42 protein-coding genes and 4 pseudogenes are annotated in these 49,047 nt (G+C 63.7%); 11 read left to right on the forward strand and 35 right to left on the reverse strand.

Annotation, left to right across the window (positions count from 1 at the left end; all coding sequences use genetic code 11):
• The 3 genes and pseudogenes from CDE01S_RS12820 to CDE01S_RS12830 all read right to left on the reverse strand — a co-directional run.
• Window positions 1–448 (reverse strand): annotated as a pseudogene (locus tag CDE01S_RS12820) (hypothetical protein); the annotation flags it as partial.
• A 316-nt stretch (window positions 449–764) separates the two neighbouring features.
• Complete coding sequence (locus CDE01S_RS12825; RefSeq protein WP_066708143.1) at window positions 765–1,679, reverse strand: adenylate/guanylate cyclase domain-containing protein; 915 nt, start codon at window positions 1,677–1,679, stop codon at window positions 765–767.
• Window positions 1,680–1,746: 67 nt separating this feature from the next.
• Entirely contained in the window at window positions 1,747–3,168 is a 1,422-nt protein-coding gene (locus tag CDE01S_RS12830) for an aldehyde dehydrogenase family protein (RefSeq protein WP_066708146.1), read from the reverse strand.
• Between the two features lie 205 nt (window positions 3,169–3,373).
• On the opposite strand from CDE01S_RS12830, the gene CDE01S_RS12835 reads away from it, so the two are divergent.
• Window positions 3,374–3,676: a hypothetical protein gene (locus CDE01S_RS12835; protein ID WP_218016521.1), complete on the forward strand. Its 303-nt coding sequence runs from the start codon at window positions 3,374–3,376 to the stop codon at window positions 3,674–3,676.
• A 10-nt stretch (window positions 3,677–3,686) separates the two neighbouring features.
• On the opposite strand, the gene CDE01S_RS12840 is transcribed toward CDE01S_RS12835, so the two are convergent.
• From CDE01S_RS12840 to CDE01S_RS12970, 27 genes and pseudogenes are all read right to left on the reverse strand, one after another.
• The gene (locus CDE01S_RS12840) at window positions 3,687–4,691 is read right to left on the reverse strand and encodes an LD-carboxypeptidase (protein ID WP_066708151.1); all 1,005 of its coding nucleotides are present in this window, start codon (window positions 4,689–4,691) and stop codon (window positions 3,687–3,689) included.
• A gap of 38 nt (window positions 4,692–4,729) precedes the next feature.
• Complete coding sequence (tadA, locus tag CDE01S_RS12845; protein WP_066708159.1) at window positions 4,730–6,103, reverse strand: tRNA adenosine(34) deaminase TadA; 1,374 nt, start codon at window positions 6,101–6,103, stop codon at window positions 4,730–4,732.
• Between the two features lie 69 nt (window positions 6,104–6,172).
• Window positions 6,173–6,820: an FMN-binding negative transcriptional regulator gene (locus CDE01S_RS12850; RefSeq protein ID WP_066708162.1), complete on the reverse strand. Its 648-nt coding sequence runs from the start codon at window positions 6,818–6,820 to the stop codon at window positions 6,173–6,175.
• Window positions 6,821–6,847: 27 nt separating this feature from the next.
• The gene (locus CDE01S_RS12855; protein ID WP_245636171.1) at window positions 6,848–8,635 is read right to left on the reverse strand and encodes a putative bifunctional diguanylate cyclase/phosphodiesterase; all 1,788 of its coding nucleotides are present in this window, start codon (window positions 8,633–8,635) and stop codon (window positions 6,848–6,850) included.
• Between the two features lie 43 nt (window positions 8,636–8,678).
• The gene (locus tag CDE01S_RS12860; RefSeq protein WP_218016522.1) at window positions 8,679–11,561 is read right to left on the reverse strand and encodes an ATP-binding protein; all 2,883 of its coding nucleotides are present in this window, start codon (window positions 11,559–11,561) and stop codon (window positions 8,679–8,681) included.
• A gap of 52 nt (window positions 11,562–11,613) precedes the next feature.
• Window positions 11,614–12,810 (reverse strand): ABC transporter substrate-binding protein, encoded by a 1,197-nt coding sequence (locus CDE01S_RS12865; RefSeq protein WP_169802263.1) that lies wholly within the window; start codon window positions 12,808–12,810, stop codon window positions 11,614–11,616.
• 342 nt (window positions 12,811–13,152) lie between these two features.
• Window positions 13,153–13,395, reverse strand: a complete 243-nt coding sequence (locus CDE01S_RS12870; RefSeq protein ID WP_066708172.1) for a DUF2274 domain-containing protein — start codon at window positions 13,393–13,395, stop codon at window positions 13,153–13,155.
• Window positions 13,392–14,678, reverse strand: a complete 1,287-nt coding sequence (locus CDE01S_RS12875) for a TraB/TrbI/VirB10 family type IV secretion system protein (protein ID WP_066708174.1) — start codon at window positions 14,676–14,678, stop codon at window positions 13,392–13,394. Before CDE01S_RS12875 ends, CDE01S_RS12870 begins: the two co-directional genes overlap by 4 nt.
• Before the next feature lie 2 nt (window positions 14,679–14,680).
• Window positions 14,681–15,673, reverse strand: coding sequence for a P-type conjugative transfer protein TrbG (gene trbG / locus CDE01S_RS12880; protein ID WP_058907018.1), 993 nt, complete (start codon window positions 15,671–15,673; stop codon window positions 14,681–14,683).
• Window positions 15,670–16,374 carry a conjugal transfer protein TrbF gene (gene trbF / locus CDE01S_RS12885; RefSeq protein WP_066708175.1) on the reverse strand — a complete coding sequence of 235 codons (705 nt, stop codon included), beginning with the start codon at window positions 16,372–16,374 and terminating at the stop codon, window positions 15,670–15,672. Before trbF ends, trbG begins: the two co-directional genes overlap by 4 nt.
• 12 nt (window positions 16,375–16,386) lie before the next feature.
• Window positions 16,387–17,772, reverse strand: a complete 1,386-nt coding sequence (trbL, locus tag CDE01S_RS12890; RefSeq protein WP_066708176.1) for a P-type conjugative transfer protein TrbL — start codon at window positions 17,770–17,772, stop codon at window positions 16,387–16,389.
• Window positions 17,769–18,089, reverse strand: coding sequence for a hypothetical protein (locus tag CDE01S_RS12895; protein ID WP_012076303.1), 321 nt, complete (start codon window positions 18,087–18,089; stop codon window positions 17,769–17,771). The genes trbL and CDE01S_RS12895 overlap by 4 nt, the downstream gene beginning before the upstream one ends.
• A gap of 12 nt (window positions 18,090–18,101) precedes the next feature.
• Complete coding sequence (trbJ, locus tag CDE01S_RS12900; protein WP_066708177.1) at window positions 18,102–18,827, reverse strand: P-type conjugative transfer protein TrbJ; 726 nt, start codon at window positions 18,825–18,827, stop codon at window positions 18,102–18,104.
• Complete coding sequence (gene trbE, locus CDE01S_RS12905; protein WP_066708182.1) at window positions 18,824–21,277, reverse strand: conjugal transfer protein TrbE; 2,454 nt, start codon at window positions 21,275–21,277, stop codon at window positions 18,824–18,826. Before trbE ends, trbJ begins: the two co-directional genes overlap by 4 nt.
• Before the next feature lie 14 nt (window positions 21,278–21,291).
• Complete coding sequence (locus CDE01S_RS12910) at window positions 21,292–21,564, reverse strand: VirB3 family type IV secretion system protein (RefSeq protein ID WP_013519651.1); 273 nt, start codon at window positions 21,562–21,564, stop codon at window positions 21,292–21,294.
• Window positions 21,561–21,947, reverse strand: coding sequence for a TrbC/VirB2 family type IV secretion system protein (locus CDE01S_RS12915; RefSeq protein WP_003056137.1), 387 nt, complete (start codon window positions 21,945–21,947; stop codon window positions 21,561–21,563). Before CDE01S_RS12915 ends, CDE01S_RS12910 begins: the two co-directional genes overlap by 4 nt.
• Window positions 21,944–22,993: a P-type conjugative transfer ATPase TrbB gene (trbB, locus tag CDE01S_RS12920; RefSeq protein WP_066708185.1), complete on the reverse strand. Its 1,050-nt coding sequence runs from the start codon at window positions 22,991–22,993 to the stop codon at window positions 21,944–21,946. The genes CDE01S_RS12915 and trbB overlap by 4 nt, the downstream gene beginning before the upstream one ends.
• Entirely contained in the window at window positions 22,990–23,454 is a 465-nt protein-coding gene (locus CDE01S_RS12925) for a ribbon-helix-helix protein, CopG family (protein WP_024539897.1), read from the reverse strand. Before CDE01S_RS12925 ends, trbB begins: the two co-directional genes overlap by 4 nt.
• Entirely contained in the window at window positions 23,451–25,457 is a 2,007-nt protein-coding gene (locus tag CDE01S_RS12930) for a conjugal transfer protein TraG (protein ID WP_013519654.1), read from the reverse strand. Before CDE01S_RS12930 ends, CDE01S_RS12925 begins: the two co-directional genes overlap by 4 nt.
• Before the next feature lie 243 nt (window positions 25,458–25,700).
• Window positions 25,701–25,928 carry an EexN family lipoprotein gene (locus CDE01S_RS12935; protein WP_013519655.1) on the reverse strand — a complete coding sequence of 76 codons (228 nt, stop codon included), beginning with the start codon at window positions 25,926–25,928 and terminating at the stop codon, window positions 25,701–25,703.
• Between the two features lie 13 nt (window positions 25,929–25,941).
• A complete protein-coding gene (locus CDE01S_RS12940) occupies window positions 25,942–26,868 on the reverse strand; it encodes a LysR family transcriptional regulator (RefSeq protein WP_013519656.1) in 927 nt (308 codons plus the stop codon).
• A 191-nt stretch (window positions 26,869–27,059) separates the two neighbouring features.
• The gene (locus tag CDE01S_RS12945; RefSeq protein ID WP_369406366.1) at window positions 27,060–29,042 is read right to left on the reverse strand and encodes an esterase/lipase family protein; all 1,983 of its coding nucleotides are present in this window, start codon (window positions 29,040–29,042) and stop codon (window positions 27,060–27,062) included.
• A 115-nt stretch (window positions 29,043–29,157) separates the two neighbouring features.
• A pseudogene (locus tag CDE01S_RS12950) lies at window positions 29,158–30,192 on the reverse strand (bifunctional enoyl-CoA hydratase/phosphate acetyltransferase); the annotation flags it as partial.
• The gene (locus tag CDE01S_RS12955; RefSeq protein WP_013519659.1) at window positions 30,125–30,688 is read right to left on the reverse strand and encodes a universal stress protein; all 564 of its coding nucleotides are present in this window, start codon (window positions 30,686–30,688) and stop codon (window positions 30,125–30,127) included. The gene CDE01S_RS12955 and the pseudogene CDE01S_RS12950, both read right to left, overlap by 68 nt.
• A gap of 68 nt (window positions 30,689–30,756) precedes the next feature.
• Window positions 30,757–31,503: an acetoacetyl-CoA reductase gene (gene phbB, locus CDE01S_RS12960; RefSeq protein WP_013519660.1), complete on the reverse strand. Its 747-nt coding sequence runs from the start codon at window positions 31,501–31,503 to the stop codon at window positions 30,757–30,759.
• Window positions 31,504–31,513: 10 nt separating this feature from the next.
• A complete protein-coding gene (locus tag CDE01S_RS12965) occupies window positions 31,514–31,957 on the reverse strand; it encodes a hypothetical protein (protein ID WP_013519661.1) in 444 nt (147 codons plus the stop codon).
• 107 nt (window positions 31,958–32,064) lie between these two features.
• Window positions 32,065–33,812, reverse strand: a pseudogene (locus tag CDE01S_RS12970) (PHA/PHB synthase family protein).
• 321 nt (window positions 33,813–34,133) lie between these two features.
• Here CDE01S_RS12970 and CDE01S_RS12975 point away from each other — a divergent pair.
• The 9 genes from CDE01S_RS12975 to CDE01S_RS13015 all read left to right on the forward strand — a co-directional run bounded on the left by CDE01S_RS12975 (window position 34,134) and on the right by CDE01S_RS13015 (window position 44,842).
• Window positions 34,134–35,726: an efflux transporter outer membrane subunit gene (locus tag CDE01S_RS12975; RefSeq protein ID WP_084382878.1), complete on the forward strand. Its 1,593-nt coding sequence runs from the start codon at window positions 34,134–34,136 to the stop codon at window positions 35,724–35,726.
• The gene (gene yiaY, locus CDE01S_RS12980; protein WP_013519670.1) at window positions 35,723–36,874 is read left to right on the forward strand and encodes an L-threonine dehydrogenase; all 1,152 of its coding nucleotides are present in this window, start codon (window positions 35,723–35,725) and stop codon (window positions 36,872–36,874) included. The genes CDE01S_RS12975 and yiaY overlap by 4 nt, the downstream gene beginning before the upstream one ends.
• 53 nt (window positions 36,875–36,927) lie before the next feature.
• Complete coding sequence (locus CDE01S_RS12985) at window positions 36,928–37,137, forward strand: YgaP family membrane protein (protein WP_066708191.1); 210 nt, start codon at window positions 36,928–36,930, stop codon at window positions 37,135–37,137.
• Between the two features lie 7 nt (window positions 37,138–37,144).
• On the forward strand, window positions 37,145–38,557 hold the full coding sequence (locus tag CDE01S_RS12990) for an MBL fold metallo-hydrolase RNA specificity domain-containing protein (protein WP_066708194.1): 1,413 nt from the start codon (window positions 37,145–37,147) through the stop codon (window positions 38,555–38,557).
• Window positions 38,554–39,420 (forward strand): LOG family protein, encoded by an 867-nt coding sequence (locus CDE01S_RS12995; RefSeq protein WP_066708197.1) that lies wholly within the window; start codon window positions 38,554–38,556, stop codon window positions 39,418–39,420. Before CDE01S_RS12990 ends, CDE01S_RS12995 begins: the two co-directional genes overlap by 4 nt.
• Window positions 39,417–40,616, forward strand: a complete 1,200-nt coding sequence (locus tag CDE01S_RS13000) for a lipid A deacylase LpxR family protein (protein WP_066708200.1) — start codon at window positions 39,417–39,419, stop codon at window positions 40,614–40,616. The genes CDE01S_RS12995 and CDE01S_RS13000 overlap by 4 nt, the downstream gene beginning before the upstream one ends.
• Before the next feature lie 60 nt (window positions 40,617–40,676).
• Window positions 40,677–41,138: a cytochrome c gene (locus CDE01S_RS13005; protein ID WP_024539904.1), complete on the forward strand. Its 462-nt coding sequence runs from the start codon at window positions 40,677–40,679 to the stop codon at window positions 41,136–41,138.
• A 39-nt stretch (window positions 41,139–41,177) separates the two neighbouring features.
• Window positions 41,178–42,386, forward strand: a complete 1,209-nt coding sequence (locus tag CDE01S_RS13010; RefSeq protein WP_066708203.1) for an acetate/propionate family kinase — start codon at window positions 41,178–41,180, stop codon at window positions 42,384–42,386.
• 83 nt (window positions 42,387–42,469) lie between these two features.
• Window positions 42,470–44,842: a phosphoketolase family protein gene (locus CDE01S_RS13015; protein WP_066708206.1), complete on the forward strand. Its 2,373-nt coding sequence runs from the start codon at window positions 42,470–42,472 to the stop codon at window positions 44,840–44,842.
• 91 nt (window positions 44,843–44,933) lie between these two features.
• Here the strand turns inward: CDE01S_RS13015 and CDE01S_RS18230 are convergent.
• The 5 genes and pseudogenes from CDE01S_RS18230 to CDE01S_RS13040 form a co-directional block, all read right to left on the reverse strand.
• Window positions 44,934–45,324, reverse strand: a pseudogene (locus tag CDE01S_RS18230) (DUF3363 domain-containing protein); the annotation flags it as partial.
• Window positions 45,325–45,354: 30 nt separating this feature from the next.
• The gene (locus CDE01S_RS13025; protein ID WP_013519678.1) at window positions 45,355–45,834 is read right to left on the reverse strand and encodes a hypothetical protein; all 480 of its coding nucleotides are present in this window, start codon (window positions 45,832–45,834) and stop codon (window positions 45,355–45,357) included.
• A 123-nt stretch (window positions 45,835–45,957) separates the two neighbouring features.
• Window positions 45,958–46,419, reverse strand: coding sequence for a Spy/CpxP family protein refolding chaperone (locus CDE01S_RS13030; RefSeq protein ID WP_013519679.1), 462 nt, complete (start codon window positions 46,417–46,419; stop codon window positions 45,958–45,960).
• Window positions 46,416–46,883, reverse strand: coding sequence for an anti-sigma factor family protein (locus CDE01S_RS13035; RefSeq protein WP_013519680.1), 468 nt, complete (start codon window positions 46,881–46,883; stop codon window positions 46,416–46,418). The genes CDE01S_RS13030 and CDE01S_RS13035 overlap by 4 nt, the downstream gene beginning before the upstream one ends.
• 15 nt (window positions 46,884–46,898) lie before the next feature.
• Window positions 46,899–47,453 (reverse strand): sigma-70 family RNA polymerase sigma factor, encoded by a 555-nt coding sequence (locus CDE01S_RS13040; RefSeq protein WP_013519681.1) that lies wholly within the window; start codon window positions 47,451–47,453, stop codon window positions 46,899–46,901.
• 258 nt (window positions 47,454–47,711) lie between these two features.
• Between CDE01S_RS13040 and CDE01S_RS13045 the strand changes: the two genes are divergently transcribed.
• Entirely contained in the window at window positions 47,712–48,122 is a 411-nt protein-coding gene (locus tag CDE01S_RS13045; RefSeq protein WP_013519682.1) for a PepSY domain-containing protein, read from the forward strand.
• Window positions 48,123–49,047 lie beyond the last annotated feature (925 nt).

A 49,047-nucleotide genomic window follows, 5' to 3' on the forward strand; every position in this document is an offset into this window, starting at 1 on the left:
TTGGTGTTACCTGGCCTTTATGCGCTACCAGGTGTTGGAGGATGCTGGCCCAGTTGTCGTGGCAGACTCGGCGCTTCTCGAAGTCGTCTATCAGAACCTCCTTGAGAACAGCGCGCTCATCGCTCACCCATTTCTTGAATTCGTTATAGGCTCGTTTTTCCTTGCTCAGCTCAAATGCCTCGGCCTGTCTAACGAGAATGTAAAAGGTGGGGATGCCGCCATTCAGAGCCCAAAAGTCGACCTGTCTTTTCGGCTTGATGTCGGGGATGAGTAAGGGGCGCTCGCAGAGCGCCGTGACCTCAAAATCGGACTCCAACTCGATGAATTGGCAAAGCGCTGCTTTTCCATACAGCGTCATCCGCCTGTCAGCTTTCAAGCTGAAGACATCAAAACGGAATGATCCGTATGGACGTTTGACGTCCAGAGGCGTGCTAAATGAAAGAGCCATTCCATTACTTCCGAAGAGATCCGGTAAGTAATAGTCTGGTCTTTTGAATTGTCAAATTCCCTTGCTGAATTTGTGAAGGGATTTTGAACTTAACCTGCTTCAACTCCTTGGTAGGGTTGAGTTTTCTTCGGTGTCGCCATTGAAAACAAGGATTCGCGACTTGGTCAAAAAATCAAAATTTGACAGTTTTCTTTGGAAAATCCGGTGTTTGACATTTTTACTTCTGTTTTTTAGCAAGCAAAAATGTCCTTTAAATTTGTAGTCTCCGAGGAAAACAGCGAATTTTTGATGAGACATTTTCCCTTCGCCGGATGAATCAGGAAACACTGAATTTGACGATGGGCACGGACGGGTCGGCAAATGAAGCGCCCAAGGCGATCTCGCCTCGCCCATGAAGGACGCATTCATCTCGACGTAGCTGGACATCGGTACCCGCACCTTCAAAACGCACCCAGGAACCGTAGCTGCTGACGTCCACCAGCATGATGCTGCCATTGCGCCACTCGATACGGGCATGGGTCCGGGAGACCCGCGGGTCATTGACGACAAAGTCGGAATGGCGGATCCGGCCAATGTGGGCCGGCAATTCGAATGATCTGAGTGTTTTGACCTGGTCAAGCTGCGTGAGCTCGATCTGTCCGCCCAAGGCATCCCCCATTGCAGCCAGCTCAACCGGATCCACATCGGCCTGGCGCGTCAGGAACTCACTGGGGTCTTCCTCCTGCCATTCGACGCGGTAGACGGTACAGGGTTCGGCCCGGCCGCGAACATTGATGGGGCCCAGCAAACGGAAGCGCACGCCGTCCAGACGGTCGGCATAGTCAAGCTCAGCGCTGCTGACCCAGATTTCATGGGCACCGCACAGATCATTCAGACGGGAGGCCACATTGACGGCGTCCCCGTAACAGTCGCCATCCACCGTCTCGACCTCGCCCGTGGAGACGCCAACCCGGATGGGCATGCGCAAGGCCGGTGATTGCTGCGCCAAGCGCTTCTGATGGGCACGCTGCATGTCGACCACGGCATCGACGGCACTGGAGGCCGTCGGGAAAACTGCCAGCACGCCATCCCCCAGGGTCTTGACGACACGACCGCCATGAGAGGCAAACAGTTCGCTGATCCACCGGGTGAGTTGCGTCACGGCCTGGGTGGCCTTGGCGTTTCCCAATAATTCAAAGACAGCTGTGCTGCCAATCAAATCTGTGAATACGACGGTCGTCTGGACACCCATGCGCTGGATTTCTGTTTCCTGTTCAGGGGGAGAGTTTAGGGCATAGACCGGCAGCCCGGAAATTCCCTCAACTGGGCTTGAACTGGATCGCCTTGTATTCGAGGAATTCCTCGAAACCGTACTTGCCGTTTTCGCGGCCGATGCCGGATTGCTTGTAACCGCCAAACGGGGCATTGGAATTGAACGGCGCACCGTTGATGTCAACCTGGCCGGTACGGACACGACGGGCCACCGCCACGGCACGTGCCTCATCCTTGCTCCAGACGCCGCCGCCCAAGCCATAAATCGTGTTGTTGGCAATGCGGACCGCCTCGTCCTCGTCGCGGTAGGTGATGATCACCAGCACCGGGCCGAAAATTTCCTCCCGTGCGAGCGTGTCGCCGGGCTGGACACGCAAAATAGTGGGCTGCACGAAGTAGCCTTTGTCAAAGGACGGGCGAGCCGCCCCACCGGCGATCACTTCGGCGCCCTCCTTGATGCCCTGCTCAATGAGCCCCAGCACGCGGTCACGCTGGGCGGCGCTGACCAAGGGGCCGAGACGGCTGGTTTCCTCCAGGCTGGGGCCGATGTTGTATTTGGCAATCGCCGCCTGCGCCAGGGCCTTGACTTCCGCCAACCGGTGCTCAGGCACCAGCATGCGGGTGTGTGCCGAGCAGGTCTGGCCGCTGTTGAGCAGGCAGGCCGACAAGGTGCCTTTGACGGCGGCCTCGAAGTCGGCATCGTCGAGGATGATGCTGGCCGACTTGCCGCCCAGCTCCAGCGCCACCTTCTTGACGCTCTGGCTGGCCAATTCGCCCACACGCTTGCCGGCACGGGTGGAGCCGGTGAAGCTCACCATGTCGACTTCCGGGTGGCTGGCCAGTACCTCGCCAACGACGGGGCCGGCCCCGTTGACCAGATTGAAGACACCGGGCGGCAACCCGGCCTCGTGGATGATCTCGGCCAGCAGCATGGCATTGACGGGTGCAATCTCGCTCGGCTTGAGCACCACGGTGCAGCCGGCGCCCAGCGCCGCCGCCACCTTGAGGGTGATCTGGTTGAGCGGAAAGTTCCAGGGCGTGATGCAGCCGACCACCCCGATCGGCTCGCGTACCACCAGCGAGTTGCCTACCCTCTCCTCCCATTCAAAAGCACGGGTGACCTTGGCGAAGTTGGCCCAGTTCCAGACCGGCCCGCCCACCTGCACACTGCGTGCCAGCTTGAGCGGCATGCCGACCTCGCGGGCAATGGCGGTGGCCACCTCGTCCGTACGTGCCTTGAGGCCCGTCGCAATCTTGTCGAGGTAGTCCGCCCGGGTCTGCGCCGGCAAGCCGGCCCAGCCGTCAAACGCGGCACGTGCCGCCATGATGGCGACTGCAGTCTCCTCGGCCGTACCGGCGGGGACGCTGGCCATGACCTCTTCCGTGCTCGAGTCATGGACCAGGAAAGTCTCTTTGGACTTGGCCGGAACCCAATGGCCGGCAATGTAGTGGGCGTTGAAGGCGTGCATGCGGAAGCTCATTTCCTTGAAAACGGGACGTACTGCTTTAGATACTACTTGATCTATCTCTGTTAACTCGCTGATTTTCATGTTGATTTCAGCAGGTGCCCCGGGGAAAACCCTAGTGCCTACCGGCGCGTGGCTGGCGTATGGTCCGGCACATAAGGGAGTCAAAAAAATGATGCGTTGGATGCCCGCTAACATCATCAGCAGCATGCAAACCCTGCTTGGAGGGCCGCTTGCCGAGCCAGCGCACAGCAGTGCGCAGATCGAAGTCATACGGCAGACCATGCTTGACCGCCTGGCCAGCGGCGGTGACGCCGCCTTTCCTCAGATCAAACGCCGCATTCTGCTGGTGACTGACCTGCAAGGCCTCTGGTATCTGCGCAGTGACTTGATGGGCGCCCTCTCCTCTCTGCATGGGGAGTTCCTTGCCCGTCAAAGCATCGAAGAGATCACGGGCATGTTCGAAGGGCTGTTGCCCAAAAGCATGTTTTCCCGCCCGCGCAGGCACTGAGCCACCAGGCTCAATCCTGGTGACCCCAAAGCAGCAGAACATCACGCCCCTGCACCACCAAGTCGGTTTTAGTGCCCACCGGCAACAGCACCTTGGTTGGCACGTGACCGAAAGGCAGATTGGTCAGTACCGGTACCTTGAGTTGGCTGCGCAGCCAGCTCACCACGCTTTGCAGTTTGAACCCCTTGTCGTGCGGCACCAGTTTGTACTCGGTGAACTGGCCCAGCACGATAGCCCTCTGCTGCGCCAGGACGCCCGCGTGCAGCAGTTGGCTGAGCATGCGTTCGATCCGGTAGGGGTGCTCCGCTACATCTTCCAGGAACAGAATGCCCCCCTGGATCTGCGGAAAGTACGGGGTGCCGACCAGCGAGCACAGCACCGCCAGGTTGCCGCCCCACAGCACGCCATCCTTGATGACAAATGAGGCTTCATCCCCCATGCGGCGGGCGTGAAAAGCTCCTGTTTTTATAGCATCCGGCAGGGCCTCGCGAGGCTGGCGCCAACCGGTGCCCTCCCCCTGGCCCTGGATCATGTCCTCAAAGCAGGCCTCCATGATCTCGTCCGGCCCGCCGCGGCCATGGTGACCGTGGCCATCGGCCGCATCGGCCTGATCCGTCACGCCAAAGCCTTCGCACAGTGATGGGCCGGCCCAGGTGGGGCTGCCAGTGCGGGCCAGCACGGCCAGCTGGAAAGCCGTGAAATCACTCAGACCGACGAACTGGGTGCCGCGCTCGATGGCCTTGGCCACCGCTTTGTAGGGAAGGTCACCCAGGATGCGCGTCAGGCCGTAGCCGCCGCGCGAAATCATGGCGACATCGGCGCCGCTGGCGGCGGCGCGCTGGATGGCGGCCAGGCGGGTGGCATCGTCGCCGGCGAAACGCTGGAATGAGGACAGTGCCGCCTCATCGACCTCGACTTCGTGCCCCAGGGCCTGCAGCCGCTTCACCCCACGGCGGAAAGCCGCCTTGTCGCGCACGGCACCGGAGGGGGAATAGATGTAGATGTGTTTTGACATAAATCGATTGAAAATCAAGACCCCATTGTCGGGTCTGTTCAGGGCGTGAAGTGGCGTACGGCGGCTTGCGCAATGGACTCGCCCTGCTCCTGCACAAAATGGCCGGCGTTATCCAGCAGCAGCGGTTCGGGGCAGCCGCGAATCATGGTCTGCAGCTCGCGCATGACCGGCAGGCCCAGCACCGGGTCCTGGATGCCTACCGCCATCAGGCTGCGGCCCTGCCAATCATGGCGCCAGAACTCGCGCGCCTGGCGTGACATGGCCGCGCCGTCGGCATCCTCGGACTCCGGCACCATGGGCGGGAAAGCGCGCAAGGCAGCGCGGTGACCGCGGTCGGGAAACGGTGCGTTGTAGGCCTCGCACTCCGCCTCTGTCAGGTGCGGATTGCCGCGTTGCAGCAGCCGGCCGACGTCGAAATCCGGCTTCTTGGCACACATCTCGCGCCAAGCGAGAAAGCCGGGGGACAGGGGGACATCGCCCGTAGCCAGCAACGTGTTCATCACCAGCAGGCCACGGTAGCGGCCCGGGTCGGCCATGGGCAGGGTCAGGCCGAGCAGGCCGCCCCAGTCCTGCACCACCAGCACCATGTTGTCGAGGTCCAGCCGCTGCACGAATTCAAGCAATACCTGGCGATGCCAGCTGAAGCTGTGGGCACTTTCCTTTTTCGGCTTGTCGCTCTTGCCGAAGCCGATCAGGTCCGGCGCCACCACGCGGTGGCCGGCCGCCAGAAACGTCGGGATCATCTTGCGGTACAGGTAGCTCCAGCTCGGGTTGCCATGCAGGCACAGCCAGGTCAGGTCGGCATCGGCCGGGCCTTCGTCCAGGTAATGCATGCGCAGCCCGGCCAGTGACGGCAGGTCGTTCAGATAACAAGGGGACCAGGGATAACCCGGCAGATCGGCAAAGCGTGCTTCCGGGGTGCGCAGGGCATCTTCGCGCAGCGGTTGGCTGGCGCTGCGCGACTGGCCCCGCTTGTTCTGGAAAAACGCCTGCAGCAAGGCGGCGCACTCCTGCGCCATGACGCCGCCTTCCACCTGCGTCTGGTGATTCAGTTGCGGCTGCGCGAAAAGGTTGAGCACTGAGCCGGCGGCGCCCGTCTTGGGGTCGGCTGCGCCATAGACCACACGCTGCAGCCGTGCATGCAGCATGGCGCCGCTGCACATGGCACACGGTTCGAGCGTGACGAACAGTTCGCAGCCATCGAGCCGGTAATTGCCCAAGGCCGCGGCGGCGGCACGCAAGGCCATGATCTCGGCGTGGGCGCTCGGGTCGTGGCCGCCAATCGGCGCGTTGTGGCCGACGCCGATGACCTGCCCATGCCGCACCACCACGGCCCCGACCGGCACCTCGCCCGCCTGCCCTGCCAGGTGCGCCTGTTGCAGGGCGAGTGCCATGAACTGTGCATCCGTCATGTCATTTGGCCTTTTTTGCTATCAAAAGTGTAGCTATTGGCGCTGTGTTTAAAGGGTTCAATCTTACTTTTATGCCTGTTGCCCGATGCCGAGGCGGTCCATCCACTCGCCCAGCGCCTGCGCATTGGCATCGCCGGCGGCATAAGCCTGGCGCATCGCCGCGTGCGACTCGGGGCGGTGCTGGTTGAGGTTGAGCTTGAGCTTGAGCTTGAGCTTGAGCTTGCACTGCAGTTCCGTGACGCGCAACTCGAAGGCCACAATGCCGGCCAGCATCTTGTGCGCATAGTCTTCACCCAGACTGCGCCATTGCGCGGCATAGGCCGGCTCATGGTCGCCGATGAGCTGTTTCAGCAGCCAGTCCTTGGCCTCGGCCTCCTCGATCAAGCGGGCCTCCACCTTGCAGTGCACGGCCAGGTAGTTCCAGGTCGGCACCCGCATCAGGTCGGGATAAACGGCAGGCGATAGATAGGCATGGGGGCCAAGAAAGGTGACGAGCGCCTGCGGTCGGGCCTGCAGGTAACGCCAGTGGGCATTGGGCTTGGCCACATGGCCGAGCAGGACCAGGTCATCGCCCTGCTCTTGCGCATGCAGCGGCAGATGCGTCACATAGGGCCACCCGGCTTCGTCGGTGCTGATCAGGCTGGCCAGTGGATGGCCACGCATGAGTGCAAGCGCATGGCTGCGGTCGTCAGACTTGAATTGGGGCGGCAGGTACATGGTGGAGCGAGTGTAGCCCCACCGACGTCAGCCCCGTGCCGGCTTCCCGCGCGCCCGGAGCCACGCTTCGAGCTCCGGCATAGGCAAGGCCTGTGCATAAAGAAAACCCTGCGCTTCATGGCACCCCATGGCCAACAAGGTTTGGGCCTGCAGCTCGTCTTCGACCCCTTCGGCAATGATGGTCATGCCCAGGTTGCGCCCAAGTTCAACCACCATGTTGGCGATGTGCCCGCCTTGGACCTGCTGATTGAGCTCGCTCACAAACACACAGTCGATCTTGAGCCGGTCCACCGGCAGCTGGCGCAGCTGGCTGAGCGATGAGTAGCCGGTCCCAAAATCGTCGATGGCAATCGACACCCCGAGCGCCTTGATGGCCGTCAGCGTTTCGAGGATGAAATTGGCATCCTCCATGGCCACGGATTCGGTGATCTCAAGCTCCAGCTTGGCCGGCTCGATGCCGGTGTCTTGCAGGGCTGCCCGCAGCTTGTCCAGGAAGGTCGGGTGGCGGAACTGGATCAGCGAGACATTGACCGACATGCGCAGATCCGACCACCCCTTGGACCGGAGCCGGTTCAGCTCATGGCATGCCGTGCGCAACACCCAGTCGCCCAGCACCACGATCAGGCCGGAGGTTTCCGCCAGCGGGATGAACTGCTCTGGCGGGACGAAACCGCCGTCGCCGTCACGCCAACGCAGCAAGGCCTCCATGCCGACAGGTTGGCCCGTCCGGAGGTTGATCTGCGGCTGGTAGACAATGAACAGGCGATCGTTGTCCACGGCGCTGCGCAGACCACGCAGCAAGCGCACCCGCTCCCGGATGTCGAAGCCCATCTCATTGGAAAAGACGACATAGTCGCCACGACGATTCTTCTTGGCGCGTTTGAGGGCGATATTCGCGTCCTTGAGGGCATCCAGGCCATCGCCAAGAACATTGCTCAGGCGCACCAGGCCGAGCGTGGCCGTGACGACCATGCTGTCATCCTGAACGGCAAAGGGCTCACGGAACAAGGCCAGGATGCCGACCGGATCCAGGGTGTCCTGGTTGCCCATCAGACCGAAGGTGTCGCCACCGATGCGTGCCAGCACGGCACCGGCCCCCAGATTGTTTCGCAGCCGTTCCGACACGGCCAGCAACAGCCGGTCGCCCTGCTGATGTCCCAGCGCATCGTTGACTTCCGAAAAGTCATCCACGTCGAGGATGGCGATCATCTGATTGCCGACCTCCTTGTGCTGCAGCTGCTCGTTGATCAGGTCAACGAAGCGGTTGCGGTTGGGCAGGCGCGAGAGCCGGTCGTAAAAAGCCAGCTCATCCAGTGCGCGGATCTGCCGATAGGCACGCAGGGCGGAGGTGATCGTGGCAAAGAGCTTGGTGCGTGTCAGCTCTGATTTGGTCTTGTAGTCGTTGATGTCGTAATCGTGGATGGTCTCGATTTCCGGCGCCTGCCCGGGTTGTCCGGTGCGCAGGATGATGCGCACATCGGGCAGCTGGAGTTCATTGCGAATGGTTTTCACCAGATCGAGGCCGGCGTGCTCGCGCTCCATGACCACATCAAGCAACACCACGGCAATGTCGTCTTCCTTCTTCAGAAGATCGATGGCCTCGGCCGCGGAGTAGGCATGCAGAAACTCCAGCGTCTGGTTCAGGATGGTGACGCCGGCCAGCGCAAAGGTTGTGGCCCGATGAACATCGGGCTCGTCATCCACAATCAGAACCCGCCAAGCCGCACGTACGATCTCCTGGTTCTCCTGACCATCGTCTGCGAACAGCAACTCGTCTGCGTCTCCAACTGACGCCACGGCATTCATGGGAAGCATGGGTTCATTTTGCATGAGCGGGAAGCCATAGGGCAAGGGGTATTCAGGCGCTGGGCATCCACAAAGTGACAGTGGTACCGACGTCGGGCTGGCTTTCAAGCACCATATCGCCACCATGAAGCTCGATGATTTCCTTCACGATGCTCATGCCAAGCCCCGTGCCGGGAATCTTGCCCGAGTTGTCGGCACGGTAAAACCGTTCGCTGACGCGCCTGAGCTGATCGGGCGTCATGCCAATGCCTTGGTCCGTGATCCGGATGCCGGTTCGCTGACCCTTGCCTTTCGGATCAGGAGCATCGATCAGCGCAATGGAGACGGAACCGCCACCAGGCGAGTACTTGTAGGCATTCGACAACACGTTGGTAATCGCCAGCGTCAATTTCGTGCGGTCGGCCTGCACCCAGTGCGGCGTCGTGTCTTGCGGCCCTGAGGGACCCGGACGCTCATTGGGCGCCTTGAAGCTGGCGTTGATCTCCTGCACCAGCTCACGCACGTCAAGACGTTGAAAATTGAAATCCTTGCCACGCCTGGCATCGATGCGCGCCAGATCAAGCAACTCGTTGACGATTGAAATCATCAGCTGCGATTGCCGGTGGATGGCGCTGACGCAGTCCTTTTTCTTTTCCTCCGACAGCCGGTGGTTCAGCAGCAGTTCAGAAAAACCGTAAATGCTGGCCATGGGGGTACGCAACTCGTGTGCTGCGGTCGAAAGAAACTGGCTTTTCATCCGGTCCACCTCGGTTTCGTGGGTCACGTCCCGCAGGTAAAGAATCTGTCGGACGGTTTCAGCATCCGACAGACGGACGCCGACCTCCAGCACGCGCTTGCCCTGCTGCATCTCGATCAGATGGCGTTGCTTGCTACGGCCCTCGCCTGCCGATTCAAGCTCCGACTGATGGGCCGCACGCAGTGCCGCCATGCCTGGGAATACGGCCTGTTCGCGGCATTGACGTGCCAGGCGCGTCGAGAATTCGGCTTCGTCGAGCCCCACTACATCCGATTCATCCAGCCCGGTCATGCGCCTGAATGCAGGGCTGGCGTATTTGACATGGTGTTCCGCATCAAAAGAGACAAAACCATCCGGGCTGAGCGAGAAGATGGCGTTGAGCTGCTCGGTTCGGTCACGAACGCGCGCTTCCGCCGCACGACGGTCGGTGATGTCGGTATTGGAGCCCGCCATGCGAACGGGTATCCCGTCCTCGTCAAAAAGCGCCTTGCCCCGGCTCAGTACCCACTTGTAGTTGCCATCTCGACAGCGCAATCGGTATTCGGCTTCAAAGAACTCGGTTTCGCCCTTGAGGTGCCGCTGGTACAGCGCCGTGACCCGTTCGACGTCATCGGGGTGGACGCGCAGGCGCCAGTCGTCCGTGCTGTTGGCGGGCACATCGGCCGGGTAGCCCAGCATCGTTTTGATGCGGTCTGAATAAAAGACTTCACCCGTCGTCAGGTTCCAGTCCCATACCCCATCGTTGGCGCCGCGCAGGGCCAGCTCCCAACGCTGCTCACTTTCTGCGAGTGCTTGCGCCGTGGTCTTGAACTCGGTGATATCGATCCGGTTGCCGACGATATAGCCACTGGGCGTCCGGTGTTCGACGATCAGCAACCAGCGCCCGTCACTCAGATGTTGCTCAATGGGAATACCGCGGGCCTGCTGATGCTGGCTCGTCCGTTGTGCCACCCAAGCCTCAATGTTCCCCGCGGCCTCGTGGTATTGACCGCGCTCGGCGCCTTGCCGGATGATGTCTTCAAAGCGTGCACCGGGCACGATCAGGTCGCGACTCTGTTCGTAGAAGCGCAGATACGCCTCATTGCACATCACGAGGCGGTCGTCCTGGTCATAGATGGTGAAGCCCACGGCAATGCTCTGAACCGCCTCGCGCAGAAGATTGCTCGCGGTTTCCGCCTCGCGCCGGCTAGCTTCGTATTCATGTGTGCGCTCGGTGACGCGGTTTTCAAGATCCGCATAGGACTCGCGCAGGCGATCCACCATGGTGTTGAACGCGACCGAAATCCGGCCGAATTCATCATCGCGGCCGACCGGCAGCTTGGCGACCGGTCGACCTGATGCCGCAATTTCCTCTGCGACCGCCGCAATTTCCCCCAATGGCCCCGCGATGAATCGGGCCCCCCATCGGGCGAAAGCGACAACCCCGACCAGCACGAAGGTTCCGATCACCGTGAAAACGATCAGCAGCAGATCCAGGGAGCGAAAGGTTGCCGTCTGGTCGCGCGACAGGACGATCCTGAAATCTGTCGTATCCAGTGGCGCCGGCAGCCGCAGCACGTTGGCGCGCTCGAAGGCCTTTTCTTGAGGACGCTCCCCCGCCAGCAGATTCCCCTCGGCATCGCCGATCCAGACGCTGTCATCCCACTCCTTGCTGAGTAGCGGCACCAGGGGAACGCGCAAGATGACGCCGCCTTCGACATTGTTGGTCAGCCGGTAGCGTATCGGCAGCGCCAGCAAGAGTGTTGCCGATGGTTGGCCCGTCTGCTCAATCTGTTGCGTTGCCTGCCCGCTTTTCATCATGGCTTGAAAGCTGCTGTTCGTGCTGTAGTCGGGCGGGTTGGTGTGCGTGCTGGCAGCGATCCGCCCACGGTAGTCCACCACCGTGATGTCTGCCCCTGTCACGGTCAGCCGCTGATTGCGCAGCAAGGGGTCCAGATAAGTCTCACGACCACGCGAATCCGCCAGCGCATTGGCGGTGACGGGGTTGACGGCCAATGACTCGGCCAGCGTGATGATGCCGGCAAGCCGCAACTCAATTTCGCGCTGCTCCAGCAAGGCATGCGCTTCCAGCAGGGCTTCCGTGTTCTGGATCAACTGGTTGCGGAACAGCACATAGGAGGTCAGCACCATGACGGCGCCAAGCGCCAGTGCTGCGGCCAACAGAGTCGTCGTGATCTTGCCTCTCAGATCGAGCTGCAAGAAGCTGTTCAACACGAACTGCGGGAATTGCCTGAAGCGCCCCATGTTGTTCTTATTTCCCAATCGACTTCAAGGTTCCATCCTTGGAAAAACGGGCCATGCGGACCTGCCGCTTCTCCAGCGCATCGTGCCGGGCCGGCGTGAAAGGCTTCGCATAGCGCCTGACCAGGCCATCGTAGGTATCCAGGCGTTCCAGGGCACTGCGGATGGCCGCGCGGTTGGTGCTGCCCGCCTTCTGGATCGCTTGCGCCAGCAGATGCGTCATGTCATACGCATGGGCAAATCCCACCTGGGCACGCAGCTGGCTGACGTCCATCCCGTAGAGGCGCTTCACCCCGGCGGCGACCGCTTGCGCCTTGGCGCTGAGCGGATCGCTGAAGCTGAAGGTATGGACCACGGTGAAATCAATCTGCTCCAGATACGGACGTGCCGCGGCGCCGAAATCACCGCCCAGCAAGCCCCAGTGCGAAATGATGGGCAAGCGTTGCGCCGCCGGCAGCGCTGCCATCTGCTTGACGATTGGCAAACCCTCGAACTCGTTGGTCACGGTCAGCACTGCCCGCGCTCCCCTGGCATGAGCTTGCGCCAGGCGCTCACTGAAGTCGGTGTCGCCCCAGTTGTACCAGAACACCTCATGCCGGAGGTCCCTGTGGCGACTGGCATAAGCCAGCAGGGCGGCCTCACTGCTGCGTCCCCATGCGGTATTGGGCACAAACATGGCGATCTGTTTGATACCGCGCGCGCGCGCATGCTCCAGCATGGTCTCAATCGCCCAACTGTCGGTCAGCGACAGGCGAAACGCATAGTTGGGCTCGCCGCTGCGCGCTTTGGTAATGTCATCTGCGGCCGACCAGGGATCCAGCAAAGGCAAGCCCAGCTTGCTGGCCAACGGGGCAATTTCCAGCGCGACGGGTGAGAAGCGGCCGCAGAACACGGCCACGACATCGGACTGGCGGGCAAAGTCTGCAAAATTGTCGACGCCCCGTGCTGGCACACCGCGGTCATCACGGGTTTCCAGCTTGAGTGGACGCCCCCCAAGGACGCCGCCTGCCTCGTTGATTTCATCAATGGCCAGCGCAATGCCTTTTTCGATGGACTGCGCTGTGTGACTGCCCTGAACACCAAACTCAGCCGTCAGGCCAATCACGACTGGCGACAGAGGTTGCGCAGCAGCCAGCCAGTCCATGGTGCACAGGCTGAACAACAGGACGACAAGGAGTCGCCAACGCGATCGATGTATTTTTGCCATAGGCATGCATTCTGTCCGTGGACACTTCCACGGACTTGACAAACAAGAACTTCAATTATGCGTTTTTATCACAATTATCAACTTCGGGCTATAAAAAACGGCCTCGAAAGGCCGTCCGTTGCGTTTATTCCCACTCGATCATCAACAGGCCACGCAAGCCCGCGTGGTTAAAGGGATTTGCGATGATCGACATGGGCCATTACCGTCGCTTTTACCGTCATCCGACAAGAGCTTGATCTGGTGCGGAAGATGGAAGGATTTGAGGGGCGACGACTCTAGCAACTCCATCGTCAATCGCCCTCTAGGATAGCGCAGACAAGCACAGCGGTCTTCCTCCAAGCCTCACTTCGCCGATGGCTTCGGCGCTGCCGGCCCTCCCCTCTTGAAACCACGATCCCCCGCCATGAACGCCTCCAGCATGTGCGGGATCAACTTCTCTGCATCGACCGCCTCGCCATACGCCTGCGCGTGCAGCGCGGCGTAGCGGTCGAGGTCGGCTTTCAGGCCGGCCGGGCACGCGAAGGTAAGCTTGACGTTCTCGGTCTTGGGCAGCGGCCCAAGCCGCAGTTTCTTGGTCGCGTTCATTGCGAAGCTCCCCGATTGAAGAACAGGGGCTGGTAGGGCCGCAGCACCAGATCCCGGTTGACGATGATCCGCACCGGCAGCCCGGGCCGCGTGGTCAGCGTCGGCTGGATGTTCATGTTGCGCCGGGTGATCTCCTGGCCGACCTGATTGATGCTGTCCTGGGCGCTGTCACGCCCGGCGATGACGATGCGGTTGCCGTCTTGGCGGTTCTCCGGCGCGGCCAGCTCTGCGCCGACGCCCAGCAGCGTCGTCAGCACCGCACCGGCAAAGATGCGGTTCCAGTGCCAGTCCACGTCATCCTCCAAGCCCGCGTAGCCGGCCGGGTCGGTGCCCACTAGATTGTCGAGCGTCAGCGAGGACGTGTCGGGCAAGATGATCCGGTTCCACACCACTTGCACGCGGCTCTGCCCGTAGCTGACCTGACTGTTGTAGCGCCCGAGGATGCGCGATCCCTGCGGGATCAGCAGGAACTTGCCGGTGGCCGTGTCATAGACCGGCTCCGTCACCGTGGCGATCACGTCGCCCGGCAAGTCCGACTTGATGCCCGCCACCAGCGCGCCGGCGATCACCGTTCCGGCCATCACCTGATACGGAGACGCCGGCAGCGCCAGGTTGCCGGAATTGCGGGTTTCCGTAGAGCCAGCTTTCAGGAACGCTTCTTTCGGATCCTGTTGATTCTGCGTCGCAGTCGGATCGGCAGGCTGGGCCGCTGTCGAGGCCGGCCCAGCGGCGAGCGGATCAAAGGCCGCGAGCGCGTTTGCAGCGCCGGACGCCCCTGGCGCTGCTTGCGCGACCGTAGCGGCGGCCTGCCCTTGGCCGCCTGAGCGGAAGAATACCGACGAAGCCGCCGCCGCTTCCGCCTCCTTCCGCAAGGCGTCGTTGGGGTCGTGGCCGGGCGCCGCGTAGGCGGCCACGGCCGGCTGCTGCGAGTTCACGATGGCCGGGCCAAGGTCGCCAGGCAACGGCGGACCCAGCTCGGGCACATCGGGCGGCAAGGCTGGTGGCAGCTTCGAGTAGTCGGTCGGCAGCGCATCCAGCCCTTCGGACTTCGAGACGCGATCGACGTTGTAAAGCTCGGTTTGCTCGCCCGCACTGCGTCGCTGCGGTTGTAGCGACCAGATCGTGGCCCCAAGGACGGCGACCGACAGGCCGCCGGCGAGGATGGCCAGCGTGCGCCGGTTCAGGCGCGTGACCGGGCGCGGCTGGGCGCGCAGCGCCACCGCCTCGGGCGCTACCTTGCCCGTCTGCGGCGTGGCGAGGTCGGGGGGGTCGTCCTGGCTCATGGTCAGTTCCTCCGTGCAACGCCGTCCGTGCGCTCGATTCGCACCACGTCGCCCTTGTCCCCGCCCAGGCGCAGTTCGGCGGCACCGAACAGCCGATCCACGATGTAGTACGGCGAGCGGAAGCGGTAGTTGACCAGTTGCCCGTCGCCTTCTGGCCCGATCACGAACAGCGGCGGCAGCTCGCCTTGCGCGATGCCGGCGGGGAACTGGATATAGACCTTCTGCCCGTCGTCGAAGGCGCGCAGCGGCTTCCACGGCGGGTTGCTACCGCTGATCGCGTAGCGGAAGCGCAGGTTTTCCAGCGACAAGCCGGAGTCCACCGGCGCGGCGGCGCTGGCCGCCTGCGCCTGGCGCTGCAAGGCCAGTATCCGGTCACGCGGATACTCCCAAGAAGCCGACGCCATCCACGTCTTTTCCGTCGAAGCCAACTCCAGCAGGTACGTCCTGCGGTTGGTGGTGATGACGAGATTGGTCTTGAGGCCCGAGCGGATCGGCTTGACCAGCACATTGACGCGCAGGTCAGCACCGCTGCCGCTCGACGTATCGCCCACGATCCAGCGCACGGTATCGCCAGCGGCCACCGTCACCAGCTCCTCGCCCGACTGGAGCGAAATCACGGTCACGCGGCCCACGGCTGCATAGACTTGGTAGAGCGCGCCATCCGTGAACGGCCACACCTGAATCGCGTTGACGTATCCCTCGCGCGTGGGTGCGACGCGCGCCTCGGCATTGGCCCGAGAGACGCGCACCTTCTCGTCGGCTGGCTCCGGCGTGGGCTTGGCGTCCTCGGCTTCGGGCAATGGCTTCAACTGCGCCGGCATCGGCAGCACCTCGGGCACCGCCACCACCTCCACCGGCGCGGGTGGCTCGGGTAGCTGCTGGGCCTGCACTGGCTCATCGAGCGAGATGGTCGGCGGTGGCTTACCCTGCGTGGCGCAGCCCGCCAGGGCAAGCAAGATCACCGGCAAGGCGGATTTACGGAAAAGATCATTCATGGCTTGGCTCCTTCGGAAGAATCCAGTTCGCGGCTCCACGACAGGCCGTTGACGTAGATGCCCAGGGGGTTCTTGCGCAGGCGTTCTTCGGTGCGCGGCGGCTGGAGCACGATGGACACCACGGCCGTCCACCGCTCCAAGCCCGCCGCGGCGCCGTTGACGTAGCGGCGTTCCGTCCAGCGCACGTTGAAAGACGTGTCGCTGGCGCGCACGACGCTGGTGATCTGCACCGTCACCGACTCCTTGCCGATGCGCGCGAACGGGTCGTTGACCCGTGCGTAGTCGTTGAGCACGGCCGCGCCCTTGTCGGTCATGTAATCGTAGGCGTCCAGCCAGTTCTGGCGGACGACGATGGGGTCGATGGACAGCGAGCGCACCAGCGTCACGAAGCGCGCGATGTGGTGCGCGGTCTGCGCATCGTTGGGCCGGTATGGCGTGGCGGCTTCACCCACGGCGCGTACCTGGCCCGCGTTGTCCACCTCCACGACGTAGGGCGTCACGATGGATTGCGCCGAGCGCCACACCAGGCCGCCGGCCATCAGCAGCGCAAGCGTCAGGCAGCCGAAGGCCATCAGGCGCCAGTTCTTCGCCTGCACGCGCGGCGAGCCGATGCGCTCGTCCCACACTTGGCCGGCAGCTTGGTACGGCGTGGCAGGTTGCGGCGTGTCGGCGTAGCGCACCTGCGGTTTCTTGAATCGCATGGTCAGTTCTCCTTATGAATCGGAATCGCGCAGGCTCGGCCCCTGGCCTGAGCCGCCGCCATCGCCACCGCGCAGCGCGTGGGCGGTGGTGGTCGCGGCGTGGGTGAGTTGCTGGCGGCGATGCAGGCGCTTGGCCCAAGCGGGCTGTTCCTGTGTCTGCGCCGTAGCGGCGCCGGATGCGGCCTCGCCTGCGGCACCCTGACCGGATGCCGCACCCGCGCCGCCATCGGCAGCAGCGCCATTCCAGCCAGCGCGGAAGGGAGCGGCCATGCGTTGCCCGGCAGCGGAAGCGCGGGATGCAGCGCCTCGCCCGGCTGCCTGCGCGCCGGTCTTGGCGACGTTGCCCAGGCCCGCCATCGCGCCCTTTGCGCCGCCGCCAGCGGCGGCGGAACCGGCCTGGAACGCCGACTTCGCACTGCTGGCCGCCGACGTGGCGGCGCGCGCACCGCTACCGGCCAGCTTCGCGGCAGCCGGGGCCATGCGCGCACCAGCAGCCACGGCGCCACCCACGCCCGTCGCGGCGGCGCCAATGGCGACGGCCGTGCCGGCAGCGCCGACAGCAGCACCGGCCATTGCGCCAGCGCCGAGCTGCGGCGCACCGGAGACGAGGCCCGTGGCGATGCCGGGGCCGAAGATCCCTAGCGCCAGCAAGGTGAGCGAGGCCAGCATGATGACCAGCGCGTGGTCGATAGACGGCTCGGCGGGATGGACTTGGAACTGAGCGAACAAGCCCGAGCCGATACCGACGATCACGGCCAGCACCAGAACCTTGACGCCGGAGGCCACCACGTTGCCCAAGACCTTTTCGGCGAGGAACGCGGTCTTGTTCCAGAGCGCGAATGGCACCAGCACGAATCCGGCGAGCGTGGTCAGCTTGAACTCGATCAGCGTGATGAACAGTTGGATCGCCAGCACGAAGAAGCACAAGACCACGACCAGCCACGCGAGGAACATCACCACGATGGGGTCGAGGTTCACGAACACTTCGGGAAAGCCCGCCATCTCGCCGATCTGCTCCAGAATCGGCGCCCCGGCGTCGATGCCGGTTTTCGCCAGCCGGCCCGGCTGCAAGAAGTTCTCCATCGTGATGGCCGAGCCGGTGGCGGTGATGCCCAATCCCGCAAACGAGCGGAACACGATGCTGGCCAGCCAGTTGAAGTTATTGATGATGTAGGCGAAGGCACCGACGTAGAGCACCTTGCGCAGCAGCTTGGCGATCACGTCCTCGCCCTGGCCGGTGGCATGGCCCATGGCCCAATACAGGCCAGCGATCGTCATGTCGATGACGATCAGCGTGGCCGTGAGGAACGCCACTTCGCCCCGCAGCAGCCCGAAACCCGAGTCGATATAAGCGGCAAAGGTGTTGAGGAATTGGTCGATGATGGTCACGTCATTCATGGCGTGTCCTCCGGTTCGGCGGGAACGGCCGGCGCCATGCCATCGGCCGGTTCCTCGAAGCTCGGCGGGATCGGCGGCAGGTCGGCCAGCGTCTGGTATTCATCCGGCCCGGCCTCGCCGGAAAAGAAGCGCCGCCGGAAGGCTTCGGCGGCGGCACGGCAAGCGTCCTCGCCCGTGGCCTGCCGGTCGGCCGCGCATTGCGCGCGCAATGCCTTGAGCCGCACGGGATCGGCGGCCAGGGCATCGGCAAGGTGGTCGGCCGGCTGCTCGCCGCAAGCGGCCAGCAGCGCGACACACAGGACGAGGACGCATCGCATGGCGGCCTCCCGTCAGTTGCCGTAGAAGTTCACGGACTGCGGCGTGTACGGCGTGCCTTCGCCCAGGAAGCGGCGCCGCACCTCGCGGGCGCGCTCCGTGGCTGCCGCCTGCCGCGCCAGTTCCAGCGACGCCGCCCGGTCTTGCGTGATCTGGAGCCGCTGCGACTGGATCGACTGCTTGGCCTGCAAGGCCAGCAACTGGTTCATGGCTTGCATCGCCTGCAACGCACCTTCGGCCGACTGGCTCTTGCCCACGAGATCGGCCAGCACGCTCTCGTCTTCGCCCAGGTTCTGCGACACCCGCGCCTGCATCTGCATGGTGGTCTGCAAGCCGTTGAGCGTGTTCCGCCAACGCTCCTGCGCGTCGCGGTACATCTGGTCGCCGCTGACGGTGGCGGCGTACTGCTCGGGATACAGGCGTGCGAACTCCCGATCCAAATTCGTCACGTCGTAGGCCAAGCCGCGAGCCTGGGCGATCAGCCGCTCGGTCGTCGCCAGATTGGCGCGCAACTGGTTCACCACGCTGGACGGCAGGCTGGCGAGGTTGCGCGCCTGGTTCATCAGCATCTGCGCTTCGTTCTGAAGCTGCTGGATCTGGTTGTTGATCTGCTCCAGCGTGCGGATCGCGGTCAGCGTGTTCTGCACGAGGTTCGTGGGGTCGATCACGACCCATTGCGCATGGGCGGTGGCGGTGCAAAGCATGGCCGCGATGGCGGCGGCGACAAGACGCTTTTTCATGGCAGGTTCTCCAGGGGTTGGTCAGCGAGGGAACCCGGCGCGAGGCCGGGGAACGAGGGCAGCAAGTCAGCCGCCCAATCGAGGCCGCGATGGCGCAGCCAGGCGCCCGCGAAGCCGGGCACGCCGGCATCCAGCAGCACGCGATCTATGTCGCGCTGGTCTTGCGGCGTGGAGGCGCCCGCGAAGGCCAGCGTCGCCGGTCCCAGGTCGAGGTCGAACAGGCGGTTGCCCAGGCGCGATTGGTAGTAGTAGTCGCGCTTGGGCTGCGCGGTGGCGACGATCTCGATTTGCCGCCGGTTGAGGCCGAAGCCCTCGTAGATCGTGCGAATCTGCGGCTCGGTCGCCTGCGGGTTCGGCAGAAAGATGCGGCTCGCGCAGCTCTCGATGATTGCGGGCGCGATGCTCGAATCCTTGATGTCCGCCAGGCTCTGCGTGGCGAAGATGACGCTGACGTTCTTCTTGCGCAGCGTCTTGAGCCATTGGCGGATGCGCGCCGCAAACACCGGGTCATCGAGGAACAGCCACGCTTCATCGAGGATCAGCAGCGTCGGCGCACCGTCGAAGCGTTCATCGAAGCGCGCAAAGAGGTAATGCAGCACAGCCATGACGGCGGCCTTGCTGTGCATCAGCTCCTCCATCTCGAAGCACTGCACGTCGGCCATGCCGAGGCGATCATGGTCGGCGTCCAGCAGTTTGCCGTGGGCGCCACCCAGCACATAGGGCGCGAGCGCCTGCCGCAGCGTGTTCGATTGCAGCAGCACGGAAAGTCCCGTCATCGTGCGCTGCTCCACCGGCGCACCGGCGAGACTTCCCAGTGCCGACCAGATAGCCGCCTTCTCGTCGGGGCCGACCGCCACGCCTTCGTGCAGCAAGCGGCCTTCGATCCATTCGGCGGCCCAGGTGCGGTAGCCCTCGCGGTCGATGCGGGCGAGAGGCTGAAACGCGATCTCGCCATCCATCCCGAGGTCGTAGTGCTCGCCGCCCAGACCGAGGATGGCGGCCCGCATGGAGCGGCCCATGTCGAAGGCGAAGGTGCGCGAGCCGCGATAGCGGCGGAACTGCATCGCCAGCGTGGCGAGCAAGACCGACTTGCCCATGCCGGTCGGGCCGGCGACCAGCGTGTGGCCCACGTCGCCGATGTGCGTCACCAGCCGGAACGGCGTCGCGCCATCGGTGCGCGTGACGATCAACGGCGGGCCGTCTAGGTGTTCGTTCTTCTCCGGCCCAGCCCATACCGCCGACACCGGCATCATGTGCGCCAGATTCAGCGTCGAGACGATGGGCTGGCGCACGTTGGCGTATGCGTTGCCGGGAATCGAGGACAGCCAGGCATCCACGGCGTTGAGCGTTTCAGGGATGGTGACGAAGCCGCGTCCCTGGATGACGCGCTCCACCATGCGCAGCTTCTCGTCGGCTGCGCTGGCGTCCTCGTCCATGACGGTGACGGTCGCCGTCAGGTAGCCGAAGGCGACTTGATCGCTGCCCAGTTCCTGCAAGGCGGCATCCGCGTCCGCCGCCTTGTTGTTGGCGTCGGTATCGACCAGCGGGCTTTCCTGCTGGAAGATCGTCTCGCGCAGCAGCGCGATGACGTTCTTGCGCTTGGCGAACCACTGGCGGCGCAGGCGCACCAGTTCCTTCTCAGCCTCGGCCTTGTCCATGCAGAGGAAGCGCGTGCTCCAGCGGTACGCAAAACCGAGGCGGTTGAGATCGTCGAGAATCCCCGGCCAGGTCGAGGTCGGAAAGCCCCGCACCGACACCACGCGCAGGTGCTGGTCGCCCAGCATCGGCGCGAGGCCACCGACCAGCACGGAATCGGTCAGCAGCGCGTCGATGTGGAACGGCACCTCGGGCACGCCGATGCGGTAGCGTCGCGTCGAGACGGTCGCGTGCAGGTAGGTCAACGTCTGGCTGTCATCGAGCCACGCGATCTCCGGCATCACGCCATCGAGCAGGTCGAAGATGCGATCCGTTTCAGCGACGAATGCGTGCAGCCGTTCGCGCCAATCCACGCCTTCGGTCGGCCGGTTTTCATACAGCAGGCCCGCAGCGCGAGCGCGAGATTCCACGGACGGCAGGAAGGCCAGCGTCAGGTGATAACCACTCTCGAAGTGGTTGCCGGACTCCTCGAAAGCGGCACGGCGTTCCGCGTCCACCAGCCACGACAGCGGTTCAGGAAACTCGGAGTGCGGATAGTCGGCGGCGGCGCGGCGTTCGGCTTCGATGAACAGCGCCCAGCCCGAACCCAGCCTGCGCAGCGCGTTGTTCAGGCGCGCCGATGTGGCGATCAGCTCGCCCTGTGTCGCGCTGTCGAGGTCAGGCCCGCGAAACCGGGCCGTGCGCTGAAAACTGCCGTCCTTGTTCAAGACGACGCCCGGCGCCACCAGTCCGGCCCAGGGCAGCCAGTCGGCGAGCAGCGCAGGACGCTGGCGGTATTCGGCGAGGTTCAGCATCGCGGCGTCCTCCCCTACACGTCCAGCAGCGACTGGTGCTTGATGTGCCGCGCGAACACGGCCATGAACTGCGGATCGACGCGCGCGCCCCATACTGCGAGCGAATGGCCGACGATCCAGAGCACCACGCCGGGAATCCACAGTTGCAGGCCCAGCCCGACAGCGGCGGCCAAGGTGCCATTGGCGATCGCCACGGTGCGCGGTGCGCCGCCCAGCAAGATCGGCTCGGTGAGCGAGCGGTGCAGCGGCACCTCGAACCCGGCCGCGAAAGTGTCCGGGCCGCTCATACGACGGCCCCGCCCGAGAAGCTGAAGAACGACAGGAAGAAGCTCGAAGCGGCGAACGCGATGGACAAGCCAAAGACGATCTGGATCAGCTTGCGGAATCCGCCCGACGTGTCGCCGAACGCGAGCGCCAGGCCCGTGGCGATGATGATGATGACCGCGACGATGCGCGCCACCGGACCCTGGATGGATTCGAGGATGGATTGCAGCGGCCCTTCCCAGGGCATCGAGGAGCCGGCAGCCTGCGCAGTGCCCGCAAGCAGCAGCATGAAGGCAGCGAGCATCAAGCCTTGCATGGCCGGGCGAGCCAGGCCATCCAACCGCGCGGGACTGGAGCGGCGGGAAAGCGGATTTACAGAAATACGGAAAGCATCAACGTGCGTCATGGCAGTTCTCCAGAGTTGTCAGGGGACAGAGAAGAAAGGTCGGACTGCGGCAGCAGCTCGGGAAACGGTGTTTCCAGCGCATCCGCCAGTTGGTAGCCCACGCCGTCGAAGCCATTGAGGCGGGCAATGCTCTCGATGCGGCGCTTGCGCCCACGCCCGGCGATATAGATCACGACGTTGACCGCCTCGGCGATCAGTGCACGGGGCGGATTCACCGCCACTTCGAGAATCAGTTGCTCCAGGCGCAACAGCGCGCCCAGCGCGGAGCCGGCATGAATCGTGGCGATGCCGCCCGGATGGCCGGTGCCCCACACCTTGATGAGATCCAGCGCTTCGGCGCCGCGCACCTCGCCGACGACGACGCGATCCGGGCGCAGGCGCATGGAGGAGCGCACCAGTTCCGTCATCGACACGACGCCCGCGCGCGTGCGCAGCGGCACGTGGTCGCGGGCCGCGCATTGCAGCTCCACCGTATCTTCGAGCACAAGCACGCGGTCGCCCGTGGCGGCAATCTCAGCCAGCAGCGCATTGGCGAGCGTGGTCTTGCCACTGCTTGTCGCGCCGGCAATCAAGATGTTCTGACGCTCATGCACGGCGCGCACCAGAAAGCCCGCCTGTTGAGCCGTCAGCATTCCGTCTTCGATGTAGCGCGAAAGTGGAATGACGCCCACGGCGCGCTTGCGCAAGGCGAAGGCCGGCCCAGGCGCTGCGGGTGGCAGGATGCCCTCGAAGCGTTCGCCGGTCTCTGGAAGCTCGGCGGACAGCAGCGGCTGGCCGCGATGCACTTCCGCGCCGACGTGGGCGGCGACAAGGCGGATGATTCGCTCGCCATCGGCCTCGGACAGCTCCACGCCCATCGGCGCGCGGCCCGAGGACAGGCGATCAATCCATAGCGTCTGGTCGGGGTTGAGCATGATTTCCACCACGTCCGGGTCTTCGAGCGCGGCGGCGATCAGCGGCCCCATCGCCGTGCGTAGCATCTGGATCCGGCGATCCAGCGAAGTGGCGGTCATGGACTGCCCTTCAATGGAAATTCGGGCGCTCATGACGCACGCTCCCACGCCTGCGCGTCCGCTGCCGCGTCCTCCATCCGCATGGGGTCGGGATGTAGTTCCTCCACCACGTCGCGCACCAGGCTGCGCCCGCGCAGCAGGTGGCGGCCCAACTGCTCCACGAACTGCTCGAAGCGCGCCTTGCCCTGGGCGCGTGCAGCGTCCTGATGCGCTTCAGGTACGGGCGTGCTCACCGTGAGGAAGTAGCGGATGAACAGCGCCAGCGTTTCGATCTGGATGTTCTGGTCGCGCTCCATGCGCTCGGCCTGGCGCGACAGGCGATCCAGCCGCTTGGCAATGGCCGCCTCACGCTGGTCGGCAGCATCGGGCGACAGCCACGATGCGAGCGCCGCCGCGACGATGGACGACTTGGAAACGCCTTTCTTGGCGGCCAGCTCGTCCAGGCGCTTGGCGTGCTCTGGCTGGATGAACAGGTTGAGGCGGTAGTGGCTCATAGCTCGATTCCGTCGTTGGGGTTCAGCGATGCCAGCCGGGCCGTGCGCTGCATGGCCGGATCAAGCTGGCGAGGAAGGGGAAGCGGCAGATCGTCGTCATCGAGCAGCGCGAGGTCGGCCGCGGACGCGGCCAACTCGGGGTCGTAGACGACGGCCTCAGTTAGTTCGGGCTGACGGCGCGGGCCACCGTCGTCGGCTGAACCCAAGTTCTCCAGGCCATCGACGGATGCCGTGGCCGGCGCGGCGGGCACGGCGGGAATCGCCAGCGCGCTCCAGTCGTCAGGCCGCGATGGCGGGGCGTCGGCGTACTGCCCGCCTGCCAGCACGGGCGGTGGGAGCACGCGGCGCTTGAAGTTGCTGTCCGCGTAGTAGCGCAGCTTCTTGGCCTTGATGGGCGCCACGCCGGACACCATCACCACGGCTTCGTCGGGCGGAAGCTGCATCACTTCGCCCGGTGTCAACAGCGGGCGCGCGGTTTCCTGGCGTGACACCATCAGGTGGCCCAGCCACGGCGCGAGCCGGTGGCCCGCATAGTTGCGCTGCGCGCGCAATTCAGTGGCCGTGCCCAGCGTTTCGGAAATGCGCTTGGCCGTGCGTTCGTCGTTGGTGGCGAACGTCACGCGCACATGGCAGTTGTCGAGGATCGAATGGTTCTGACCGTAGGCCTTGTCGATCTGGTTGAGCGACTGCGCGATGAGGAAGCTGCGGATTCCATACCCCGCCATGAAGGCCAGCGCCGTCTCGAAGAAGTCCAGGCGCCCCAGCGCTGGGAACTCGTCAAGCATCAGCAGCAGCTTGTGGCGGCGCATGATGCCGTCGCTGCCGTCGAGCGATTCGGTGAGGCGCCGCCCGATCTGGTTGAGGATCAGGCGAATGAGCGGCTTCGTCCGCGAAATGTCCGACGGCGGCACCACCAGGTACAGCGATACCGGGTGCTCCGCAGAAATCAGGTCGGCGATGCGCCAGTCGCAGCGCGACGTGACCTCGGCCACCGTGGGGTCGCGGTACAGGCCGAGGAACGACATGGCCGTGGACAACACGCCGGAGCGCTCGTTGTCCGACTTGTTGAGCACTTCGCGCGCGGCGGATGCGACAACGGGGTGCGGTGCATCGCCAAGATGCCGCGTGGTCATCATCCGGTGCAGCGTCAGCTCGAATGGGCACGACGGATCGCTGAGGAAGTTGGCAACTCCGCGCAGCGTCTTGTCCTCGCCCGCATAGAGCACATGCAGGATGGCGCCGACCAGCAGCGCGTGGCTGGTTTTCTCCCAATGGTTGCGCTTCTCCAGCGCGCCTTCGGGATCGACCAGAATGTCCGCGATGTTCTGAACGTCACGCACTTCATGCGCGCCTCGCCGCACTTCGAGCAGCGGGTTATAGGCCGCCGACTTGGCATCGGTCGGGTTGAACAGCAAACAGTGCGAGAAGCGCGAGCGCCAACCTGCGGTGATCTGCCAGTTCTCGCCCTTGATGTCGTGGATGACGGCGGATGCAGGCCAGGAAAGCAGTGTCGGCACCACCAGGCCCACGCCCTTGCCCGAGCGCGTGGGCGCGAAGGTCAGGACGTGTTCCGGGCCTTCATGGCGCAGGTACTGGCGATCGTGCTGGCCGAGAAACACACCGGTCGGCTGTGTGAGGCCGGCCTTGCGAATGTCCTGCGCGTTCGCCCAGCGTGCCGAGCCGTAGGTCGTGACCAGGCGCGATTGCCGCGAGCGCCAGACCGACATGCCAATGGCGACCAGCACAGCGACGAGCCCGCTGCCGCCCGCCATCATGCCGCCAGTGTTGAAGACTTCCGGCGCGTAGGCATCGAAGACGAACCACCACTCAAACAGCTTCCACGGGTGGTAGACCGGCGTGCCAAGAAAATCGAACCACGGCGAGCCCAAGCGTAGCTGGTAACCCAGGGCAGTGGCTGTCCATTGTGTGGCTGCCCACACTCCGGCGATCACGATGCCGAATACCACGGCGATCTGACCGAACAGCACGTTCGTCCCTTGCATGACCTGGCCTCCGATTCCTCCTACGCGGATTGCTCATAGAAGAAGCGGCACTAAGGACGTGCCACAGGCGTCAGGATCGGTGCCGGGTCAGTGCCGGTCAAAGGCCGTTATGGCGGGGATTGAGGCTGAAAGAGCCAGATTTCGCGCGGAAGCGAAAGCAATAGAAACACCACAGACGCGAGCGCGTTGCGGCGTGGTGATGTATCAGCGAGAACTTCGTGCGGTAAAACGACGACAAGGAAGTTACTTGGATTTTTGCTCAGGCCGATCACCGAAGAAGCGCCGGTTGGCGGCTTCTGCCGCACGCAAGCAGAGTTCGTCGCCGACCTTCGATCGATCTTCCCTGCATTGGCGCTGGATCTCCTTGATGCGGTCGGGATTGGCGGCGAGCGCATCCACGGTTTCCGAAGGTTGGGAGGGGCCGCATGCGGTCAGCGCAGCAACCACCATCAGCAGCATCACTTTGTTCATGGGGTCAATCCTTTCATCGAGTGGATCGTGGATTCCCGATGCTGCTCAGAGATTCTGCTGAATCAATGGAGGCCACCCGGTCGATGAATCGGGCCAACATCTCTGGAGCCTCTGTATCGCGACACAGTAGATAGGTCGTCAGCATTGGCGGTTTACCCGCCAACGGCCGAGCCACTACACCAAGCTCACGGCTGGACGCAACGTGTGCCGCTCCGGCCAAGCCCAAGGCCAGCCCGGCGGAAACCAAGGTCATCATGAGGTCAAAAGAGGCAACGTGCTGAACGATGAGCGGCTCTCGTTCGTACTTGCGCAAGATTCGATCGACCTGACGTGCATGTCCTTCGCAAATCAATGGGTCGCCCAGCACCAGCGGGTAGTGCAGAACCTCCTCCAGCGGAATCTGCTTGAAGGCCAGAACAGGATGGCGAGCGGGCACCGCCACCATCAACTCATCCTCCCAGGCAGGCGTAACCACGATGCCATCACCTACGTCTTCGGCCATCGAAAATCCTGCGTCGTATAGCTCATCGTGCAGACCCTTGATTTGTTGGGCCATCGAAACTTCGAACAACCGAACCTCGACCTCGGGGTCTTCTTCGCGGCACTGCGCAAGTAGCGCCGGCAAGCGTGATGGCGTGATGCCGTCGGACAAGGCAATGCGCAATTGCCCGTGATAGCCATTGGAGGCAGACCTGACGCTATCGCGTGCTTGCTCCAGCGCAGCGAAGATGCGCGGTACGTGCTCCAACAGCAACCGACCCGCACGGGTCAATTGCGTGCTGCGAGTAGTGCGAACGAACAGGCGCGCACCAAGGTCTTCCTCCAGTTCCTTGATGGTGCGAGACAGCGGCGATTGATCGATGTGTAACCGTTCAGCGGCCCGAGCAAAATGAAGCTCTTCCGCGACTGCGGTAAAACATCGAAGGTGGCGTAGCTCCACTTCTGTCCTTCCTAGCGTGTCAGATCATCCACGTTCCGTGGGATGCAGCCGGATGCTCCGCTCGTGTGTGAACACCAAGGACGCCGCCCTTCCAAACCGAAAATATCCACGGTGCGATGCAAGCGATTCAGCCAAGACCACATAGTAAGTGATATGTTACTTACTATGCTTCGAAAAATCAATGACTGAACTCATCGTTGGGGTGGGCAACTCCCTCTCCGGACGGAAGACGAATCAGCGGCTATCAACCGATGCTTGGAAATATCTTTGCGCAGGATTCGCCGGATTTCGACGACGGATGCCGCGGTCTCCTGCACGCTGTGTCCGGACACGATGATTTCTTCCGACTCGGCGCCCTCCAGATGCGCGCTTCGATAGGGAACCAAACCATCGTCCGATTCAGCGAGAGGGCCGTTAGCCTGCCGCCTGGCAATGATCGAGTGATAGGACACCTGATCCGAAATCGGAAGCTCGCTCGTAGCTTTGACGAAGGGATCGTTTTCGTCGAGTTGGTCAATGCTGTTGGGGATGTTCTGCAAGATCGTGGCCTGTGCCGTGGCCATGATCTCCGCGCGAGCCGGGAAGGCGTCGCCGAGGGTTGACAGCAGCGTCAATGGCAAGCGGATCAATCCGGCCACCCAACGCCCAAGTCCCTGCCCGGCAACCACGGTTCCACGGTGCGGTGTGGCAACGAATATCACGCGATCAACACCTGGGAATGGCTGAAAGCGCAAAAGGGGGTCAAGTTGGGAACGGGTGCTCCCAAGACGGTTCAGATCGATTCTTGGATCCGATGCAGCCCACTCCCACAGCTGCTGGTCTGCCGTGGAAACCATCAGCCGCGCCAGCAGTCCTCCCATGCTGTGCCCAATCAACACCAGCCCGTGGGAAGCCAAGGTTTCCTCTTCAGGGTCGAAGTGATGCAAAGCTGCCGCCAGAACTTGGCGGATTGCTGCATGACTGGCTGGTACAGGCATATTCGTGGGGTAATAGATCTCCCACACTTGGAATTCGCATCGCAGCTCTTCATCGGCCAGAAGCTCATTGGCAACGTTGACCCATGCTTCGGGGCTGCTCGCCAGTCCATGCACCATCACGATGATGCGCCGCCGCGGGTCGAACGGCTGCATCAGATACAGATGCGGCTGATCGATGCCACGCTCACGCCCAAACAGCCCTCGCAAGGATTGCTGGTTGAATCCCGAACGCGCCAACCATAAGCCGTAGCCAGCCGTGAAGTTACCAGCCAGTGGAACGCGTTGGCCGTGGAGTTGCAGATAGTCCTGTACCAAGGGGTCATACACACCGACGACGAGTTCACGCGAGGCAAGCAGCTCATCGACGGTGAGTGCATCAAAACGAAGCACTACTGTCACGTTGGGCGTTGGCATTTCGCTCCAGGCGGGAAATACCCCCGGGCGCTCGTTACCGGCGGAAGATTCGTCTGATTCGTCCAGTGACTTCGGATCTGCCTCCGTTACGGCCACCAATTCCGCACCCAAGCCGTCCCTGCGATAGATGCCGCGCAGGCCTTGGAATGCCAGAGCGTTCGCAGGCAGCAACTCGCGTGGCGTGGTCGCATCGTTGGGCAGCCGGGCGTTCAAGTCGACTCGCAAAGCCCAGTCACCCAAGCGCAATGTCGCTTTGGTTTCGCCAGCATGTGCACGAAGTGCTTGGTGCTGTAGGCCAAACAATTGCGTGACCGTTTTTTGCACCGCATAGTTGTACCAATCGCGCACCTGCGTCTGCCGTTCCTCAAACGCGCGCTCGCCGGGCGAGCGCCTGGTGAAAAAGAGATACGCGTAAGCGTGCCGAGCCGTCTCGATCCAGGCGGAAGTAGAAACGATGCGACTATTTGGGACTGCCGTCGAGATCGACATGGCATGCTGCAACCAGAGTTCAGCCAGTGCCGACAGCCTCGTTTCGCCGTCCAAGTCCTTCATCATGGTCAACGCCTCGATGCAAGTGAGCGAGGTGTTCGTTGCGCAAACTCGCTCATCGAGCCCGGTCACGCGGATTGTCTGCAAGGTCGGTGCGCTGAGTTTGCCTCTGCCGAGGAGATCGCCGCGTCGTAGGGCAACGTATTCATCCGGCGTCATCGCGCGTACAGCGACAGAAGGTTTGAATTCACTGACGACCGCGCAACCACCAAGTGCAAACGCGGCGGTGATCACGATCAACCAACGCCAGAGAGATGCAAGGAGCATATGCCTCACGATCGAGAGCTGCGTACCGGCACTGCAGAATCATTACCTGAAACGAACGGAACATTGCCCGTGAAATTGCATTTCATACGCGGCTCCCTTCGCCCTGAACAAAAGCACGCTGGCGATGCGCCAAGATCAGTGCAATGGCGCATGAAGCTATTCGCGTGCGGCGCGAGTCCGAGCGACTGGTGAGCACAATCGGCACGCGCGCGCCCATCACGATCCCCGCGCTATCGGCTTGGCCCATGTATTCCAGTTGCTTGGCCAGCATGTTGCCGCTTTCCAGGTCGGGAACGACCAGGATGTCGGCTTGCCCGGCCACGGCGGACTTGATGCCCTTGACGCGCGCGGCATCGGGAGAGACGGCGTTATCAAAGGCCAGTGGCCCGTCGAGCACACCTCCGGTGATCTGGCCACGATCGGCCATCTTGCACAGTGCCGCAGCATCCAGGGTTGAAAGCATGCGCGGGTTGACGGTTTCGACCGCCGCCAGGATCGCCACCTTGGGCTCGGCAATGCCGATGGCGCGCGCCAAGTCGATGGCGTTGCGCACGATGTCGGCCTTGATTTCGAGCGTCGGAGCGATATTGATGGCGGCGTCGGTGATGATGAAGGGCCGTGGGTAGCTGGCCGTCTGCATGATGTAGCAGTGCGTCAATCGGCGCTCGGTGCGCAGGCAGGCTTCGGGCGCCAGGATGGCACCCAGGTACTCATCGCTGTGCAAGCTGCCTTTCATCAGCGCCTGCACCTCGCCCTTGCCAGCCAGCCGGGCGGCGGTGGCCGCTGCGGCGTGGCTGTGCGGCACATCGACGACCTCGCTGTCTCCCAGTTCCAACCCCGTGTCGGCCGCAACGGCACGCAACTTGGCGAGCGGCGCCACCAATACTGGCGAGATGACGCCGGCATCGCGCGCGTCCAAGGCACCCCCCAAGCTGAGCGCGTCGCAAGGGTGCACCACCGCGGTGCGAACCGGGGCCATGGTTTTGACATGGGCGATAAGACGCTCGACACCACTTGGAGGATCGGCGCGAACGCCCTCAGGGGCTTGTTCATTCATGTGATTTCTTTGCCTTGCTTGCGCCAGTTGAACGCCAGCCTGACGTACCGATGTTGTCGCTGGCCTTCACTGGCGCCCGTGCGGCTGAAGATGGCGGGCCACCATCTCGGCTCGACTGGCGCACCAGCATTACCGGAACTGGCGCGATGCGCGCTACTTGCTCCGCATCGCTGCCCAGCAGCAGCCGGTTCATGCCGCGACGTCCGTGGGTGCCCAGGATGACCAGGTCGCAATCGTTGATCTCGGTCTGATGCGCGATCTGTTCCGACACGCGTTCGGTGCCGCTTTCAAGCAGCACCGTCTCTGTGGCAATTCCTTCCCGGCGGAGCCGACTCGCAGCCTCATCCAGCAACGTCTGGCCGGCTTTGAGGAAGCGTGGGCGGACATCCTTGATGTAGACCTCGGGACGTTCGAAACCCGTGCTGTGGCGGGTTGGTTCGACGATATGCAGCAAGATCACGGTGGCGCCGCTCAGGCGTGCCAGTTCTGCCGCATGATCGAGCGCCAGGAAGGATGTGGGACTGCCGTCCAGCGGCACCAGAAATCGGGAATACATGGAACTCCTCCGGGAGGCGCTGACTGCCGCGCGGGAAACCGCCCGCAAGGGCTGCGGGCTCTCCCGACTCATGACATGTGCTGGCCACCGTTCATCGCCACGTTGCTGCCCGTCATGAAAGCAGCAGCGTCACTGGCGATGAAGGCCACCAGCGCCGCGATCTCATCCGGCTGGCCGAGGCGACCCACCGGAATCGCTTCGATGACCTTCTGGCGCACGTCCTCGCGCACCGCCATCACCATTTCGGTGGCCAGATAGCCCGGCGAGACGGTGTTGACCGTCACGCCCTTGCGTGCCACCTCCTGCGCCAGCGCCTTGGTGAAGCCATGCACGCCAGCCTTGGCCGCCGAGTAATTGGTCTGGCCGAACTGACCCTTGCTGCCGTTGATGGACGAGACGTTGACGATGCGCCCCCAGCCACGCTCCACCATCGGATCGATGAATGGCTTGGTGACATTGAACATGGAGTCCAGGTTGGTGCGCAGCACGGCGTCCCAGCCGGCCTTGTCCATCTTGCGCAGGGTCGCGTCGCGGGTGATGCCGGCGTTGTTCACCAGGATGTCAACGTGGTGGCCGTCCGCCTGAATCTGACGCGCCAAGGCCTGGGTCGATTCCCAGTCGCCGACATCGACGCCGTAGGCCGTGAACCGGTAGCCTTTGGTGTCCTGCGCGTCAAGCCAGGCGGCGACCTTCTCGTTGCCGGGCGTGTGCGTAATGATGACGCGGTGGCCCGCGTCGTCCAGCGCGCGGGCAATGGCCGCGCCAAGGCCGCGATTGCCGCCAGTGACCAGGGCGGTTCGTCCCGAACTGCTCATATGCGCCTCCTCACTTTTTGGCCTTGCCCTGAGGCGCGGCGCCTGGCGCAGTCCAGGGCTGCGTCCATTGCTGAAAAAACTGCGCGAAAGAGGCTGTGCCGCCGCTGGCGCCGAATACCTCGGAGACAGATGCCTGCCAGGTGGTCAGCGCTTCGCGCAGGCCATCGGCGAATGCCGCCTGGCTCTTGGCAGCAGCCCGGCCGACCGCCTGTGTGTCGCCCATACGGCCTTGGCACAGGCGCCAGAACACCTCGGACGGCAAGGTGGCAAGCGCCTGCCAGTCCGCTGCCTGTTGGAGGTTCTGGATGCGCGAGGTGGTCTCCAGCACGCCACCGGCACTGAGCTGCTGCATGGCTTCGAGCCAGTGGTGGCCGCTTTCTTGAAGCAAGCGGGTGATCTGAAGCTGCAACTCGGCATTGGCCTTGTAGAGTTGGATGGGCAGTTCGCTGTTCATGTCAATGCTCCACGGTCATGATGTGCCCCTCCGGGGCGGGTGTAGGCCATGGCTGCGCAACGGCCCGATGAAAGTTGAGGGTGTATTCTTGGCGGTGTTTTGTCCTGTCATCGCATGGCCACATAGGTTCCCGGCGCATCGCCAAGCGGTGCTTGCGTCCCGCCCATGGCAGGCGGCGCGACGCGCCCGGCAGAGCGCTGGGCCAGCCATTGCTGCCATGCCGGCCACCAGGAGCCTTCGTTCATCGGGGTCTCGGCACGCCACAGTTGCGGATCGATATAGCGATCGCCGGCCGCACGGGTCGCAATCTGGAAGCTGCGCCGGGGGTGTCCCGGCTCGCTGACGACGCCGGCGTTGTGCCCCCCGCTGGTGAGAACAAAGGTCAGTTCCGCATCGCTGAGCAGGTGCATCTTGTACACGGACGGCCAGGGGGCGACGTGATCGCGCACCGTGCCGACGATGAACATGGGCACCTCGATGTCGGCCAGCGCCACGGGTCTCCCGCCGACGCGGTAGCGCCCCTCGGCCAGGTCGTTGTCCAGATACAGGCGCCGCAGGTACTCGCTGTGCATGCGGTACGGCATGCGGGTCACGTCGGCATTCCAGGCCATCAGGTCATTGAAGGTCTGACGCTCACCCAACAGGTATTCGCGCACCCGTCGCGACCAGATCAGGTCGCGTGAGTTGAGCATCTGGAACGCGCCAGCCATCTGCTTGCCGTCGAGATAGCCCTTGTCCCACATGCCGGCTTCCAGCCATGCCAGTTGACTGTCGTCGATGAAAAGCGCGATCTCGCCCGACTCGCGGAAATCAGTCTCCGATGCCAGCAGCGTCAGGCTTTGCAGACGCTCGTCGCCATCGCGGCGGCGGCGATCGCGAGCAAGGTGCCGCCCAGGCAATAGCCGACCGCCTGCACCTTGCGTTCGGGCACGATGGCCGTGACCGCATCCAATGCGTCCATGACCCCCAGCCAGCGGTAGTCCTCCAGGCCGAGGTCACGATCGGCCGCCGTCGGGTTCTTCCATGAAAGGATGAACACCGTGTGCCCCTGATCGACCAGGTACTTCACCATCGAGTTGTGCGGCGACAGGTCGAGGATGTAGTACTTCATGATCCAGGACGGCACGATCAGTACCGGCTCCGCATGCACATCCGGCGTCGTGGGTGAGTACTGGATCAACTCGATCAGGTGGTTTCGAAACACCACCTTGCCTGGGGTGACCGCCACGTCCTTGCCGACCTCGAACCCTTCGACCCCTGCAGGCGCATCGTCGAGCGCGAGGCGCCTTGCATCTTCCAGAAAGTTCATGGCGCCGCGCCACAGGTTTGCGCCCCCGCTTTGCGTGATGGCGTGCAGCACCTCGGGGTTGGTCCAGATGAAATTCGAAGGCGACCACATGTCCAGCCACTGCCGCCCGGCGAAAGTGACCATGTTCTCGTGATGGCGCGACACGCCACGCACGCCCGTGGTGGCGTTGTGCCACCACTGCTGCTGCAGCAAAAAGCCCTGGTGAATCACGTTGAAGGGCCACTGCTGCCACGCCGGGGCGGCAAAGCGCCGATCCTGCTCCAGCGGTTCGATGCAGGTCGGGCAGTCGTGCGCACTGGCAACGCGCAAGGCATAGCGCGCAAGGCGCTGCTGCTTGTGCAAACCCTTTTCGATCAAGCTGCGTTGCTTGCCTGGTGAAAGGCTCAGGTGCAACGCCCAGTCGTACCAGGCCAGCAGGCCGGCCGCCGGTGACAGCCCACCCGTGCTGCGCGCCCGCCAGGCGTTCGCAAGCGTATCCAGGGTGTCAGGGCGACAGGCTTCGGGCTGCGCCAGATCGGCCTTGCCGTGTGTTGCGACGTTGCTCATCTCCAACCCTTCATTTAGCGAGTAACATATTACTATCTTATCGCTTACAGGAAAAGTTGCAAGCCTTCCGCAGGGGCGCCAAATTTTTCAGCCACCCAAAGCTCAATCACTACCGCTGCTGATGCTGCAGTCCGACGATCAAGCACTTTTCGATCTGTCTGGAAGGCCATACAGCTTCTTGAGTTGCATCAAGTTGACCGATCCGCTCTCCCCAGGAAAGGGCCCACAGTCCTGCCTCACCCGACAAGTTTCCGATCTTGCATCATGGTCATTTTGCGTGTTACGATAGTAATAGATCACTAACTACATGGAGTCCGAATCGTGAGTCAACGCCCCCAATACCTGTCCGCCGAAGATCGGCGTGCGGCCACAGTGCAAGCCGTGGTTGATCTGGCAGCCGAGCAGAACCCGGCCGAGATCACGACCACGGCGATTGCCGACCGAATGGGCCTGACACAGGGCGCGCTGTTTCGCCACTTCCCCACCAAGGAAGCCATCGTGGAAGCCACGATGTCGTGGGTCGGCGAACGTCTTCTGGTCACCGTGGACAAGGCGGCCGAGGGCGCCGCATCTCCCGCCGCAGCGCTCGAAGCGATGTTCATCACGCACATCGACTTCGTGTCCAAGCACCCGGGCGTGCTGAACCGACGCGGGCAAAGCAAGAACGGCCCCTTGCCCGTGGGCTCGATTCCCGGCATGGACGCCACCCAGACCATCTACGATGCGGGCTTCGATGCGGCCTGGGAGGCCGATCTATTCGGCGCCAAGCGCCGCGCCCTGGAAGGCGCCAGCGCCCGCCTGCAAGCCACCGAAGTCGAAGCACAGGGTGTGCGCATGCGCATCGTGGCCGAGGTCGCACGCACCTGGTTCACCGCCGTTGGTGCTGGATACGAACTGCATGCACAACAAGCCACGCTGGATACGCTGCAGCAGACCTTGGAGCTGGTGCGCCTGCGGCATGCATTGGGCGACGCATCCGCCGCCGATGTGGAGGCGGCTTATGCGCAGTGGACTGCCGTCAACGCACTGCTGCCGGACATCCAGGCCCGCCAGCGCGCCGCGGTGCTGGGCCTGGGCGTGCTCTTGGGCGCTCCACCGGAGCGTGAACTGGCATTGCTCGACGGCCCCTTGGCACCGTGCACGCTGCGGGCCCTGCCGGTGGGCGAACGTGCTGATCTTCTGCGCCGCCGCCCTGACGTGCTGGCCGCGGAACGGCGTCTGGCGGCGAGTTCTGCCGACATCGGCGTGGCCACGGCCGAGCTGTTCCCCAAGCTCTCCATCGGTGTCGGCGGCGGGTTTCAGGCGCTCAGCACGGGCAACTGGTTCGATGCATCCAGTTCACGGTTTTCCATCCTGCCGCTGATTTCCTGGCGTCTGTTCGATGGTGGCCGCGTGCGTGCCGAGATTCGGGCACGCGAGGCCGCCGAGCAGCAGGCGGCGCTGGCCTATGAGCAGGCGGTGTTGGCGGCGCTGGGTGACGCCGAGCGTGCGCTGGGCGACTACCACGGCGGGCTGGACACGTTGGAGCGCCGTGCCATGGCCCTGGATGCGGCACGAACCAGCTACGGCTACGCCAAGGCTCGCTACGCCGCGGGCGATGTTGCACTGGTGGAGCTGCTGGCCGCCCAGCGCAGCCTGCACGAAGCCGAGACTGCGGCCGCACGTGCGCATACCAGCGCCGCCGTGCAATTGGTGGCGCTGTACAAGGCGCTCGGGGGCGGCTGGGAGGTATCCAACATGACGCCAAGCGCCGCCCATTCGCCTACAGGCGCCGCCGCACCCACGCCTCGTGCAAGTCGCTCCGGCATGCCTGCAAGCGCCGCCGCGACGGAACACCTCACAAGCCAAAGCGCGGAACGCGAAACCCTTACTCACTTGATCATCAACAGGCCAACCGAAGGAGCCAAGCCATGACCACCACCGCCTTTTTCATTCCGCCCGTGAACCTGATGGGCGCGGGCTGTCTTCGTGATGCAGCCAAGGCCATCCAGTCCTATGGCTTCAGGAAAGCGCTGATCGTGACCGACCTTCCCTTGGTTCGTCTCGGACTGGTCGGCAACGTGCGCGACCTTCTTGCCAGCCACGGCGTGGATACCCTGGTTTTTCATGGAGTGCAGCCCAACCCGACGACCAAGAACGTGGCCGATGGGCTGAAGCAACTGCGCGACAACGATTGTGATTTCGTCATCTCGCTCGGCGGCGGTTCGCCGCACGACTGCGCCAAGGGAATCGCATTGGTCGCTGCCAATGGCGGAACGATCAAGGACTACGAGGGACTTGACCAGTCGGCCAAGCCGCAGCTGCCCTTGGTGGCGATCAACACCACGGCTGGAACGGCCAGCGAAATGACGCGCTTTTGCATCATCACCGACGAGGCGCGCCACGTGAAGATGGCGATCGTCGACAAGCACACGACGCCCATTCTCTCGGTCAACGACCCCGAGCTGATGCTGCTCAAACCCGCCAGCTTGACCGCCGCCACCGGCATGGATGCCCTTACGCACGCGGTGGAGGCCTATGTTTCAACCATTGCCACGCCGATCACCGATGCCTGCGCACTCAAGGCCGTGGCATTGATAAGCCAATGGCTGCGCAAGGCGGTGGCTGACGGGCGAAACGTCGAAGCGCGCGAACAGATGGCCTATGCGCAGTTCCTCGCCGGCATGGCCTTCAACAATGCCTCGCTGGGCTACGTGCACGCCATGGCGCATCAACTGGGCGGCTTCTACGACCTGCCGCACGGTGTGTGCAACGCCGTCCTGCTGCCGCACGTGCAGGCCTACAACAAGCAGGTCGCTGCGGGACGCCTCGCCGACATCGCCCGCGCGATGGGGGAAAAGACCGATGGCCTGGGCGACGAGGCCGCCGCGGATCTGTGCCTATTGGCGATTCGCCAATTGTCCGCCGACATCGGCATTCCCCACGGGCTGTCACAGCTTGGCGTTCAGGCCAAGGACTTTCCCACCCTGGCCACCAATGCGCTCAAGGACGCGTGCGGACTGACCAATCCAATACAGGCGTCGCACGAGGAAATCAGTGCCATTTTCGCGGCGGCCATGTAGCCGTCGGCGTGATTTCCCGAACCCGTTCTATCCCACCATCAAGGAGTGCCTCCATGCAAACGAACGTAGGAAACCTCGATCGCATCGCGCGCGTCGTCATCGGCCTGATCCTGCTCAGCTTGCCGTTGTGGCTGGATTCGCCATGGCGGTGGCTGGGGCTCATCGGAATCATGCCGCTGATTACCGGCCTGGCGGGTCACTGTCCGGGCTATCGCCTGCTCGGCGTGAACACCTGTCCAATGCAAAAGAAGAAGCCCGAGTGAGCATCCCATGAAACTGAAATTTCTGGGTGCTGCGCGCGAAGTCACCGGGTCGTGCTTCCTGGTGGAGGCGGCGGGCCTGCGCTTCCTGGTGGATTGCGGCATGGTTCAAGGGGGCTCTGCGGCGGCGGCGCGCAACCGCGAGCCATTTCCGTTCGACCCGGCAGCTATCGATTTCGTGCTCCTGACCCATGCCCACATCGACCACAGCGGGCTATTGCCCAAACTCACCCGCGCCGGGTTCAAAGGGGCCATCTACACCACTCCCGCCACGGTTGATCTGCTGGGCGTGATGCTGCCCGACAGTGCACACATCCAGGAGAGCGATGCAAAACGCAGTGCCAAGCGGTTCCGCGGAAAGGACCCGCTGCCGCCGCTGTACACGCTGCAGGATGCGCGCGAATGCCTGCAGCAGGTACGAGGCATCGAATACGACCGGGAGTTCGCGCCCCGGGTCGGGGTGCGCGCGCGCTTTCGCGATGCCGGGCACATCCTCGGTTCGGCCATCATCGAAGTCTGGGTCACCGAGTACGGCTACCCGACAAAACTGGTATTCAGCGGCGACCTTGGCCAGCCGGGACGCCCGATATTGCGCGACCCGACACCCATCGAGGACGCCGACATCCTCGTCATCGAGTCCACCTATGGCAACCGCCAGCACAAGGACTTTTCGGCAACCGAAGAGGAGATGATCGGCATCGTCGAGAAAACCCTGTTCGAACGCGGTGGCAACGTCATCGTGCCGGCCTTCGCGGTCGGTCGAACCCAGGAAGTCCTGTACCACCTGCACCGTCTCACCAGCGAGGGGCGGCTGCGGCAACCGAGGGTATTCGTTGATTCGCCGATGGCCACGGAAGCCACGCGCATCACGCGCGAGCACCTTGAGCTGTTCGACGAGCAGGCCAAGCGCTTGGCCGGGTGGCACGCGCGGGGCGAAAACCTGCCGTATCTGCATTTCACGGAAAGCGCCGACGAATCCATGGCGCTGAACCAGATTCGTTCGGGCGCGATCATCATTTCCGCCAGCGGCATGTGCGACGCGGGACGCATCCGGCACCACCTGCGCCACAATTTGCCGCGCAAGGAATGCAGCGTCCTGTTCTCCGGCTTTCAGGCGCAGGGAACACTGGGCCGCCAACTGGTCGATGGCGCGGCGCGCGTGCGCATCTTCGGCGACGACATTCCGGTGCGCGCGGCGATCCACAGTGTCGATGGGCTCTCGGCGCACGCCGACCAACCAGCCCTGATGGCCTGGGCCCGAGGCTTCAAGCAAGCCCCCGAGCAAACCTTTGTAGTGCATGGGGAGCCGTCCGCCGCGCAGGCTTTGGCGGAACTCCTGCAACAGCAGCTTGGCTGGCAGGTCTCGGTGCCCGAGCGCGGCCGGGTCGTTCCGTGGCCGGATTTTCTGGTGGTCGAGCGATGACACCGCCCGCTGATCCTGACGAGCGCCTGCGCGCCATCCTCGATTCACCCACATACCGCCTTGCGTATGAAGACATCGATTTGCTTGGCCAGGACGATCTGCGCCCGCTGCGTCTCCAACTCGAACTGCTCAAGCCCGAACGCATCTTGCGTGAGCAAGGCGTGCATTCGACCGTGGTGGTGTTTGGCAGTGCGCGCGTAAGCGATGCTGCCACTGCACGCGACCGGCTCGCTGTGCTGGAGCAGCGAGCGGGCACCATGCCGGGGAATCCAACGTTTGGGCGGGACCTGACCTTGGCCCGTCGCCGCGTGGAACAGGCACGCTATTACGAAGAGGCACAGCGCTTCGCCCAACTGATCTCTGCTCGTTTCCAGCAGGAGGGGCGGTGCGACTTCGTCGTCATCACCGGTGGCGGCCCCGGCATCATGGAAGCCGCCAATCGCGGTGCTTTCGATGCCGGGGCCCGCTCGATCGGCCTCAACATCACTTTGCCGCACGAACAAGCGCCGAACCCCTACATGTGTCCGGAGCTGGCGTTTCGGTTCCACTATTTCGCGCTGCGCAAAATGCATTTCTTGCTGCATGCGAAAGGTTTGGTGGCCTTCCCCGGTGGCTATGGAACGCTCGACGAACTGTTCGAGGTGCTGACCCTGATCCAGACCGGCAAGATGCAGCGGATTCCGGTGGTTCTGGTCGGCCGCGGCTTCTGGAGCCGAGCCGTTGATTTCGATCTTCTGCTCGACGAAGGCTACGTATCGCCATCCGATCTCGACTTGTTTACCTGCGTGGACAAAGCCGAGGAAATCATGGGTGCCTTGGAACGCTTTTACGTCGATAGAGCAACAGATGGCGCGCCATCATGATGCGCATCGGCAGCCTTCACGCGCGGCTGCCAAAGGCCAATGCGCAATGGTCGATGCGCAGTATCACGCCGCTGATTGCGTGCGCGGTACTCGGCTCGACTGCCGCCCGTGGCGCAGAGCCCGCATCCTCGGATGGTATTTCCCGCTGCCTGCCAGAGCACGCCTTGCACTGGAGAGGTGGAACCCTGCGCCTGGAGAACGATTTGTTCACCGGTACCGACCGCAACTACACCAACGGCGTGGCGTTGAGCATGGTTTCGCGCGATCTGCAAGGCGCGCTCCGCCCGGAGTGTCTGCCCCAACCGATTGCCTGGTACACCCGCTTCATCGGCTGGGCTGATCCTGAGTTCTGGCGCGACTCCGGTGCCCGGTCGGCGTCGCAAAACATCGTCGTGCGCTTCGGCCAGTCCATGTACACACCCGAGGACAAGGCACGCACCGATCTGATTTCTGACGATCGCCCGTACGCCGGCCTGCTGTATCTGGGTCTGGCATGGAATCGCCGCGTCCACCCACAGGCCGTCAGCTATGAAATACTTGATGTGCGCGAACTGACCCTGGGCGTGATTGGCCCCTGGTCGTTGGCGGAGCAATCGCAGGATCTGGTGCATCGGGTGCGGGGCATCGATCGTTTTCGCGGCTGGGACAACCAGTTGCGCAACGAACCCGCGTTCCAGATGGCGATGGAGCGCAAGTTCAAGTCGTACACAGAGGGTGCCGTCCGGCCGGGATGGAGCGGCGACGTGATCGGCAGCTATGCCCTGCGGATCGGAAACATCGAAACCGCAGCCAGCACCGGCATGGAATTGCGTGCGGGCTGGAACATTCCGAACGACTTCGGCAGCTATCCGATTCGGCCCGGCGCGGAGAATCGCCCGCCCTCGGGCGTTTCCGACCTGCGCAGAACAGAGCCTCAATCAGCGCGCGCGCCCAAACCCGGAGCGCATGCATTCCTGAATCTGGAGGCCAAAGCCGTTGCCTGGGATTTCTCGCTCGACGGGAATCTGTTTCGGCACAGCCATCACGTCAGTCGACGACCCTGGGTCGCTCAGGCAGCCATTGGCATCAGCAGCCAATGGATTGTTGCCGGGCATGGCGTGCGGCTTGCCGTGATGCGCGTCTGGAGAACCCGCGAGTTCGACCAGCAGATCGGCCATCACGCCTTCGGATCGATTGCGTTGAGCATGGAATTTTGAAATCCCGAAGCCATGCGCCCGCCTGCGAAGCATTCACCAACAACCTCCATGGAGAATCCCGTGAGTTACCTCTTGAACCCTCGACAGCTTTTGACGATCACGTTGTCAGTAGCCTTGGCCACCGCCACCACGGGACTGGGCGCGCAGTCCGCTGACGCTGCAAAGCCGATGGCGCTTCGCAGCGTCATGGAGCGACTTGGCCGTGACATGCAAGCCGTCACCGGTGCGATTTCCAAGGAGGAATGGACACTGGTCGCCGAGTTGGCGCCCAAAATCGCCAAGCATGCCGAGCCACCTCTGGGCGAAAAGATGCGCATTCTTGGCTGGCTTGGCACGGATGCCGGGAAATTCCGGGGTTTCGATGGACAGGTCCAGGACGCTGCGAGCGCCATGGGGGATGCCGCCAAGCGCGGCGACGGCCAGGCCGTTATCGCCGCATTCTCCAAGACACAACAAAGCTGCCTCGCTTGTCACCAAAGCTTCCGACAATCGTTCGTGGAACAGTTTTATGGGAGTCGCTGACACGCATTTGTCCCAGGCCGGTTTGTATGGGGCATCACGATGAGCAACTCCCAGCCGAGCCTCATCCTGGTGCTCAATTGCGGCTCCTCAAGCATCAAGTTCGCCTTGTTCGATGCACAGGTGCGCCCGTTGCCGCGCGAGCCGCTCTGGCACGGCAAGGTGCAAGGGATTGCTGGGCCCGCGCCTGAGTACAGCGACAGTGGCACTGCACAGCAGCGCATCCATCTGGATCACGAACACCCTCACACCGCCGCTCTGGCGCTGGTTCAAGCGCGCATCGTGGCCCGACTCGATGGCCGCCGCATTGTGGCCATCGCGCATCGTGTCGTCCATGGCGGCAGCAGGTACTTCGAGCCAACCGTGGTGACCGATGGCTCCATCGCGGAGCTGCGGGCCTTGATTCCTTTGGCGCCGTTGCACCAACCCTTTCCCCTGAAGGCCATGAGTTTGCTGTTCGAGCAGTGGCCCGGAATTGTTCAGGTAGCGTGCTTCGATACAGCCTTTCACCGCACGGCGCCGAAGGTGGAGCAGATCCTGCCGCTGCCGTACTCGGCCTGGGAACGCGGTCTGCGCCGCTACGGCTTTCACGGCCTTTCATACGACTACATGAGCCACGTCCTGCCCGAGCGCCACGGTGATCTGGCACGCGGCCGCACCATCGTCGCGCACCTCGGCAGCGGGGCCAGCCTGTGCGCGATGCAGAACCTGCAAAGCATCGCCACCACGATGGGATTTTCCGCGCTCGACGGCCTGATGATGGGCACCCGTACCGGCTCGCTCGATCCGGGCGCCCTGCTCTACCTGATGGAGATCGAAAAGCTCTCACTGGAAGAAGTAGGCCGCACGCTCTACAACCAGTCCGGCCTGCTCGGTGTTTCCGGGATTTCGGCCGAGCCGCGCGTGGTGGTGAAGCACGAGAGCGATTCCGGCGAAGTCGGCGAACGCGCCCGCATCGCGTTGGCGCTCTACGTGCGCCGTATCGTGCGGGAGATTGGCGCACTGATCGCAGTCATTGGCGGCCTGGATCTGCTCGTGTTCACTGCCGGTGTCGGTGAGCACAACGCCTTCGTGCGCGAGCGCGTCTGCCGCGACCTGGCATTTATCGGCATCAAGCTGGATGCCGATGCCAACGCCATCGATGCCCCGGTTATCTCCACCACCGACAGCCGGGTGCTGGCCGCGGTGGAGCCTACCAACGAGGAATGGATCACAGCGCGCTATACGCAGGATTTGATAGGCGGCGCGTGATGTCCCAGCCAGGCCGAGCGCGCTCAACTCAACTGACTCTGTAGCCACGCAGGGATTCATCGACATCAAAGAGGGGAAATCGCATGACCACCGCTTCCACCATCCGCCAGTGCTGGCTTGCCGGGCACGGCCCCATCGTCCATCGCGACGAGACCATCAAACGCATGGAAACCCTGGTGACCCGTTTGATCGTCGAGGGCCGTGTTGCCGACGAGACGACGGCCTACACCCTGCTTGCCGCCGCCGACCGCCTGAGCTGCGTGGCCATGAACGTGGTCGCGCACATGACCTATGCGCGCCGCATCGATCTTTCCGGCGCGGCGCTGTCAGCCGAGGACTTCAAGCCCACGCCCGAAGGCCACACCGGCGGCTCGCTGAATATGGTGCAGGCCTTCGTCGGCTACCTGCTGGCCAACGCGCTCACCGGCAGCACACGCGGCTGGATCATGGGCCAGGGCCATTGTGTCGCCGCCATCGAAGCCGTCAATGTGCTGACCGGCGATGTCTCGCCCGCGCAGCGGGGCCGCTACGACCGCAGCGAGCAAGGCCTGTCGCGCCTGTGTGCCGATTTCTATTCCTATGCCATCGATGCGCAGGGCCGCCCGGCCGTGCCGCTGGGCAGCCATGCCGGCCCCAACACCGCCGGTGCCGTGTCCGAAGGCGGCTACCTCGGCTTTGCCGAACTGCAGTACATCCACATGCCGCTGCCTGGCGAATCGCTGGTCGCCTTCCTCAGTGACGGCGCCTTCGAGGAGCAGCGTGGCCCGGACTGGGCGCCGCGTTGGTGGCGCGCGCAAGACAGCGGCTTCGCTGTACCGGTGATGATCCTCAACGGCCGCCGCATCGAGCAACGTACCCAGATCATGCAGGAAGGGGGTGCGCAATGGCTGGCCGACGACGTGCGCCACAACGGCTTCGACCCGGTGATCGTCGATGGCCGCGACCCGGCCGCGATCGCCTGGGCAATCGTCGAAGCCGAGGGCGCGCTGCGTGCGTTTGCCGCCGATCCGGATCGCCGCTATCCGGCGCCTCTGCCCTACGTGATCGCCGAGACCGAGAAGGGCTTCGGCTTTCCCGGTGCTGGCAGCAACGCCGCGCACAACCTGCCGTTGGGCGGCAACCCCCACACCGATGTCGCCATGCGTGGGCGGTTCAACGAAAGCGCGGCTGCGCTCTTCGTTGCTCCGGTCGAACTCGACGCGACGCTCACCGCCTTCGCAACCCACGCCGCCCAGCAGCGCCCGCTGGAAAGCGCGCATCCGATGGCGCACCGCCACCCCGCTGCGCCCAGGCTGCCCGAACCGCGCTGGGAAATATCAGGCAGCGAAGGCAGTGCGATGACGGCGCTGGATCAGTGGTTCGTTGAATTCGCCAAAGCCAATCCCGAGCTGCGCATGCGCATCGGCAACCCTGACGAATTGGCCAGCAACAAGATGGGCGGCACGCTGGCGCTGCTCAAGCACCGCGTCAACGAGCCCGAACCCGGTGTGCCTGAGGATTTGCACGGCGCCGTCATCACCGCGCTCAACGAAGAGGCCGTGGCCGCCGCCGCACTCGGCAACAAGGGTGGACTGAACCTGATCGTCAGCTACGAGGCCTTCGCCGTAAAAATGCTCGGCCTGATGCGGCAGGAAATCATCTTCGCCCGCCACCTGCGTCAGGTCGGCCAGCCCGCCGGCTGGCTGTCGGTGCCACTCATCGTCACCTCGCACACCTGGGAGAACGCCAAAAACGAACAGTCGCACCAAGACCCGACGATCGGCGAAGCCCTGCTGGGCGAGATGTCGGACACCTCGCGCGTGTTGTTCCCGGTGGATGGCAACACTGCGGTCGCCGCGCTGCGCGAAATCTATGCCGGACGCGGGCAACTGGCCTGCCTCATCGTTTCCAAGCGCGACGTGGAGAACCGCTTCGATGCCGAATCGGCGCAACGCCTGATCCGTGACGGCGCGGCCCATCTGATCGGTGACCCCGCCGAGGCCGAAGTGCAGCTCATCGCGCTGGGTGCCTACCAACTCGACGAGGCGATCAAGGCGCAGCAGCACCTTGCCGGGATGGGCAAGCGCGCCTGCGTCACCGTCATCCTGGAACCTGGCCGCCTGCGCATCCCGCGCGATGCCATGGAAGCGGAGTTCGTCGATGAAGACGCCACTGTCAGCACGCTGTTCCCGCAAGGCCTGCCGCGCGTGATCCTCACCCACACGCGCCCCGAGCCCATGCTCGGCATTCTGCGCCGCATCGACAACGGCCCGACCAGGACGCACGCCCTCGGCTACATCAGCCGCGGCGGCACCTTCGATGTCCCCGGCATGCTGTTCGCCAACCGCTGTACCTGGGCGCATACGGTGGATGCCGCAGCGACCGTGGCCGGCTGGAATCGTGAAGCACTGCTCGACCCTGCGCAGCGCGCGGCTCTTGATGGCACCGGCGATCCCAAAGATTTATTGAGCCCGTGAGTCAGGTACGCGAATCCTGTGCCGGTCATGAAGTGCGCCGGCAGCTCCAGGCCGGTGGAGGCGATGTCCTCGCGGTCTGCGCCAGTTCTCAACTGCGCAACGTGCCCAGCAGGTTGCATGTCAGGATCACGCATCGCCTGCACCGCTTATCCAGTCCCTGTTCGTCCAGGGAGTCGGCGCGCTGCTGCATCGCCTGCTTGGTTCCCTCACCGGAGCCCAGGTTGCTCAGGCCCGCCCTGCTGCCATTCGAGCCGGGTGGCCCCGATCACGCGGGCCTGCCGCTCGATGGGCAGGTACGATTTCAGCTCAATGGCCACACCACCCAGACGCTGCACGTCATGGCGGCGGCCCTGCTCGGGCTGATCGTTCGGCACCTTCCATAGCCCTTCGACCACGCGCTCCATGGTGCTGGCACGGCGTGGTGCCTCCAAGTGCCCGAACGTGGCTAGACACTTTGCACGGGGGCGAATGGGCCTGCCTTGGGCATACCCTCACCCTGCTTGGCATGTCCTTCAATGGGGCAGCTTGACGGCCTTCCAGCCGCTGTGGCTGAAATACTTGCCGTAGGCGTTGGAGGCCTGCGCGACCTGCACCACGCCGGCGGCGCGCTTGCCTTCTCCGTGCTTGCCCTGGGCGGCCTCGGCGCCCGCCACCAGGTCGGCCACGATGATGTGCAGCTGGGCGTCCGCCTCGGGGGGCAACTTGCAGTTTTCCACCATGTAGGCGACCTGCTGGCCGACGGCGTTGCCGAAGGCGTCGTAGTCGGCCGCCGTGGCCTTGCCTGCATGGGCCGCGGGCAGGATTTTCGTCACCGATGCATGGACGGCCGTCATGGCCTGGCGCAGCGGCGCGTCGGTGTCCCATTTCTTGCCGGCGTTGAGTTGCAACTGGTGGGTTTCGGCGCTGCCGTGGCTGTCGTGCGCGCTCGCGGCCATCGAGGTCAGGGGGACTGCCAGGGCGGCGGCCAGCAGCAGTGTGGTGAGTTGTTTCATGGAAATGCTCCGTTGAAAGTTGAACCATGCAAGGTGGCCGTGCGGGTTGCCTGGCTGCCTTGCCCTCTTCAACGAAGCGCGCGTCTGAATGTTCCATGTGTTTTGCATCTTTGGTGCACGGCCTTATTTGCGGTGCAGCAGCTCCTCCTCGGTCGCCTCCTGCGCGTAGCGACCCAGCAACAGCTGCAGCAGGCGCTCGCGCTGGGCGGTGTCCAGCAGCTCGCGCTCGGCCAGCAATTGGGTGATCACGCGCTGCTGCTGCGCGGCCTGCAGGCGGGCAATGGCGGCCTGCTCGGCGTCGATGGCCGCGCGGTCGGGTGCGGCGGCGAAGATGTGGCGCACCAGGGCTTCGCGGCGGTGGCGTATGTCGTCCCAGTTGGATGACAGGTCGTGCAGGAACGGCGCCTCCAGCGCCTCCCAGCGCGTGCGTTGCCCGGGCGTGAGCGCCAGGTAGTCCGGCAGGTGCACGGCCGGCGCCGGGGGCGGCGCCACGCGGGCAGGGCGCAGCACGAGCGCCGCAAGAATGCCCAGGTTGAGCGCCAGCGAGACGGCCAGCAGGGTGCGGATCCAGGTGGGGTGTTTCATGGCAGATTCCTTGGCAGTCGGCAAATCTCGGTGGCGGCGCACAGCCCGCCCGGCGGCACGGGGTCGAACACGCGCGCCATGGCGGGGTCGGCGGCCGCAAACGTGGTAGGAATGGCTGCCCCCGTGCCCAGCAGCAGCCCGCCCATCCACAGGCCCGAGACCAGCGCCGCGCCAGCCGCCAGGCCCGTGGGCATCCAGCCCAGAAGGTCCCAGCCGGCACGCCGGGGCCTGGCGGCGCGCGGTGGCCGCCGGTCGCGCAGGCGCTCCTGCAGCTGCGCCGCGAGATCGAAGCCCAGCGTGGGCGATGGCAGGGCGTGCAGTTCCTGGCGCAGCGCCCGCAGCGCATCGAGCTGCTGGCTGCAGACAGGGCAAGCCCGCAGGTGGCTCTGCAGCGCGGCCTGTCTGCGCGCGGGCAGGGCGTGATCGACAAAGGCGGAAAGGTCTTCGATGCGTGGGCAGGTCATGGTGGCTCCTTGCGGTCAGCGTGGCATGTGCTGCAGCAGCCCGGCGCGGGCGCGGGCGATGCGGGATTTGACGGTGCCCAGGCCGATGCCCAGCACCTGGGCAATGTCCTCGTAGGGCATGTCCTCGATGTCGCGCAACAGCAGGATCTCACGGTGCTCCACCGACAGCCGCGCCAGCGCGCGCTCCAGCTCCGCGATGCGCTGGCGCGCCTGCAGCATGGCCTCGGGCGTGGGCGTATCCGCCGGTACCTGCTGATGCAGCGCGTCGTCTAGCGCCACGAACTCCACGTGCCGCGCGCGACGCAGCCGGTCCAGTGCCTGGTTGCGCGCGATGCGGAACAGCCACGTGGACAGCTGCGCCTGCGGGCGCCAGCTGGGCAGTGCCTGGTAGACGCTCAGAAAGGTTTCCTGGGTCAACTCGCGCGCATCCTCCTGTGACCGAGTCATGCGCACCAGAAAGCGGTAGATGCGATCCTGGTTGCGCGTCACCAGCTCAGAGAACGCCGCAACCTCCCCGCGCTGGGCGCGGGCAATGCAGTCAGTCTCGTCAAACTGGCTCGGTTGGGGCATTGGGGCATTAACGCATGAGGAGCGCAAAAGTTCCATCTTCGGGCAAGCCCTGACGAACCCGTCTTCGTCAGTCCAGCCAGACTCGCGATTCGCTTCATGCTTCTCATCAATACGTCCGATGGGGGCATGTGGCAACGTGAACTGACCGTTGGCTCGATCGGATGAACACGAGGTGAACAGAAGGTTCAGTGTTGATTCACCCCCGGTTCGTCAAAATTATTGGCATCAACAGCTCTGATGCTGTGAAAGGAACCGACGATGAAACGAAACCTACACCTCAAGCCCCGGCTGGCCACCCTGGTGCTGGCCGTCGCGGCGCTGCCAGCGGTGGCATCCAGCGACTGCGATGCCCCGGCCGCGCGATGGCAGTCGCGCGAAGCGGTGCGCCAGATGGCGGCGCAGCAGGGCTGGCAGGTCGAGCGACTGAAGATTGACGACGGCTGCTACGAAATCCGTGGCACCGACGCCCAGGGCCAGCGCTTCAAGGCCAAGCTCGACCCCGAGACCCTGCAGGTGCTGAAGATCAAGTCGCGCGAGCGCGATGACCACCACAAAGACCGGGACCGGGAGCGCGAGCGCCGGCGCGACCACACGCCGCAGGATGCGGGCACTGCCCCTTCCTCACCCCTCTTTACCCCGGGCAGCGCGCCGCGCGGCCAGGTGCAATGAATCGCCTCCCCTCTTTCCAGGAGAACCCTATGTCCAAACCCCTGATCACCGCCATTGCCGCAGCTTGCGCGTGTCCCCGGAACCATATCCGGGCCGCATAGGCCCACATATGCTTCCCAAAAGGGGCGGAACACTTATGCTTTCACTCCGGTTACAGCCGCTCATAACTCGCTGCTATCACCGCACGCGAGAGATTTCTTAATAAACTCAATGGGTTAGATTTTTGGGGAGCAAACTTGGCGCATCTTCGATGACATCATTTTTCTGCATTTCCGGCACGCTTATGGTTCTCTGCGGCACGGATATGCTTCCCCAAGAATTTCCGAAATCTGACGACCCTAGCCAGCGTTCGATGACCAACTAACGTTTTGTCGTATGTTGCCGGCTGCCGACCCAAAGCCGCCGGTCCACCTCCCAAGGTCCATGGCCGGTAGGCAGCGGTTCCGGTCGGTCGGCAGCCCACATAGTGAGTCGCCTTTCGGCGGTAGGGGCGGGCATTCGTTCGCAGTGGTTGGCGTTAACGGACTACTCGTAGTCCGGCGAGCCGTCGCCGGCTAATGACCGTTGATATTCAAATCCTGCGTCGGGTTGACTATGGCTTTCGCGATTCGGCGCCAGATGGTTCCATGCCTTGTAGAGCCCGGCTAGCGCCTTCCCTAATGTCCAACTCCTTATCCGTCAGCAGCCGGTGGCTCTCATCGCGCACTTGGTCCGGCTGGAGATACTTCACGTCAAGGATGGGTAATGCGGCATAACGCAAGCGAGCGTCCTCACTGTGGAGCAAGCGTACGACTGTGATCGCCTCATCTCCCGAGTACAAGCCTTTCGACACAGCTGTACGAAGAAGCCCAGGCTGCAGCCGATTGTTTTGGACGCCTTCCAAGAGCCTTGAACGCAGGAGGGCTGAGCCCGCCGCTTCAGCGAA

The sequence above is a fragment of the Curvibacter delicatus NBRC 14919 genome, assembly GCF_001592265.1.
GTDB lineage: Bacteria > Pseudomonadota > Gammaproteobacteria > Burkholderiales > Burkholderiaceae_C > Hylemonella > Hylemonella delicata.

What these genes read in the sequence shown, in the direction of transcription:
- CDE01S_RS12825 (WP_066708143.1), bottom strand. Translation starts at nt 1,679, where the DNA reads ATGGGTGTCCAGACGACCGTCGTATTCACAGATTTGATTGGCAGCACA.
- CDE01S_RS12830 (WP_066708146.1), bottom strand. Translation starts at nt 3,168, where the DNA reads ATGCACGCCTTCAACGCCCACTACATTGCCGGCCATTGGGTTCCGGCC.
- CDE01S_RS12835 (WP_218016521.1), top strand. Translation starts at nt 3,374, where the DNA reads ATGCAAACCCTGCTTGGAGGGCCGCTTGCCGAGCCAGCGCACAGCAGT.
- CDE01S_RS12840 (WP_066708151.1), bottom strand. Translation starts at nt 4,691, where the DNA reads ATGTCAAAACACATCTACATCTATTCCCCCTCCGGTGCCGTGCGCGAC.
- tadA (WP_066708159.1), bottom strand. Translation starts at nt 6,103, where the DNA reads ATGACGGATGCACAGTTCATGGCACTCGCCCTGCAACAGGCGCACCTG.
- CDE01S_RS12850 (WP_066708162.1), bottom strand. Translation starts at nt 6,820, where the DNA reads ATGTACCTGCCGCCCCAATTCAAGTCTGACGACCGCAGCCATGCGCTT.
- CDE01S_RS12855 (WP_245636171.1), bottom strand. Translation starts at nt 8,635, where the DNA reads ATGCTTCCCATGAATGCCGTGGCGTCAGTTGGAGACGCAGACGAGTTG.
- CDE01S_RS12865 (WP_169802263.1), bottom strand. Translation starts at nt 12,810, where the DNA reads ATGGCAAAAATACATCGATCGCGTTGGCGACTCCTTGTCGTCCTGTTG.
- CDE01S_RS12870 (WP_066708172.1), bottom strand. Translation starts at nt 13,395, where the DNA reads ATGAACGCGACCAAGAAACTGCGGCTTGGGCCGCTGCCCAAGACCGAG.
- CDE01S_RS12875 (WP_066708174.1), bottom strand. Translation starts at nt 14,678, where the DNA reads ATGAGCCAGGACGACCCCCCCGACCTCGCCACGCCGCAGACGGGCAAG.
- trbG (WP_058907018.1), bottom strand. Translation starts at nt 15,673, where the DNA reads ATGAATGATCTTTTCCGTAAATCCGCCTTGCCGGTGATCTTGCTTGCC.
- trbF (WP_066708175.1), bottom strand. Translation starts at nt 16,374, where the DNA reads ATGCGATTCAAGAAACCGCAGGTGCGCTACGCCGACACGCCGCAACCT.
- trbL (WP_066708176.1), bottom strand. Translation starts at nt 17,772, where the DNA reads ATGAATGACGTGACCATCATCGACCAATTCCTCAACACCTTTGCCGCT.
- CDE01S_RS12895 (WP_012076303.1), bottom strand. Translation starts at nt 18,089, where the DNA reads ATGCGATGCGTCCTCGTCCTGTGTGTCGCGCTGCTGGCCGCTTGCGGC.
- trbJ (WP_066708177.1), bottom strand. Translation starts at nt 18,827, where the DNA reads ATGAAAAAGCGTCTTGTCGCCGCCGCCATCGCGGCCATGCTTTGCACC.
- trbE (WP_066708182.1), bottom strand. Translation starts at nt 21,277, where the DNA reads ATGCTGAACCTCGCCGAATACCGCCAGCGTCCTGCGCTGCTCGCCGAC.
- CDE01S_RS12910 (WP_013519651.1), bottom strand. Translation starts at nt 21,564, where the DNA reads ATGAGCGGCCCGGACACTTTCGCGGCCGGGTTCGAGGTGCCGCTGCAC.
- CDE01S_RS12915 (WP_003056137.1), bottom strand. Translation starts at nt 21,947, where the DNA reads ATGACGCACGTTGATGCTTTCCGTATTTCTGTAAATCCGCTTTCCCGC.
- trbB (WP_066708185.1), bottom strand. Translation starts at nt 22,993, where the DNA reads ATGAGCGCCCGAATTTCCATTGAAGGGCAGTCCATGACCGCCACTTCG.
- CDE01S_RS12925 (WP_024539897.1), bottom strand. Translation starts at nt 23,454, where the DNA reads ATGAGCCACTACCGCCTCAACCTGTTCATCCAGCCAGAGCACGCCAAG.
- CDE01S_RS12930 (WP_013519654.1), bottom strand. Translation starts at nt 25,457, where the DNA reads ATGCAAGGGACGAACGTGCTGTTCGGTCAGATCGCCGTGGTATTCGGC.
- CDE01S_RS12935 (WP_013519655.1), bottom strand. Translation starts at nt 25,928, where the DNA reads ATGAACAAAGTGATGCTGCTGATGGTGGTTGCTGCGCTGACCGCATGC.
- CDE01S_RS12955 (WP_013519659.1), bottom strand. Translation starts at nt 30,688, where the DNA reads ATGTATTCCCGATTTCTGGTGCCGCTGGACGGCAGTCCCACATCCTTC.
- phbB (WP_013519660.1), bottom strand. Translation starts at nt 31,503, where the DNA reads ATGAGCAGTTCGGGACGAACCGCCCTGGTCACTGGCGGCAATCGCGGC.
- CDE01S_RS12965 (WP_013519661.1), bottom strand. Translation starts at nt 31,957, where the DNA reads ATGAACAGCGAACTGCCCATCCAACTCTACAAGGCCAATGCCGAGTTG.
- yiaY (WP_013519670.1), top strand. Translation starts at nt 35,723, where the DNA reads ATGACCACCACCGCCTTTTTCATTCCGCCCGTGAACCTGATGGGCGCG.
- CDE01S_RS12985 (WP_066708191.1), top strand. Translation starts at nt 36,928, where the DNA reads ATGCAAACGAACGTAGGAAACCTCGATCGCATCGCGCGCGTCGTCATC.
- CDE01S_RS12990 (WP_066708194.1), top strand. Translation starts at nt 37,145, where the DNA reads ATGAAACTGAAATTTCTGGGTGCTGCGCGCGAAGTCACCGGGTCGTGC.
- CDE01S_RS12995 (WP_066708197.1), top strand. Translation starts at nt 38,554, where the DNA reads ATGACACCGCCCGCTGATCCTGACGAGCGCCTGCGCGCCATCCTCGAT.
- CDE01S_RS13000 (WP_066708200.1), top strand. Translation starts at nt 39,417, where the DNA reads ATGATGCGCATCGGCAGCCTTCACGCGCGGCTGCCAAAGGCCAATGCG.
- CDE01S_RS13010 (WP_066708203.1), top strand. Translation starts at nt 41,178, where the DNA reads ATGAGCAACTCCCAGCCGAGCCTCATCCTGGTGCTCAATTGCGGCTCC.
- CDE01S_RS13015 (WP_066708206.1), top strand. Translation starts at nt 42,470, where the DNA reads ATGACCACCGCTTCCACCATCCGCCAGTGCTGGCTTGCCGGGCACGGC.
- CDE01S_RS13025 (WP_013519678.1), bottom strand. Translation starts at nt 45,834, where the DNA reads ATGAAACAACTCACCACACTGCTGCTGGCCGCCGCCCTGGCAGTCCCC.
- CDE01S_RS13030 (WP_013519679.1), bottom strand. Translation starts at nt 46,419, where the DNA reads ATGAAACACCCCACCTGGATCCGCACCCTGCTGGCCGTCTCGCTGGCG.
- CDE01S_RS13035 (WP_013519680.1), bottom strand. Translation starts at nt 46,883, where the DNA reads ATGACCTGCCCACGCATCGAAGACCTTTCCGCCTTTGTCGATCACGCC.
- CDE01S_RS13040 (WP_013519681.1), bottom strand. Translation starts at nt 47,453, where the DNA reads ATGCCCCAACCGAGCCAGTTTGACGAGACTGACTGCATTGCCCGCGCC.
- CDE01S_RS13045 (WP_013519682.1), top strand. Translation starts at nt 47,712, where the DNA reads ATGAAACGAAACCTACACCTCAAGCCCCGGCTGGCCACCCTGGTGCTG.